The organism is Bacillus safensis FO-36b (genome assembly GCF_000691165.1).
GTDB lineage: Bacteria > Bacillota > Bacilli > Bacillales > Bacillaceae > Bacillus > Bacillus safensis.
Genome location: NZ_ASJD01000005.1, coordinates 1 through 55678, shown reverse-complemented (window position 1 = coordinate 55678; position 55678 = coordinate 1). Strand labels below are relative to the sequence as shown.

Genomic DNA, 55678 nt, shown 5'->3' with positions numbered 1-55678 from the left:
ATCATATTGAAGAGTTAGAGGTCACAAAGCAAAATGACTCATTTCATGTCAAACTAGCGATTGTCACAGATGAGGGCACATTAGAAATAGAGGAGGTGATGGAGGGCGATGTTTGAGGAACAGACGTACGAAGCATTAATGGAAAGAATGCTGGACAGACTGCCAGATGACATAGATAAAAGAGAAAACAGCGTGATTTGGAATGCCTTGGCACCTGCTGCCGCTGAACTGGCCCAATCCTATATTTGGCTTGATCAAGTGTTTGAGCTGGTCTTTGCAGATACAGCACAAGGAGAGTTTCTAGATCGGCGGGCTGCTGAAGTAGGGATCGAAAGAAAACCAGCCACTAAAGCGGTTTGGTCAGCGGTCATTCAGCCAGACAGTATCAACATTCCAGCTGGCTCACGTTTTTTTATTGAAGACGTTTATTTCCAGTATTCGAAGGATGGCACGCTAGAATGCGAGACACCTGGTAAAGCCGGCAATGTTCAATTAACAGATCAGCCGCTGCTGTCACTTGATACAATTCCAGGACTTGAATCGATTACGATGAAAGAACTGGTGATACCAGGTCAAGAGGAGGAAGATGACGCTTCTTTATATGATCGATATTTAATACGTGCGAGGCGGGAGGCGGTCAGTGCCAACAGGGCGCATTATAAAAAATGGGCTGAGGAAGTGCCCGGTGTTGGCAGAGCGAAAGTGTTCCCGCTTTGGAACGGAGAAGGGACAGTCAAAATTGTCATCACAGATGGCAATCTAGATGTTGCGTCAGACCTTCTTGTCAAAAGGGTACAGGAATATATCGACCCAGTGCCAGGTGAAGGAGAAGGACAAGCGCCTATAGGCTCGAAAGCAACCGTTGAAAGCGCCAAATGGCTGGATATCGACATAGAAGTGGCTGTCGAACTTCAAATGGACTGGACCCTTGAAGGAGCTCAGAAAGAAATAGAAGAAAAGGTCAAGACGCTGTTGAAATCAATCGCATTTGAAAAGAGTACCATTCGAATGTCCGCTTTAAATGATATTTTGTACCATTCAGAAAGTGTGTCAGATTATGCAGATGTGTTATTGAATGGCGAGTCGAAAAACTTAGTATTACAGGACATTGAGATTCCGCGTCTTAGGCAGGTGAAGGTTATTGAGCAAACAGGATGAAATGAAAACCTACTTGCCGCCATATTTTACAGAAATTTATGAAGTGGAGCACCTGCTCAAGACAGAGGCACCGGAATTTGAGGGATTGGACGAATCTATTTTCGACTTAACGGATCAGTTCTTTCCTTTAACAGCGACATGGGGATTGAATAGATGGGAAAGAATGCTGAAGGTGCAGCGGGAATCAGATGATTCAATTGAACTGCGCAGGGCACGCTTACTCAATATGATGTCAAATATTCCGCCAATCACGTATCTTTCATTAGAGAAATCAGTCAATCGCTTTCTCAAGAATCCAAGTGCTGTCATCCGTCTCACAACCAATCGCTATCACTTTGCCTTACGTGTGAACCTAGATGATCTGCAAAACACGAGATATATTGTAGAAATACTTGAAACGTTAAAGCCCGCACACTTGGCTTATACGTTCACGGCTTTTCATCATACTGATGTACATGAAAAAAATGATCATCACGGGAGGCTCACACTGCGAAGCAGAGTGGGTTTTTTCGATCATATCCCGATTTTACTCAATGGTGAATTTGTCTTAAATGGTACGTTTTATCTCAGCGGAACGCGAGGTGCAACGGATGTGCCTGCTCGTTTTCGGCATTCATTAAACATGAGGATGCCTCTTCAACATCAGTCAGAAACAGCATATCGCATGAACTATGTCATGACTGGAGCGGTACATGAAACGAAGCAAGGAGCGGCATTGACTTTACGCGCAAAAAATCAGCTCCAGCATCAAACAAAGAAGAAGATGACGTTCCGTCTGCCAGTACACGTCCAAACTGAGCAGGATGGAAGCTTACTGATCAAGGATCATTACTGGATTCTCGATGGATCTGTTTCGCTGGACGGATCAAAAATGCTAGCAGCAACTTCTAAAAAAATAGATTTATAAGGAGGATCACAATGGCTGATCAATTAACCGTAACAACACTGTATGCACGTCAACAAATGGCAAAGGCAAGAGCCGAAGGAACAAAACTCACAAAAGTCGTCAAAATGGCATTTGGAAATGGGGGAACGAAGGATGGAAAACCGATCTCACTAGACGGCACTGAACAAAAACTCAAAAAAGAACTAGTCCAAAAAAATATTGATTCGTTTACCTTCATGGAACCAGCAAAAATCCGCTACACCTGCACGATCGCCGAAGGAGAACTGGCAGGAGAAGTGATCAACGAACTAGCACTTGTCGACGAAGACGGCAAATTCACCGCCATCCGCACCATGACAGACAAACAAAAAGACGGCGACATCGAATTTGTTTTTGAGATTGATGATATTTATTAAAGATGGGACTTCAGGAAAATCCCAATGTTTTTTTGCTAGAACAATATCGTCAAAGCAAGCATTGATAGATTTGAAAGGAGAATGATCATGGAGATTAAGACACCTCGAACTTTTAAACCAACTGATAAAGCACATGCTGACCTATTTAACGATATGGTTGAAGACTTTCTTGACAATGATGTGGGTCTATTAGAGGCAATCAACCATCATATTGAAGATACAAACCCACATACATCTGAAGCAGAAAAGAAGAAATGGAACGATTCTCAGAGCTATAAGATTACAGCGGATAATGGAAGTCAGTTAATTAATGTGCCAGCTGATGCTAAGATTTTTGATGCGATAAAAGGGAAAGGAACGTGTACTTTTTACGCAGCTTCTGGAGTAGAAGATTCCCCAGCAAATATTTCATTGAGAGGATTACAGACAGTAGGTCAAGATAACATTGGTACTGGCTTTGCTGTAGATATTGCTGGTAATTCTTATAGTTTTTACTATAATGCTGCAGATACCGCTATTAACTGGACAAAGCTCCCTTCAAATGCTGAAAGAAATAAATGGAACGATGGACAATTATCTAAGATCACCTCAGATAATGGAGGGGTGATTCTATCTGTTTCTGATGGTGAAGATTTACTTGAAAAGGTTGTTTCTTTAGGCCCCAAGCATGGTACATTTTATGCCACAGGTAAAGCATTAAACAGCCCAACAACAAGATCGTGTCGTGGTATGTATCATTTTACTTCTCAAGATAGTAATGGAAAAGGTACATTTGGATGGGTCATAGCAATAGATTATAACAATTACATGTATACAAACTATCTTGATTTAAATTTGGGGTGGCAAGGCTGGAAACGTGTTTTAACAAAGGAGGATATGGATAATACTTCTTTTGTTGATACGTATGATCTCGATAATTCTTCTGTATCAGCCGTTGAAAACGTTCCAACAAAACTGAATTTTGGTGATACAAGATCAGACGATCTAGGAGAGTATAATCGTTCGCACGCTGAAATTACACTGAAAAACAATGGTCTGTATTTAATTAGGCTTTATCTTAATAGCAATAACATTCCTGTTGGATCAGATAGTATTTTGTCATGTTATGTGAATGGTACAGAATTTCAACGATTAGGTAACTGGAATCCTGTGGTCTCATCAAGTGTATGTGTATTATACCTTCAACAAAAGTTTAAAGCAGGAGACAAATTAACATTTTATATTACACCCAAAAACACTGGGAGAACCATTACGGTAAATAGAGCTTATGTTACCTTGTCACAGCTAAGATAGGATTATTTGAAAAAGAAAGTGTGTGAACAAATCGGAGGTAACTGTCGTTCAAAATTTAGTGACACAAGGCCTATTTGCCGTTCACTTTTGCTGGATTCTGTTTTATGTGCTTAATACAACAAAGGAACGAGAACATAAGTTCAATGCATAACATCGCCTAATAATAATGGTTTTTTGAAAGGAGAAAAAGATCATAAAAACACCTCAACCTTTTAGTACGAGCGATAAGGCTCATGCAGATCTTTTTAACAATCTAGTGAAGATTTTGATTGAAAATGACCAGGAACTATTAGAACAATTCAATCTTCATACAGGAGATACAAACCCTCACGTCTCTGGTTCAGAAAAGAAGAAATGGAATGAGTCGCAGCTGTATAAAATTACGGGGGATAATGGGGGACAACTTTTAAATATTCCGGTCGGCTCAAAAATTTATGACTCAATTAAAGACAAAGGGACATGTACATTTTATGCGCCCAGTGGAATAGAGGATAGCCCTTCACAATTTGCCATTAGAGGGATACAGACAGTGGGACAAAATAACATTGGAACAGGTTTTGCGATAGATACTTCAGGTAATGCATATTACTTCTACTATAATTCTAGCCACTTATCTATCACTTGGACTCAGATTCCGACAGCAGCTGAAAAAGATAAATGGAACAACAGTCAGCTCCATAAAATAACAAGAGATAACGGTCAACCCTTTTACAAAAGCATAAGTGAAACCACCGACTATAACGAAATGACAGAAACAGGAATGTATCTCGTTTATAATGCTGGTCTTAATGGTCCAAAGGAAATCAAAAGGGCATTTATGATAGTGATCAGTTATGGGAATACTCTGCTGCAAGCTATATATGATGCAGTTAATGGTCTGAACTCTTTTTATAGAATTAGGAAGACTGACTATACATGGACTGAATGGGAAAGGCAGCTCACATCTACAGATTTAAATGCTATTCAATCATTCCCTATTACTGATAATAATGGACAGGGGAAGGTTTATATCAGTAATACGGACGATTTCCATGAAATATTACCAAAGTATCGAGGTTTAGTTCATTTTGTGTCTGCAAATGCACCGGTCAATGGACCTGGTACTGCGTTAAGGGGGATCTGGACTTGTAATAGCACAAGTACGTACGGGCAGGCAATTGGCTTTGACAACTTAAACCGTACGTGGCGTAAGACAATAGCGAATGGTGTATGGTCAAAATGGGAACGTTTGTTAACCAGCGCAGAGCAAATAGAATGGAAGTCCCCGACAAAAATAATAAACGGATGGAAAGAATACGGGACTCAAAAAGTGCAATTTTATATGAATGCATTTGGAGAGGTAGAGTTAATTGGTTCAATTACAGGGGGTACTATCGGTTTTGAGGTACCTGCTTTTACATTACCAAGTGGTTATCGCCCTATACAGGGTATGCATTTTATAGGGGTAGCATCTAGTATCGGTGCTGGTTCAACACCACAAACACACAGAACACATATTGATACTGATGGTAATGTGTATATACAAAGTGTCTCCAATTCAACAAACCCAAATGAATTTATCACTTTCGGCTTTAAATTCATGGCGGCTCAGGAGGGATAAAAGTGAACTGGATATATAAATACGATGAAAAATTTAATTACCTTCCAGGGGAAGAAATAGAAATTGAAGGGGACGCAGACATCCCAAAAGGATATACAACTGTAAGACCTCAAGATGGTTTGTACAAAGGTAAATACAATGAAGCGAAAAGAGAATGGTATGAGTCGGCAACACAAGAATACATTGATAGCTTGCAGCCAAAGCCGCTGCCACAATCAGAAATTGATTTATTAAAACAGCAAAATGCTGATCTGCTTCAGCAACTGGCAGAGGCAGAACAAAGAGTAGAAGAACAATCAAAAATAATATCAGAACTTATCATGTTGCTGAATGAAAAGGGGGTCATTTAATTGGATTGGTTCCGTAGTATTTCATTGTTCTATCAATGGAAGTGTTATGAAAATGAAGACGTAGCAAAATTTGTTCGGTTCGAGAAGATTACGCCAAAACAATACAAAGAAATAACAAAAGAAGAATATCCAACTAACGCTGAATAGGCGTTTTTATTTTGCCTCCTTTAAGGATGCGCAAAGTGAGGGAGTAGGTGAGTGCAGTGGAAATGGATTTGACTCAATATTTAATGACACAAGGACCGTTTGCGGTGTTGTTTTGTTGGGTGCTGTTTTACGTATTAAACACAACAAAGGAAAGAGAAAACAAACTCAATGAGCAAATCGAGGCGCAAAATGATGTGCTAGCCAAGTTTAGTGAAAAGTATGACGTCGTGATCGACAAACTCGACAAAATAGAACGAAATTTAAAATAGGAGGAAAACTCATGAAAACATTCGACAAAGGCACTGTGATTCGCACAGTGCTTCTTTTTATTGCTCTGATCAATCAAACGCTTATCATGTTTGGACAGACGGTGCTGCCGATTAGTGAGGAGCAAGTACAAACCGTTGGTGAGGCACTTTATGTGGCAGGTTCTACGATTTTTACTATGGTTACAGCCGTTATCGCTTGGTTTAAAAACAATTATGTGACCTACAAAGGCCAATTACAAAAAGATGCTCTGAAACAAAGAGGGCTAACAAAATAATACTTGAAGGAGAAACGACATGGTAAAAATCATTCAAGCATTGATTCCAAAACAACATCGCAACAGACCAGGAAACACGATGAAGCCGCTCTATATTACAGTGCATAATACGTCTAACAGTGCAAAAGGTGCTAATGCGGCCAGTCATGCAGCATTTGTTGCACGTTCAAGTACCGGGGTGAGCTGGCATTACACCGTTGATAATCAGGTGATTTATCAGCATTTACCGTTAAACGAAAACGGCTGGCACGCAGGGGATGGCAGAGGCACCGGCAATATGAAATCAATTGGTATTGAAATTTGTGAAAATGCAGACGGCAACTTTGAACAAGCAGTCGAAAATGCTCAATGGCTCATTCGAAAGCTGATGGGAGATTTCGGAATTCCTTTATCAAATGTAGTGCCTCATAAACATTGGAGCGGGAAAGAATGTCCAAGGAAACTTCTCGGACGGTGGGATCAGTTTAAAGCTGGAATAGCCACAGCGCATACCGGCAGCAAAAGTACAAGAAAACCAGTTCAAGCAGAAAGTTTGAGCCACAAAACACCCGTTTCCAAAAAGAAATCGTCAAATCTGCCATCTGGCATTTTAAAAGTCACCAAGCCCTTAACAAAAGGCCCTCAAGTCACAGCTGTGCAAAAAGCCTTATCTTCTCTCTATTTTTACCCAGACAAAGGGGCAAAAAACAACGGGATTGACGGCTATTATGGACCGAAAACGGCGAATGCGGTCAAGCGGTTCCAGCTCATGAACGGCTTAGCTGCAGACGGAATTTACGGACTGAAGACGAAGAACAAAATCGAACAATTACAGAAGAAATGATGATCTATAAAAAAAGCTATCAGCAAGTGAGGAAATGCTTCCTTGCTGATAGCTAACAAAAAATGACATCATTTGTGATATAATTGGCCAAATCCCTATCATGAGAGGAGAGAAAAATGAAAAAAGAACTGCTCCAGATCATTATGCTGTCAGTGCTGCTCATCTATTTCATTTATCACGAAATGACGAGCGACTTCCCTGTGTCCTATACAATCATTCTCATCCTAACTTATCTTTCTGTGATCACATACCGCATCATAAAGTTATTAAGAAAAAACAAAGAACAAACAGAACTGTAAGAGATATGTACATAAAAAAACCATCCTTGATTTTACAAGAATGGTTTTTCGTATGGAGCATAGCGGGATCGAACCGCTGACCTCTACGCTGCCAGCGTAGCGCTCTCCCAGCTGAGCTAATGCCCCGGGATGTTTCAACAAATATTATTATATTTAATTCCCCCTTAGAATACAAGGGGGAAGGCTATTTTTTTATTTTTGATGAAAAATCTCTCAAATTTGTATTATGCATTATTTTTAACCTTGGGGACGACTTGGGGACGGAAATTTCCTATCTCTGTTTTTGTGTTTCTCAGATGTTTAGGATCAAACTTGTTAAAGTGATTCGCTGCACTCTTTTTCATTTCATCTGTTACATGGCCATATATATCAGATGTTGTTCTGGCGCTAGCATGTCCAGCACGTCTTTGAATAGCACTTATGCTTTCACCAGCTTCCATCAATAAAGCAACCATAGTGTGACGCAAATCATGTAAACGGATATTTTTTATTTTATATTTTTGTGTGATTCGTTTCCATTGGGTAGTTGGTGTTGTGTAATAATAGGGCTTTCCAAACCCACTATGAAAAATGTATTGGTGATCCCCACCCTCCCAGGCATCCTTTAGCTTTTCCTTTTCTCTTTTCCACATATGATAGTAAAGAGACAATTCATTCATATACCAATCTGGCATCTGCACAAATCGTTTTGAACTTTTGGACTTAGGTTCTTTCACATGTGGTTTGCCATCAACTGTCTTTGAAAGTGAACGATTAATTTTAAATCCACCAGCATCCCAATCTACATCTAAATGCCATTCGAGTGCAAGACCTTCACCGCGTCTCAATCCTCCTATCATCGCTGCTAAGAAATAAAGTCTCCATTTGATATCAACTTCTTCATATAGAACCTTGATACATTGAGCAGCTTCATCAGCTTCAAAATAGTTCATTTCCTTCTTCTCGTTGATCGGCAAGGGCAATCCCTTCATTGGATCAATCTTGATAATCTTCCATTCTTCAGCTGCGGTTTTAAAAACCACCTGTAGTAATTTAAAAATATCTAATATTGATCTTTCTCCTAATCCTCCTGGCTTACCATCTTTTCTTGCACCATCCTTTGATAAATCATCTAAAAAGTCTACGATATGTAAACTCTTTATTCGTTCTATTCTCATATGTCCAAAAACGGGGAGAATGTGATTTTTTAAGAGACTCCAATAAACATCCGATGTTGTCAAAGAATAAGGTTTTCCACTCTTTTGGTAGAGCTTTTTTTCTTTCCACTTATAGATGAAGGATTCGAAGGTTAGTTTTTCTGGTTCGATATATTCTCCAGAATTCACTTCCATCTTGAACTGATAGAGTTGATCTGAGAGGTAGTCCTGTAATTTTCTTTTTGTTTTTAACAGTTTATGATCTTCTATACGAATAGTTTTATATTTTCTTAACCTTTTGCCATTAGCATCATATCCAATTTCAACAACTAATCTAAAAGAATTACTGCCTCTTTTTTCAATGCTAGCCATATAAAACGCTCCTTGTCTGAGAAAAAACTTTTTGATTGTAAAGGTTTAATCGATGCTTCGCAAATGATGGAGTAACTTTAAAAGTTTTAGTTAAAAATTGAATTGCTAGGTCAGGGTCTACAGGTATATTTACTGATCTCAACATAAAAGTTGGTACTGCAAAATGGTACATAAAATTATTCGACTTCCATTCTTGATATAACCTAAATGAATCGGGCATCATCAGTTGATTTCCTTTATGAAAAAGAATGTGGCCAACTTCATGACAAAACTTTTCCCATCTAATGCTTTTATTCAATCTCTTATCTAAGATAATAATTTGGCTATCCTGTGTAATTATGGCTCTTGATGAAATTTCTTTATAACAAACTTCAATCCCTAATTTTTCAGAAATAGTATCAATAGATTGTTCAGAAGGATTTAAGATTTTCATTTCTGCATATAGTCTATTAACGTTATCTTCTAAATGAGTATAGTTATATTTCAATTTAATAAGCTCCTTCAAGTTAGTTTTAGGAACTGGTGTTCTGTTTTTGGGTAAAAATAAATACTCTTATCGAGCATTTATTTTAAATTAACTGTTAATTCTTTTGGTTTGGAAACGCTATTCAAATTTTCGTCAAATGGTGCACTCATAACAATTCTAACGCTTTTTATTTTAGAAACATCAGATTCTATGGGTACAGCGATTTGATAATCTCTTTTCGCATTACCAAAAAGTTTCATATCATATTGTTCAATGTCAGTATAAAGGTTATTACTACTGACCTTAATTTGTTCTTTATTGTCTAAAATTAAATGACTAATACCAGAAAAATTCATAGTTTCTTTATCAGTATTCTCTACAGAAAATTTTATATCAATAAAATGAAAAGGATTTGATAATTCAATATCCGTTAAACTTTGATAGTCACTTAGGCGATCATCAGGAATATTTGACAACTTCATTATGTTGACATGTTCAAAATTTATATTGAGCGGGCCCATTTTCTGTGATTCAATTTTTTCTTGGCTTTTTAAGTAATTAAATAATTCTCCTGTTTCATCATCTTTATAACTGTCATTTGTCTGTTCTTCATTAGTTTCTTTTTGCCTTTTCTCAGAAACTTTTTCTTGTGAGTTTGCCGAAGGTTCATCCGTCGTCTTAGTTGAGTTACATCCAGCTATGAGAACGAATAATAATAGGCAAATTACAAATAATGTTTTCTTCCCCATAATTGCCCCCTAAAGAAATCATTTATTCTGTTTTTTCTCTCTCTCTTTTCTCTTTTTAAACAACTCGTAGACCACTTCAAATTCTTCAATTAATTCTTCTACATCTTCTGGTTTGCTATCAAAGAATAATCCGTCATGGGATTTTGCCCACTCATAAATCTTTCTTTGATGCTCAGTAAGTTTAGGACCTTCAGAATTACTTGTCTCATTCTCATCGATGTAACCAGCTTTGATCATTAATTCTTCGTAATCACATTGATATGCTTTAGAAATTAATTTGAGTGTTTCGGGAGTTGGTTTGATGTCTTTACCTGTTCTTGGGTCTTTTCCGTTTTCAATTTTTCCAAGGTAGGTATGACTTATGCCAATTCGTTTGGCAGCTTCTCTTTGAGACAGTTTTCCTCTTGCTTTTATCAAATATTCTCCAAGTTTGGACATTAGCATCACCTGTAATACGTAGTTTACATTATATTTAAATTCTTTAAAACAGAAAATGTGTAAAACATGATTGACACTACTGTAAACCTTGTGTTACTATTTGTTCAAGGAGGTGTAACACATGGTTTTCACTAACAGATTACGTGAGATCAGAAAAGGTGTTGGAATGTCAATATCTGAATTAGCAAGAAGAACTGAAATGTCTCGCGCAAACATTACGAAAATTGAGCTTCACGGACAAGAGCCATCTGGTTTCACTATGCTGAGAATTGCAAGTGTTTTAAATAAAGATCCAAGGGATATTTTTTTTGAGTCAAGTGGTACACAAGAGTTACAAAATGAAAAAGAGAACACCGGTTAATAAAATGATTTTTGCGGTTCTTATGGTTTACAAGTTCTGAAGGAGGTTCTCAAAATGCCAACAAAATCAACTATGGACGTTCAAGAAACAGCTGATTTTCTTGGAGTACATCACGACACGGTTTACACAATGGTGAAAGAGCGACAAATACCGTTCTTCCGAGTAAGAAAAAGAATTTTCTTTAAAAGAGAAGTTCTAGAAGAATGGCAAATGTCACAAATGGAATCCAACTTTCAGCCAGTGAATGATTAAGAATTTACCACCTTAGAATACAGCGGATATATGAGATTTGCTGTTCCGATTCGGAACATGTTCCAGATAGGAACATTGAAAGGGGGTGGGGAGATTGTGAAGTTGGGTGTGGTGCTTCGTAAAGCCCGAGTGCAGGCAGGCATTTCCCAAGAGAAGTTAGCGGAAATGCTTAGCCGCTCGCGGAGTTGCATTTCAAAGATCGAGAATGATCAAAAGATGCTTGATGTTCCTACATATGTACGGTGGATGGAGGCGACAAATGCAAAAGAAGCCATGATCGCAACCTTATGTGGTGTCGATCCACTTGCAGTCACGCAGCAAATTACAGCCATCATGGCTTTGTTTGGAGGATGAAGATGAGAAAAGCAATTTTCAAGAGTATTGATCATGAAGGGGTAACAGCTGAAATGATCTGTATTGAACAACTACAAAAAAGATTAATGAAAGCATTAGAGAGTGCTGATACAGATACGGCATTAGCAGCTCACAAAGATATTGCTAAATCTTTAAACCAAATTCAGCGTTACGAAAGCCAAGCTAAGGTTCATTTATTAAAACAGGCTGCGAGGGTTACAAAAATCAAATATCCAAAATCACTAAAAAATAGATTGAGAGGATTGATCTAGGTGAAGTATTTGTTCACAGCAAGTCGTTTAATGAAGGCGAAAGATATCGTGAAACAATGTCAGATGCGTCATACAGAGGAAGGGCTCATTTTATTAGCCGCTCTGGAATTACAGATCAGAACGGAAATAGAAAACAGAAAAAAGCAGCAAGCTCCGACACTTACTGCTTAAATCATTTCAAACCATGAATAACAAAATGATCGATCTCATTATAGCGTTATTTAGAGATCACGACAAGGCTTATTCTTGTCGTCCGACTTGCGGATGGGTCAGTGCACACCTACCCCCTCAAATCATGCTCCATCCGCAGTCGGACGATGCGAATAAGCATCAAATAATGTGTTAGGGAGGAAAGAAGTCTTGAGAACTAAACCAGTTATTAAACCTTTCAGTGAGAGACAGTCTGATCAGTTCTATTTATCACAAGTGAATGGATCAATTGTGATGACTAACAAAGGTAAGCCAATGTTCCAATTTCCTGATAAACAAGCCTTTGAGAAATTTCAACAACTAAAGGCAGATGCGATCTGCTCAAAAAAATTAGAGATTTCATGGTTTTCATATCAAACAGAAGAGGAGGGAAGAAGTTGAATATTGAGCATCCGATCATCACTGAGATCAATAGATATGGATATCCAAAAGATATGATCAGGCAAGAGGAACACTTTGGAATTGATTTTTATGGGTCTGAGATTTTGCTGGAAGATGACTATGTTGAGGATAAAAATTCGGGTGAATTGATCTTGCGAGAAAATCTAGAACGATATCTTGCAGAGGAGCTTGATTTTGAATTTAAAACAGCAAAATAAAAGAGTTCACTCCCACAAGTGAACTCATCTAAATAACCAGACACAGAATATGGTGTCAACCACTATTATAAGCAGGTTGGCACCTAAATTCAATGGAGGTTTCTTATATGAATGGATTGTCAAATGTTGATTACTCAAACTATATGGCAGCTTCACAGCCATCAGCAGGAACTTCAGTAACAACCGAAGCTATGGTTAGTCGGCAGGCACAGGAAGTACAAGCAGCTATGGTCATAGCAAAGAAGTTTCCAAGAGACGTTTATGCTGCTTTTGAACGAATCAAAAAAGCATGTGAAAGAAAGCTGTTGGCCGAAAGTGCAGTTTACGAATATCCAAAAGGCGGATCAAAAATTTCAGGTCCTTCCATCCGGCTTGCTGAGGCTTTGGCCCAGAACTGGGGAAACATTGATTATGGAATCATGGAACTCGAACAAAAAGCTGGTGAATCGTCAGTGATGGCGTATGCGTGGGATCTTGAAACCAATACCCGCCAAACAAAACTTTTCACGGTAAAACACGAACGGAAAGCAAAGGGAACTATAACAAAACTGAATGACCCAAGAGATATTTATGAACTTGTAGCTAATCTAGGTGCGCGTCGAGTTCGTGCGTGCATTCTTGGAGTAATACCAGGAGATATTGTTGATGCCGCAGTTGATATGTGCCAAAGAACACTGATTAGTGGTCATCAAGAACCTTTAGAAGACCGGTTAAGAAAAGCATTATCAACATTTAAAACTGATTTTGGTGTTACTAAGGAAATGATCGAGGAATATGTCGGTAGCAAATTAGATGCCTTTACTGAGCAAGATTATCTTAAGATTGGTCGCATTTACACTTCATTACGTGATGGTATGGCGAAAAAGGAAGATTACTTCAATGTCAAAGTCAGCAGCGCCACCAAGTCAAAGGCAGAAGAAGAGTTCCAAAAACAGAAGGAACAAAAAGAAAGCAATAAAAAGGCGGGTGATCCTGTAAATGGGGATTCCGGTGATCAATCAAGATAACTATTACTCTAACGAGATAGATAAAGTCTACATGTCTAATTCTCAATATAAAAGTTTCTTAGAGTGTGAGGCGGCTACGATTGCAAAGATTAACGGAGAATGGCAACCGCCGTCCTCTGAGGCTCTTCTATTCGGACAATACGTCCATGCCTGGCTTGAAGGTGAGCAGGTCTTTGATGAATTCAAGATGAACACACCTGCTCTATATACACAAAAGGGCCAACTGTATAAGCAATATCAATTGGCTGATCTCATGATTGAATCAATTCAGAACGATGATCTGTGTATGTTTGTTCTTCAAGGAGATAAAGAAGTGATCATCACAGGTAAATTGTTCGGAGTGCCTTGGAAAGGAAAACTCGATGTGTACAACCCAGCAGGTGGGCGCTTTGCTGATCTTAAAACAACACGTTCCCTTCGAGAAAAAGTTTGGGATCAAGAACTAGGCTATTGTTCATTTGTCGAGGCTTACGGATATATAGGACAAATGGCAATTTATGCAGAGCTAGAAAGGCAAATGTCTAAAAGGGATGAATGGCTGGAGCCTCTTATCGTTGCCATTTCAAAAGAAGATCCACCAGACAAAGCCGTTATCAACATAGACAATTCCAGAATGGAAGTCGAGCTTGAAGATATTGAGAAGCATATGGAGCGAATCATTCAAGTGAAACATGGCGGTGAGCCGCCAAATCGATGCGGAAAATGTAAGTATTGTCGTTCCACAAATCAATTAAACAGGATCATTCATTTTTCGGAGCTGATCGGTTGATGGAAAAGGATTTTTTGATAAAGGTCCCTATCCCTTATGTTTACTTGTCTTTATCAGGATCAAGTAAAGACCAAGCCAGTTTGTTTAGATCATATGTAAAAGACTTCATTAAGAGAAACGAAACTGGGCTTACTTATATCAAAATTAGCGGTATGTATGCCCTATGTAAGTTGAAAGGGCGTGAATAAGTGAACGATCTGAATGAAATAAACGCATGTGTATCAGCATCTATGTGTTCATCGCATCTGAAATTTATAAAAATCGAGGATAAATATTTTAATAGCTAATAATTGGGAAGGAGGAAGTCATTTGCGAGGGTGGATCAAATTACATCGAAAATTACGTGAAAATCCAGTATTCAATAATCCTAACCTGCTTAGGCTTTGGCTCATCTGTCTTACTGAAGCGAGCCATAAACATCATCAGCAGATGATAGGTAATCAGGTGGTGGAATTAGAGCCTGGTCAATTTGTGACTGGTAGGTACGATATTGCTGAAATGTTTAATCACGGGCTTAGGAAAAGTGATCAAGTAACTGGAAAAGTTACAGTATATCGATGGCTCGAAAAATTAGAGGAAATGAATTTTCTGAGCATCAAAAAGAGCAACAAATTTTCTGTTGTAACCATTAATAAATGGGCGCTTTACCAACAAGAAAATAACGAAGTTGATCACCAAAATGATCATCAAATGAACATCAAAAGATCATCAGATGAACATCAAATGATCACAAACAAGAATGTTAAGAATGTAAAGAATGTATATGAAGAAGAAGAGAGAGAGCCTGTAGGAAATGATCTAACTCCTTTCCAACAAATCGAAGATAAATACTTGTCTCGAAAAGGTGGGTTGATGTTAACGCCAAAAGATTCAGCTGCCATTGAAAGGATTCTAAAGGAGAAAATCCCGCATGAAAACATTTTGCAGTGGATCGACGATATATTCGATCAATTCCAGCCGAAGCATAGAGCAGACGGTATTAAATCATTCGCGTACCTAGAATCAGCGATTCTTGATCGTTGGCATGCCAAACAAAAACCACCTAATAATGTTTCAGAATTTAAGCGGAAACAACAAAAGCATAGAAATTGGACACCCGAAGGAGTGAAGAAGGATGCAGAGTATGGGGGATACCTTAAAAGCGTTGGAGAAAGCAAATCCAGCACTAGCGAAGAGGCTGAGAGACTCCAAGAAATTGCAAGAAGAAAAGGTCTATCAGGCCAGATACGAGATACTCACTGCGAGTTCTGAACAACATTGCATGTATGGGAAATGTGATGGATCGGGGTTGATATGGATTATAGATCACAAGGAAAAAAGGGAATTCATGGAGGAATGCCCTTGTAAGGAAGTCAAAAAGCTCTCGAATAGACTTATGAGCGCAAGACTTCCAGAAGAATTCAAAGACGCTTCTCTAAACTCTTTTGATATCAATGTTTATGACAAACCCGAATCCAAAGAGCGAGCAGCCAATGCAAAAAGGGTTGCTAAAAACTATGTTTTGAAATTCGAAAAGATGCGGGATCTAGGGAAAGGCTTGTATTTTTTTAGTCAAGAGAAGGGGAGCGGAAAAACAAGGCTTGCTGCTAGTATTCTTCATGCGATAACCAAAACTCATGACACGGTTTATGACAAAGAAACTAAAAAATACAAACCGCTTAAAATAATCTATTCGTCTACAGCTGATTTAATCGGAGAAATAAAAAGCACGTTTGATAGCGAATCGAAAGTGAAGAGTACCGACATTATGGATGCTGTCAAGACAGCTGATCTTGTTGTCCTAGATGATATCGGAGTGGAAAACGTAACAAAATTTGTGGAAGAAACCTTCACCCGTATTCTTGATTATCGACTTCAATACAAGAAGCCTACGATCATTACAAGCAATTTAAGTATAGAGGATCTCGACACAATCTATAAAAGTGGTCGGGTGAGTAGCAGGGTTGAAAAACTGGCTTTCCCTGTGATTATGCCAAATGAAAAGATTCGTAAAAAGATAGCGCAAAAAGAAAATGAAGAACTGCTTTTGGAACTATACGAGTAAAGGAGAATTTCAGATGTGTAACACATGCAATGGCGAGAAAGTCGTCATAAACGAAAATACCTTTATGGCGGGCTTCTTCCCTTGTCCTGAATGTAACCAAACAGGGCGCAACAAGAGCCTAAAACCAGTCATCGAGCAATTAAATCAAATGTTAGTCGAAGCCAGAGTTATGAAATGAGGAATAAATATGACAAATAGTAAATGCGAAGATCGTCGGCAGTTCCTTCTCAATGAACTGAAGCGCATTGGATATAAACCGAATGAGAATGAAAGTCTCGAAAAACTATCACTCTATGAACTCGAAATGCTAGTAATCACGAAAAAGAGTGAGCGAGGAAATAAGGTTTTAACATATAACGCGAGGATGGAGGCATTCGAATGAAAATAACATTCACCATTTACGCAGAGCCCGTTGCACAGGGAAGACCGCGGGCTACGTCTGTAAATGGCATGACAAGGCTGTATGATCCGAAAAAATCAAGAGACTTTAAGTCTTATGTGAAGCTGGCTGCAAGTGATCATCGTCCAGATCAGCTCCTTACAGGACCACTTGAATTGAAGGTGAAAGTCTATAAATCATTATTGAAAAGCTTCAGCAAGAAAAAGGCCGCAGAAGCTGAAAGAGGCGAGCTGAGACCAGCTAAGAAGCCGGATGTTGATAACTACATCAAAGGGATAAAAGATGGTCTGAATAAAGTAATTTGGCAGGATGATAGTCAAATTGTTGATCTGCATGTAAGTAAGTTCTACAGCAGCACACCAAGAATTGAAGTCGAAGTATCTACTCTTACACCAACCCACGAGGAGGAACAAATATGTCTTTTATAAATTTCAATGGAAAAGTTAAAAAAATGAATCACAAGCCTAAAGGGATTACAGAATTAGTGTTGGAAGTGCCAACAAAGGAGTTAGGTAACAGAATTCAAAACCTTGCAGAAATGATTGATAAGGACGTGAAAGTAGAGATTGAAAGTGACATTGTCCGCTATAACGTGCAGATTAACGCAAACACCGAACGACCAATTGTAAATTATGAAGTAGATCAGAGCGGCGTTGTCCATATAGCAAAACCTGAGTCAGAACAGCTTGAAGCTGAACTTGGTTTGCCTGAAGAAAAACCAAAAATTGAAGAAAAATCGATGGAGATTAAGCGTGAAGTGGTGGATCAATTCATCATTGAAGGTATGGCTCCAGTACAGGAAGGTTTCCCTGAGAATATGGCAGAGATCGCAAAGCGCCGCATTGAAGGTGAATCATACCGCAAGTTGGCCACAGAGCTTGAGATGTCCTCCGGCACCATCGTTGATCTGATCAATGACTACCGAGCAGCAGTTGCTCCGCTTGCTGAAAAATGGTGGGACTGGAAGCAGGATCAAGCCAACGAAGCTGAACCGTTGCAAAAGGAAAATGCTGAAGAAGCAGCTGAAGACGAAAAGGGTTCAGAGGATAGCGTTCCAGATGAATACGATCTTCCTAAAGATGATCAAAAAGATGAGGAAAACGGGGCTGCATAAGATGGCACGTAAACGGTCAAAACGGTGGTTCTTGCTTTATCGCGAAGAGGATGGACAGCACGTCCACCTCTATGAACCACTTAAAAAATATGAACTGCACAGTCGGATTAGGAAAGGATGGAGGGTTGTCAGATGATTAATAAAATCAAGTTTTTCTTCAAACATAAATACTTCTTCTGCTTCAAATGTATAAACATAGTTTCGGTGCGTCGTGGTTATTGGCTGGGTTTTTGCACTCGGGGTTTTAACGGTCCAATTTGCACTAAATGCGGAAGGAGCTTCAGGAAATGAAACAGATCGTAAAAGGCGATTGGGTGGAAATTGTAGGTAAAGGTGATCACAAACATTTACGCGTCCAGGGTTACGTTCTTGAAATTGCTAAGGGAGAGCTTTTAATAAAGTCACGTTTCGGACGAAAGGGTGTCTATCCTGAAGATTGGGCTAAAAACATGGATATAACGGTCACTGAAGCTGGCTTAAAGGATCTTATTAACTTGTCCTTAGACATAAAGGACAAACATCTATTTGAAATGTATACGCGTGATTTACAAGCTCTACAGAGCAAATAAAAAGAACCAAAGCACAAGGCTCCGGCTCTAATGAATCTCGACAATTCATTATAACATGGGAGGCCTTGTGCGCATGAATAATCCTTACAAACATATAGACTCTAACATCTCAATTAATCAGCTTTTTGAAAAAGGAGAAGTTAAAGTCATCATCCTAGATGGCCATTCCAACGAAGCGTTTTTAGCTGAAGCACCTATTTACGGGAAAACGGAAATCACTACACGTGACGGCCAATTCACAAATTTGAATTACAGCAGTTCACACAAAATAAAATAGCAGGAGCTTCCTCCTGCAGGGAGGCGTCGTCAAAATGAAGGAAATCTGGTATTCAAAATCTCCGTACGCTGAATTTTGTATCGTCAACACAGCGAGCGGATATGTTGCCTATTGGCGTTCTGATCTATTAACAGATGCAAAATGGAGCGAGTATGACACATATCAATCCTATCCAGCAGCACGTCGGAATCTTGGTAAAGTCGGCTGTGCTGGAAGCATGAAAAGGGTCGAACGATTGCCGTGGGAAAGCGTTGCATGAGCGGCAGCGCCGATTTGATCAACAGGCCAAGCAAGCAGAATGAAAAAAGAGAGGAAGATCATTGTGGAACTAAGAAGCATCTTTTATTTAAATATAATAATTCATGTGAGAAGTTGAGGTCATTAATAATCCTCTTAATAGGAATAAATTTCTGATATTAGCTAAATATAATATAAATATTAAATTTAGTGAGGCTATTACTGTGTATAAGGTCAATAAATTATCCTTACTACAAGTCACTGTATTATGCAGTTCTACAATGATAGGGGCAGGAATTTTAACGATTCCCCGTAGTTCAGCCAATTCAGGTTATCCTGATGGCTGGATTATTGTATTGATACAAGGTGTCATTTTTGCATTTATTGCTTTTTTGTTAGGATGGATTTCTGAAAAGCAAGCACCAGATACAGTTTTTGAGTTGAATACAAAAGGGTCAGGAAAGATACTAGGAACTATATTTAATCTTTATTTTATATCCTACTTACTTGCCATTGTCGGCTTTGAAGCAAGAATACTTGGTGAAGTCATACAATTTTTTCTGTTACAAGATACACCAATGTTTATAATAGTCATGATTTTTTTGTTAGTTGCGATTTATCATCTTAAAAGTGGAATCCTGCCTGTTATTAAATTAATCATGTATATTTATCCTTTGACTATATGTATTTATATTGGTTTGATGCTTTTTAGTTTCACTATTTTTGACTTCCAAAACTTACAACCGGTTATGGAAGGCGGTCTTGCTGATTTTGATAAGCTATTTGCTCAAACTTTTATTCAATTCACAGGTTTCGAGGTGATTTTGTTTATATTACCCTTGGTCTATAAAGAAAAGCTCTCCAGAGCAAAATGGGCTGCGGCTATAGGAGTTTGTATCACCTCTTTAATATATTCTCTTACACTTTTTGTGGTTATCGGTTCCATGACAGTAGGTGAAACAAAATCTCTTACATGGCCAACAGTTTCGCTGATACAAACTTTAGAGATTGAAGGTGTATTCATTGAAAGGTTTGATATATTCTTATTAGTGTTATGGACTTGTCAGCAATTTGTTTGCATGCTTGGATTTTTCCAATTTGCTATTAGGGGATGTAGTAATGTATTTGGGTCTATCGATTTTAAAAAGTTATTATGGATACTTTTTTTGATTACTTCTGCATTATCCCTATTCCCGAATAATGTTAATGAAGTAATATACTTTTCAACGATACTTGGATATGCAATGTTTGTAATTTTAGGTATACCTTTTATATCTGTTTTGCTGTTAACAGTAAAAAGAAAGTGGAGTAACCATTCTAGCTGATTGAAAAGGATTCAAAAAAAATTCATCAATAACTCAATTTAAAAAAATTCCTTAACTATGTCTTTCATTGTTTATAGGAGGTTGAGGAAATGGGAGCAGAACAATTGTGTTTACTGCCAGAGATCGACGAGAAACAAGTTCGAAATGCTCTGATTAAGGAGCTGAAGGTTTATAGGGCCCTGAAGGTAAAGGAAGAAAACAGAAAGGAACAAGAGGCAAACGGCGCAACAGGCCTTTTTCCTTCTCTTAGAAATCAGGAAGTTTTAAATGAACTGAAGGTCCGGCAGATAGAAAGAGCGCTAGAAAACAGCCTAGATGAAATTGAACAAGACATCATACGGATGAAATACCTTACATCACGTGTAGTGAAGGATTTGGAGGTGTGTGAAGAACTGGGTCTGAAGAAAGACCGGTATTATAAATTAAAGAAGCAAGCGACGTTTAACCTTTCGACAGCACTCGGAATCATATGAGTGCTGTTTATTATTTGCATTGTCGAGAAAAAGCCGAGAAAAAACCGATAAAAAGCCGACAAAAAGGGGACCTTTTTTCCTAAGTGGATCATCGTATGATAGAGACAAGCAAAACGAACGTGAATATTTTGTCCAGAAGGAAGAACCTGCGGACGCTGATCATTGAGCACTTTAAATGCCTTGATTGGTGTCCGCTTTTTTTATTGGGAGACGCGCCTTTCCCTTATCAATGGCGTATCTGGATACGGAACAAAGGTGTTGAGGAATGTGGCCATACGAGAGGGACATTCTGAGCCTGGATAGCAGCTGGTCTGCGGCAGCCGTATCGAGGACAGTTTTTCATTTTACTTGATGATCGACTGTACTTGGCAACCTCTCGGAGTGTAGTCATCATTGCAAAATCTATTTAAGCGAATAGCGTAAGGTGGTGCTTATTCGGCAAGGAGCGAGTGAAATGAAGATCAGGGATTCTGTTTCTAAAGAGACATTAAAGCAATTTAAAAGCATTGCTCCTGGTTCTAATAGAAAGAAGGAGAACGATGCTGATCCCATTACGAAAAGGGATTGGGAAGAAATTATGGGAACGAGACGCGAAACGTACCAACGAAAAGGCGGCCGTATCCGAAGAAAACGATAAATTTTGGGAACAGTCGTCTTTTGGGTGTATGGCTGCAGGTGCTTTGGTGAGGGATAGGAGCGCAAAAATATAAAAAGGGAGATGATGAGCATGGCATCAGGATTTGGCGTATCTGCGAATCCAACAAAAGCAAATCACAAAATCGGAGAGGATAAGGTTGTAAAAATTGCGGTACAAAACCACAACGACTTTAGTGCTGGTCCCAACCTTATTCCACAAAGAAAGGTTAATGGCAAGTGGGAGACAATTAAAACAAATTCCCCGAACCCGCTTAACCCAGCAGAGAAACAGTACGATGAATTCAATATCAAAGAGTCATTTGGTAACAAAAAAGGTACTTATCGCTTTAGGGTGGATGTAGAACGTTACGACAAAAAGGGCAATCATGTTGCAACCCTTGGGACATTCTACACTAGCGAATTTTACATCAAGTAAGCAGCTGCTGCCGCCTTCAGGGCGGCAGTATTTGTTTTATAGGAGGAAACAACGATGAATATCAAAACAATTCCCGTACATAAAATTAACCCATCACCATATAACCCCCGAATTGATCTACAACCAGGAGATCCCGAGTATGATTCACTAAAACAATCTATAGAAAAGTTTGGATACGTTGATCCGCTCATCTGGAATGAACGGACTGGCCATCTTGTAGGAGGTCATCAACGTTTCAAAGTATTGATGGAGGACAATCCAAGTGATATACCTGTATCCGTCGTATCACTTAATGAACAAGATGAAAAAGCACTGAATATCGCATTGAATAAGATTGACGGTGAATGGGATGAGTATAAACTTACTGAGCTACTTAAAGACTTAGAGGGATCAGGGTATGATCTAAGCCTAACTGGATTCAGTGATGCAGAATTAGAGGATGTTCTGAATGATTTGGAACATACAGGTCAAGGTGGAGCAGTATCTGAGAGTCATGAGATCGATCTTGATGAATATGGAGATGATCAATTTGAGCATACATGTCCTAAGTGCGGATTCTCTTTCAATGAGTAGGTGGCAGCATGAACTATAGATGGAAATTGAGTGATCTAAAAAACATCCCTTCCAATGGGTTGAAAGTGTTCAGTACATTCTCTTGTGGTGGCGGCTCATCAATGGGCTACAAGTTAGCAGGGTTTAAATTGATAGGAAATTGCGAGATCGATCCGCAAATGATGAAAATCTATAAAAAGAATCATAAGCCGAAATATCCTTATCTCATGGACATTCGAGAGTTTAACCAGATCCCGCTCTCCGATCTTCCTGAAGAACTCATGAATCTTGATGTATTCGATGGATCGCCACCATGTAGTGTATTTTCAACTGCAGGTAAAAGAGAAGAAGATTGGGGAAGAGAAAAGGCGTTCAGAGAGGGGCAAGCTGTCCAAAAACTAGACGATCTGTTCTTTCATTACCTAGATGCTGTGGAACGTTTGCAGCCTAAAACCTTTGTAGCTGAGAACGTAAGCGGCATGATAAAAGGAAAAGCAAAAGGGTATGTGAAACTTGTCATTGAGAGAGCAAAAGAAATAGGGTATGACGTTCAGCTGTTCTTGCTGAACGCTGCCACAATGGGAGTCCCGCAGAGAAGAGAGCGGGTCTTTTTCATTGGCCGCAGAAAGGATCTGAACTTACCACCATTGAAATTGTCTTTCAATGAACCACCGATCACATATGGAGAGTTTAGAAGTGGGCATGGATCAAGGCTGAATGAAGCGAGTAAAACGTATAAAAGATGGATTAAGCGGCAGCCATCTGACGGCAACATTGGAGACATAACTAAACGAACAGAAGGTAAAGAGCGGAATTTCAATACAGTATTAGTTAAAAACAGTTTAGTTCCGCCAACACTAGCGAGCGGTTCTGTCTTTATTAGATATGACGAACCATATTACATCTCAAAAAGGGATATTATTCTGATGCAATCTTTTCCGTTGGATTATGACTTTATGGATGCATCAACGCAGTATGTATGTGGAATGAGCGTTCCGTCTTTAATGATGAAGAGAATAGCGGAGCAAATTCATAAACAATGGTTTATTTAATTGCATTTTATTGGAATGGTGTTATCGTTATTCTAAAAAGGGTGGAACCTATGGACAAAGTCTCCGAGAAGTTATATTGCAGGGCTTGTACAAGAAAAACAAATCATAATATAGTTACTAATGAGCATGGTCATAAATTACAGTTAACGGACAGTTATCTAAATTATGAAGAAGCAGATATTTGTTTCTATGTGGAATACTCCATAGTTCAATGTAGAGGTTGTGATAGTATTTCCTTTTTAAGAAGATATAAAGATGATGAAATGTATTATGTATATGGGCCAGATCCCAATATTGATAGAGAATACTATGAAGAATATACAGTCTATCCTGAAGAACCGAAGGAGCAAGATAATCCAGAAAATTTATTTCAACTCAAAGAGAAGATTGAGTTCAAAGGGAAGTTTGAGTTCAAACATTTACCCGATTTAATAAGTGGAATTAGAAATGAAGCTATAGATGCTTATAAAAATCGAATGAATTTATTATGTAATACGGGTATAAGAATGACAATCGAAGCTATATGTAAAGTGAATGAGATTGATAAGATACCAAAGATGAAAAAAGGAGAAATAGTATTAGATAATGAGAACAAGCCAAAAATGGAGAATTTAAACTTGTTTAAAAAGATAGAGGAACTTCACAAGAGAGAATTAATCAATGAAAAACAAAAACAAATACTGAATCAAATTAGAGATATTGGGAATGAAACAGTGCATGAAATTAAAAGACCAAAATCAAGGGAACTAATACAATATATAGATATTATAGATTTTATTCTATATAACATTTATGAATTACCAAATTTGAGTTTTGAAAAAGAGAAGTCCTAAGAAGTCCTAAACAGGACTTCTTTTTGTATAAAAAAGAGGGTGCTGACAACACCCTCTCTTCAAAGACAGAAAGAAACTCCCTGCCTAAGAGCGTGATCAAGACGCGGCCGCGTTTGTGGGAAAATATCACGCTCTCATCCACTATTGTAATGGAGGTCAGGGAGAATGACAATAGAAAATACAAACATACGTTCCCTTTCTGACGAAGAAAAGATGGAAATGCTTATGTTCCTTCAAGCTGAACAGGCTGAAGGTATAGATAAATCAAAAGAAAACTATCGTAAAATTGCACAGGCTGGAATCTTTCAATGGGTGAGAGACTTTAAAGCAGGAAATATCAAATTGTCTACTGTGGAAGATCTTAAGAAACTCATAGAACTCGACATCGAGCTTCAGAAGCATGACGAAATATAAAAGGATAGGCACTTTTCACGATTTAGATAATAAGGTGTATTAAATTGTGAAAAGAGGTGTCTTTTTAATGCCAGGATCTGAAAATCTTATATGGGGTACAGAGTATTATGAGCCTTACTCAAGGACTTGTTATCAAAGAGTTTGTGCATTTGGAGTATGTAGAGACATTCCCTATCCTTGTATAGGGATGAGCAAAAAATATTACAAAGTATTCATAGGCTATAACTATCCAAGTGTTTCTGAAGCGCAACAATTAATTATTCATGGATGTGCTAAAGTGGCAATTGATGTAGCTACACCTATTGTTACAGCTGCAGTGGCTTCTTGTGCTGGTATTGGACCTGCCTGCATTGGAGCAGTTGGATTAGCAGCAATAGCTGCAAATAAAGTAGGTAGAGAGTCCTTTTTTGATTGTTTGAAACGGGCTGGACTCCCTCAAGAAATTATCAATCAGTGTGAGATAGGAGTCTATGATCGAAAAGGGAATGCTTAGTTGTATTTAGTTTTTAAAAACAAACTCAAACTTAATTCAGTAGCTCGGAGGTGGGTGATATGTAATGGCTAGACCGCGCGATCCAAGAAGAGATGAGTCCTTTCGTCTTTGGAAAAAGAGCGATGGAACCCGCTTGCTTAAAGATATTGCAGATGAGTTGGGTGTGACAAGCAGCACCGTCCGTAAATGGAAAGCGAATGATAAATGGGATGACAAATTCAAAAGGAGCGCTCCTAAACCAAATAGGAGCGCTCCTTTACGTTCCGGCGCACCTAAAGGCAACAAAAACGCCAAAGGTAATAAAGGAGGAAAAGCTCCACCGGGTAACCAAAATGCTAAAGGCAATAGGGGTGGCGCAGCTCCTAAAGGCAACAAGAATTCATTCAAGACTGGTGAATATGAAACGATCATGTTTGAGTACATGGATGAAAAAGAACAGAAGCTTTTTACTGAGATTGAGACTGATCCTTTGTATCAAATTGATCTATCAATACGATTATTGAGCGTTCGTGAAACAAGAATGATGCGCTTGATCACTAAATACGAGAATGGATTGACTGATAAGCAGCGGACAGTCTTGCAACAAATGAGGAAGATGAAAGACGTTGTACAGGCTCCGGATAAAAATGGTCTGATTAAACCTGTTCCTATAACTAATGAACGTTTAGCAGTGGTCCAGATTGAGGAGACAGACTCACCGCTGCTGGAGAAGATATTGAGCATAGAAGATGCTCTGACACGTGTGACCGCACAACGTGATAAAGCCATTAGGCAGAAAGTCGACATAATGAAAACTATGTCTGAATATGAATTGAGGCTGCGTGGTCTCGATCTCGCTAATAGAACACGAGAAGCAGAGCTGGAGCGGATCACCGCTCGACCTGTCGATGATTCTGTACAAATAACAATTAAGCGGAAGAATAAAGGTGATAGCTGATGGTTCAAATGATGGAGAAGGAAGTCAATCCACATTTTGAGGACTTTCTTTTTGATTGGGATCAAAAGTTTCAGTTCTTGGTGGGCGGTTACGGCTCATCCAAAAGCTATCATATTGCCCTGAAGCTAATTCTGAAGCTGTTAGATGAAAAGCGAACCGCTCTTGTGATTCGTGAAGTCTATGACACGCACAGAGATTCCACGTTTTCTTTATTTGAAGAGATCGTGAATGATCTAGGACTCGATCATGTCATTCAGTGCCGCACATCACCGCTCATGCTTAAATTTCACAACGGCAGCCGGATCATCTTCAAAGGGTTGGACAAGCCAACCAAATTGAAGTCGATCAACAACATCTCGATCATATGGATTGAGGAATGTTCAGAAGTGAAGTACGAGGGATTCAAGGAGCTGCTTGGTCGTTTGCGTCACCCAACGCTGCAGCTGCACATGATCTTATCGACGAACCCTGTCGGTCAGGATAACTGGACGTACAGACATTTCTTTAAGGATGATCAAAACAACCGATTTATCCTGGATGATGAAAGGTTATATAAAGAGCGAACGATCGCTATCAACGATACGTACTATCATCATTCTACAGCTGAAGATAACTTGTTCCTTCCGGTCAGTTACATCAAGCAATTGGACGAACTAAAAGAATACGATCCCGACCTTTATCGCATAGCTCGAAAAGGTCATTTTGGCATTAACGGAATTCGTGTTCTTCCTCAATTCGAGGTGCAGCCGCATGAAGATGTCATGCTGGCCATCTCAAATATCAATCGACCTTTGCTTAGAGCGGGCATGGACTTTGGTTTCGTTGATTCATATAACGCTGTTGTTAGGTTGGCTGTGGATCACGAGAAGAAGTATCTATACATCTATTGGGAGTATTACGATCGTGGCAAGACTGATGATGTTACTGTCGAGGACTTGAAAGAGTTCATTGAAACAAAAGAGCTCATAAAGGCCGACAATGAACAAAAGACAATCGCGTATTTCCGCAAGATGGGATACAACATGGTGGCCGCTCATAAATTCCAAGGATCACGCTTGCAGTACACCAAGAAGATCAAGCGGTTTAAGAAAATCATTTGTTCCGACTCATGCAAAAACACAATCTATGAGCTTCAGCCGCTCACGTACAAGACGGACAAGAATGGCAATATCATAGAGGACGAGTTTCAGATTGATCCTCATACTTTTTCAGCTATCTGGTATGCGTTAGATGATTATGAGGTCACCGATTTGAAAGAGAAACCAAAAGAGCGGATACGCCCGAACAGAGAAAGGAGGTCACGCTGATGAAAACGGTCAGAGCAACAGTGATGAAGGCCAATGTATCTGAAACCACTAAGCAGATTTATGATGATGGATTTAATTACGATGCTGATGATGTGATCGAGCCTCCATACAATATCAAAGAGCTCAAACAAATGGCCGAGTATTCTACCATTCTTCAACAATGCATCGATGCGTATAAAACAAACATTCTAGGTTTTGGCTTGGGAGTTGAATATACTTTCGACTTTAACGCTGAGAATGCACCAGAGGGAAAGAAAAAGGCAGCTGAGAAAGAATGGACGAGACTTGAAGAGTTTACGAAATACATGAATTATGATGAGTCAGCTGAAGTGGTTCTAGGGTATGTGATTGAAGACCGAGAGAAAACAGGAAATGGTTTTGTCGAAGTGCTTCGAGATGGTACAGGACAGCCTGCAGGTATTGAATATCTAGATGCACAATATATTCGTGTTTGTAAGTTAGGCGATTCCATTGAGATCGACTTTAAGTATACAGATCATGGTGAAGTTAAGACCATGAAAAGAAAGAAACGGTTCAGAAAGTATGTGCAGCAAGTCAACACTAAAAAAGTATTCTTCAAAGAGTACGGCGATCCAAGAACATTGAACGCTGCTACGGGAGAATACAGCGAAGACACTCCTTCTAATCTTGTAGCAAGCGAAGTCATTCACTTCAAGATCGGCAGCGGTACATATGGTGTTCCTCGTTGGATTGGTAACATCGTCAATATGTATGGAGCCCGTAAAGCTGAAGAGCTGAATTATCTGTACTTTAAACAAGGGCGGCATGTGCCGGCTGCAATTACTGTAGAGAATGGAATGCTTTCTGAATCCTCATATGAACAGCTTCAGGAATACATGAATGGCATTGAGGGTTCAGACAATGCACATAAATTCCTGTTACTCGAAGTGGAAGGGATTCCGAAAAAGGATGAGCTATCAAACGATGAAGAGCCGGCTAATGTAAAGGTGGATATAAAATCACTGGCCGAGATTCTCCAGGAGGATGCACTCTTTTTGGAATACGATGAGAAGACGAGAAACAAGATACGTTCTTCTTTCCGTTTGCCGCCAATTTACACAGGTGAGTCTCAAGACTATAACAAAGCGACAGCAGATACAGCGCGTAAGACAACTGAAGAGCAGGTATTTCAGCCGGAAAGAATGATCATTACTGGCAAGCTCAATACACTCTTTCTTCCTGATCTTGATCTCTGGCATGTGCGGCTCATATTAAATGGTCCTGATTTTCGTGATCCGCTCGAAATTGCAAAGGTTCTTACACCGTTTATTCAAGCAGGAGCGGTTTCACCGAATGACCTGCGTGATCTGGCTGGCCGTATTCTTGGTAAGACACTTGAAGAATGGCCAGAGGAAGAATATCACCGACCAATTGAGGCGAAGCCAAAGGCTTCAACTAGCTTGCTTGATACGGTTCTTCAAAAGTCTGCGGGTACTAACAATGAATTGGTATCTATCCTCAAAGACCTTAGGGATGAATTAGAGGAGATCCGCAAATGAGCAAGATCGATCAGCTGATAAAAAACATCAATACCTTTGTACAAAAAGCGGAGGCAGATGAGGTCGAGGAACTAGAAGCAGCTGTAGCTGATTTCCCTGAACTGAAGGATATACCCTCTTTGGTGGAAGAGTACGAGAAAACCACCGCAAAACTTCTCAGATTGCAACGCAGGACGTTTTTGAATGAACTGAATGGTTTTATATCCAAAGACGATTCAGAGACGTTAGAATCCATTCTGGCGTTCTTCCAAAATGACTTGTTTGCAGCTGATGAATTTGCGGAGCTGTTTGGAAAAGAAACGGCCATTTTCTTGACGTTGACGGTCACGCAGCTGGCCGAGAAGATCATGCATTCCATCGATGCAGATATTCCATTCAAGATTCTATCTGAAAAAACTGAACAGTGGATTGAATCATGGTCACAGGAGTTGGCGCAGCTGATGAAGCTGAATACTCATACAGCTATTGAACAAAAATTGAAAGAGGGCATCAAAGAAGGGCGCTCTATTCAAGAAATTGAACTGGAGCTGAAGGACCTTCCTGAATTCAGCCGGAAGCGCGCACGTGTGACAGCTGTAACTGAAGTGTTGACCGCTTCTTCTGTCGCTCAACATGAATCCTATGTCCAATCCCCGGCAGTAACGGGGAAGAAGTGGAAGCACAGCGGAGGGAAAAAGAATCAGTCGAGAGAAAGTCATGTACAACTGGATGGCACGATTATTCCTCTCGATGAAGAATTTGAGATACCAGGTAGCGGAGAGCGGTGCATGTTTCCAAGAGATACACAGCTCACGCCAAAAGAGCGAGTAAATTGTCATTGTGCGGTTGGTCCTGTGGTTGATCCTGTTATTCTTGGTTTGCCAGCTGAGGAAAAAGAAAAGATTCGACGCCAGTCCTTATAAAAACATTCTTCAATAAAATTCTAGTATATAAATATTTCCTCAATGCAAATTAATGTTGTATTTAACTTTAAAGGAGGATTATTTAAATGCAAGAAGATATCAAATTTGAAAATGGGGACTATATTATTCCTGAAAAAATTATGATGGAAATTTTAAATTATATTGATGAACTAAAGGAACTGGCAGAAGAAATGCATGCAACTATTCTAGACAAGGACATAAATTCAGAGTGGGGAATTGATTTGAAAATTGATTGGCCACACATTAGTATAGAGAAACATTATTGCTGTGTTATTGGTGAAGGTGAACCGTATTCTAGAAAAAGAGGTTTTAGAGAGATATTGAAACGCTACGCAAGGCACAAATGTGATGTTTGGGTTGGAGGATTACCTGGTCAAACTCCCCCATATGATCTTCTGGAGAAGAATTGCGACCATGTACTGACATGGGAGGGAGAATCTCAAAGTACGAATGAAGAGGATTGAATATATTAAATCCTCTTTCTTAGTTGCTGTGAAAGGAGGTGAATGAATTGCCACGCGAATTGATAAATGCGAAGATCACACACGTTTCATATGTGGACAAGGCTGCTAATCAAAAGCAGTTCTTTTTTATGAAGTCAGAAAAGCAGCCAGACTTTCAGAAAGAGATCAAGGTCATTGCCAAAGCAGACGATGCGCAGCGTCTTGTATACGGTATTGTATACGAACCAAATGTAGCTGATGCACATGGGGATTACATGACACCGGAGGAAATTGAGAAAGCCGCTCATGGATTCCTGAAGGATGCACGTGAGATTGACAAGCAGCATGATTTCCAAGGCGGTGTCGGGGAAGTCGTTGAATCGTACATTGCTCCGTCTGACTTTGAAATGGGCGAGGAGATTATCAAGAAAGGATCGTGGGTCCTTGTGACAAAAGCATCTGATGAAATCTGGGAACAGATTCAAAAGGGTGAGATCACCGGATATTCAATGGCCGGTACAGCAGACATAGGAAAACAAGAACGTGAGCCAGCTTCTGATGAGAAGGGGCTTTTTTCTTTGCTTAAAAACTTCTTTTTATCAAAAGGAGAAGTGAAGAACAGGTACGACAAAGGCCGCATGCGTCGTGAGTTTTGGGCGGCACAAGATGCACTGAATTCCGTTTTGTATAAATGGGATTCTTACGACAATGAAGACTTGGAGACTGATCCTGAAAAGGTGAGGGCAGCACTGCAAGATTTTGTGGAAATTACACAAGAGATTCTGCTAACTGATGACTTGGCTGGGATCCAAACTGATCCACCTGAAGAAGTCGCAAAAGCTGGCCGAAAGTTTTCAGCTGCTAATTTAACTGAATTGAAAAATGCCAGAGCCGCTATCGACAATCTGTTGAGTCAAACGGAAGAGAAGGAGGAGGAAGAAGAAGTGAACAAAGAAGATCTGCAAAAGATGCTAGATGACACAATCGCACCAGTTGTAAAACGTCTGGATGACCTTGAGAAGGGAGAAGGCGAAGGTCAGCCTGATCCGCAAGAAAAACAAATTGATGAAGAGGTCGCAAAAGAAATGGCCGCAGCTGTAGAAAAGGCATTGGCTCCAGTAGTCGATAGAGTCGAAGCACTGGAAAAGGCACGTCCGCAAGGTAATGGAGTAGGGGATGCACAACAACAAGACTTACAAAAATCTGAAACGGTATGGAGCGGCTTGCTTTAAGCCGAGAAAAAGGAGGAGCTAGAGTGAGAAATCAAGAGGTAATTAACAAAGCGGAAGTGACGCTAGGCACTTTAAAGACAGGCGGTCTCATGAATCCGACCCAATCTAGCACATTTATTCGTATGGTGCAAAATGCACCAACACTGCTACAAGAAGCACGTGTCATTCAAATGGACAGCGATGCACAAAAAATCGAAAAAATCGGTTTTGGTCAGCGGATTCTTCGTCCTGGTGTGGAAGGAAAGGCAGTTCCTGCAAGTGATCGAGTTGCACCAACAACAAGCACTGTGGAGCTTAATGCAAAAGAAGTCATCGCAGAAGTAAACATCACATATGACACGCTTGAAAATAACATCGAGGGTGATAATCTACAAAACACTATCATGCAAATGCTCGCTGAACGAGCAGCCGTTGACATTGAAGAATTGATCCTAAATGGTGATACAAAATCTGAGGATACTTACCTTGCTCAACTTGATGGTATTCGTAAACAAGCGGAGTCCCATATCGTAGATGTAGCTGGTGAACCACTTACACGCCAAGTATTCAAGGAAGGTTACAAAGCTGTTCCGCCAAAATACTTGCGAGTTCCACAAGAATTCCGTTTCTACACTTCTCCAGGTCAAGAGGTCGAGTGGAAAGACAAAGTAGCGGATCGTCAGACAGGTCTTGGGGATGCAGCTGTACAAGGTGGACTTTCTTCTGCATTCGGTGTTCCTGTCAAAGGTATTGCAAATATGCAGCCGTATGATGTGGACGGTACAGGTGTTTCAGACATCTTACTTACTCATCCGAAAAACATCATCTTGGGCTTCTCTCGTAACATTCGCATTGAAGTTGATAAAGACATCCGTAATCGTAAGTTCATTATCGTCCTTACTGCGAAGCTCGACAGCAAATTTGAGGAAGAGGATGCTGTTGCCAAGATCATCAAGGTCAAGGAGTGATCAATATGTATACAGCTGAATTGATCAAGGGAAAGACATACTCTGTGATGGGGCATGTCTTTCTTTTAAATCAGGAGAAAGAGATTGAGAAAAAGGTATTTCAATATCTCAATGGCAATGAGTTCTTTGATTGTAAGCAGCTTGATGTTCCTGCTGATGATCCTAAAACAGATGATCAACCAAAAGAAAAGCCGTCCGAAGAAAAAGAAGAGCCAAAAGAGGAAGAAGAACCGTCACTAGAAGCAAAAATCTACACTGAAACTGAATTGAAGGATATGAAAAAAGATGGACAAGAAGCCGTTATTGTTGATCTTGGCGGCGATCCGTCTGAGTTCAAGAATGAAAGTGAAAGAATTGCCTTCATCCTTGAAAATCAACAGCAACAAGAAAAAGCAGGAGAGTAAGGGTGATGCTGATCTCTCCTGAAGAAGTTAGGGCGTATAGCGTATTCGAGAGCGTGAAAAACCGCTCGGATGAACTATTGGAAAGTGACATCATTGAAGCTGAAGCTGAGGTATTTAAGATCGTAGGTCATGATTTCACAAGTGAAAAATATCAGCCGCTTCCTGAAAAGGCGAAGATAGCATTGATTAAAATGGCGCAGTTCTTTGCGCTGATCAACGGGGATGAATCAATCATAAAGGGTTATAAATCTGAAAAGATTGGTGACTACTCTTATACGCTGGCAGACGGTAACGCCGTTTCAAAGCCGGATGTGTATAACCTGTTGATAGATTTCATTGAACCAGGGGAACCGCCAGAAGATCCAGGCAACGTCAAATTAAGGTTGAGATCGCTATGAGCTATCAATCATTATTAACGGATCGATGCGATATATATCACTTGCAAACAGAGCAGCTGTCAAAAGATCGCTATGGAATATCTGTCCAAGATGCGCAGCCGCTCTTTTCATATCCTGATGAGCCTGATCAAGTTGCGCATCCATGTTATTTTACGGAGAAAAACCAATCCATCACACAGCAGGAGCCAAACGCAACCATTCATCAATCATATCTCGTTCATTTTCCTATTACCGCTGATGTCCGAGTAAATGACAAAGTAGTATGGGAAGGCATTACTTTGAAACTGCAAAAGCCTAGGAAGATTAAGAACCATCATATTGAGGTTATAGCGATGAGGAGTGAAAGCCTATGAGGATTGATGGTCTTGATCAATTCATTGAGGACTTGAATGCAGCTGTTAATGGCGGCTTGCAAGCTGAATATGAAGAGTGGCTTGAAGGCATGGGTTATGAGTTTCTTGATATTGTTCAGGATGAAGTTATCCGAACAAAAACAGTGGATGCTCGGCGTTTGCTCAACTCATTCCAAAAAGGAGACCAAGAAAACGTCTTTTCGATGAGCAGTGGCGGTCTCACCCTAGATGTAGGGACCAACTTGGAATACGCATCGTACACAAACGATGGCCACTTTACGATTGATCCTAGTAAAAATCAAGACAGACGTTGGGTTCCTGGCAGGTGGGTTGGTGATCGTTTTGAATATGACCCAAATGCCGAAACAGGGATGCTCCTGAAATTTCAATGGGTTGAGGGCAGCGGCTATTGGGATAATGCAATAGCCATCTTTGAACAGATGTTTGAACGATCATTGGACCGCAAGCTGCAGCAATGGATTGATCGGCATTTTGGGAGATGATTAGATGAATCAAGAAGTCGGCGCCATCATGCACTATTGTTACAAACGGTTTCCTGTGAAGGTCTACGAAAAGGAAATTCCCGAACAATTTCAGATCCCGTCGATGTACTTTCCTGCAGCATGGACAAACACAAAAAACGATACTGTTTCAACGTTTCTCAAAACATACACGCTGCATATAAAAGTGTTTCACAAGGACTCTGAGCAGGCTCATGATGCGGCAGAAACAATCGTTGATGCCTTGTCAGCTGATCGGAATATTATTCAGATGGTTAGTGTAGAAGGTGAACCGCTCGATCAATATGTTCGCATTAAGAGGGCAGAAACTAGGAATGGTGATCAAGGCGTGGCAACAATTGTCCTCACATGGGATAGTGCCTATTGGTACAACCGAGACGAGCAGCCAAGCCTTGATGACATAAATTTTTCAGATGGGGTGATAAAAAGTGGCCAAGAATAAAAATGAATCACAGGTGAAAGAAGAGAAAGCCACTCCGGTTATTCCAAAGGAACCAGGGTTCTCATTTGAAGCCTTGAAAGAGCACAGCAAGGAAGTATTTGGCGTAAAGCCTGAAATCCTTGAAGGTGCTCTTTTTTATATCAAAGATCAACCAATTACAAAAACAGAAGCAAAGAAGCAGATTGAGGCTTTTTTGTCTAAGGAGGTTTAAGCATGAACGGAGGCACATTTACACCAGGTACAGAAAAAAAGCGTCCTGGTATCTACTTCAATTTCAAAACCACAGCACAGCAGCGTATCACGTTAGGTGATCGCGGCACCGTTGCACTTCCAATCACAATGAGCTGGGGAGAGCCGAAAACGTTTATCTCAATCTCAGGCATCGAGGACTTAAATAAAAAAGTCGGATTAAACATCGATGACAAATCACTGCTTCTTTTCCGAGAAGCCAAGAAAAAAGCACAAACAGTCTTGCTTTATCGCTTGAATGAGGGTGAACCTGCAAAGGCTCAGATCAGCGAGAATTTCAACGTGCTTGCCAATTATGGCGGACAAAAGGGCAATGAGGTCACGATCCAAGTCACAGAAAACGTATTGGACAGCTCCAAGCGTGATGTTGTGACTTACGTTGGTACAGACATTGTTGATAAGCAGGTTGTCACTGATGTCAAAGAGCTGAAGCAAAATAAATACGTTCAATTTTCAGGTGAAGGTGAAGTGACAATCACAGCTGGCGTAACACTAAGCGGTGGAAAAAACGGTGTGCCAAGCGTGGCAGATTACACAGCATTCCTTGAAGCAGCTGAAACAGAATACTTTGATGTGATCGCTCTGCCTAATAACACTAGCGAGCAGTTAAAAGCGACATTTGTGGCTTTCATCAAGCGTCTGCGTGATGACCAAGGTCGTAAAGTGCAAGGTGTTTTACCGAACTATGCAGCTGATCACGAGGGAATTATCAATGTCACAAGTGGTGTCTTGCTAGAAGATGGCACAGAGATTACGCCAGCAAAAGCAACTGCATGGGTTGCCGGTGCATCTGCAGGAGCCAACTTCAATCAGTCACTGACATTTGTTGAATATGAAGGGGCTGTGGATACGTTAGAGCGTCTTGATAATGATCAAGTGGAATACCGCTTATCACAAGGGGAATTCTTGTTCACGTTTGATGCGAGAGATCGTACAGTAAGCGTTGAGAAGGACATCAACTCTCTGACAAGTTATACAACGGAGAAAAACAGGACATTCGGGAAAAACAAGATCATTCGTGTGTTAGATGCCATCAATAACGATCTAACACGTGAATTGAAGGATCTGATTAAGTTACGCAAAGCAAATGGCAATGACATTCCGGCATCTGATGATGGGTTGCAGCTGGTGAAAACACTCATCACGCAATATCTAACTCAGCTCCAAGATGGATCTGGGATCACTGGCTTTGACTCTGAGACCGACATCATGATCGCTTTAAATGAAGATCGTGACGGTTTCTTGATTGATCTAGCTGTTCAACCTGTTGATGCAGCTGAAAAATTCTATTTCAATGTAGAGGTGAAATAAGATGGCTTTTAAAGCGCAGAATACCATTTCAGGTAAGGAAGGACGCTTATTCCTCGATGGTGAGGAATTGGCGTTTATTAAAACATTTGAAGCGAACGTGGAGAAAAACAAATCAGAAGTTAACGTTATGGGGCGTCGCATGACCGGTCACAAGACAACCGGTGCGAATGGTACTGGTACAGCGACTTTCTATAAGGTTACATCACGTTTCGTTCAGTTGATGCTGAACTATGTAAAAAAAGGACAAGATCCGTACTTCACCATTCAAGCTGTGCTTGATGATAAGTCATCTGGCCGAGGCACAGAGCGTGTCACATTGTTTGATGTGAACTTTGATTCAGCTAAAATTGCAGGGCTTGATGTGGATTCAGAAGCACTTGAAGAAGAGGTTCCTTTCACGTTTGAGGACTTTGATCTTCCTGAGAAGTTGAAGGATTCCTTTTAAATTTTAATCACCATAGAAAATGTAACAAAAGAACTGACTAGTGATTTTTTTAAATAAAGTATTTTCACTTTTTTTGTACAAATATGATATACTTTTGATAAATGGGATACATGGGATAAATGGGATAATAGCTAACCCACCATTTACCTTTCGAGAAAAAATTCGTTTACATGCAAAGCAATTTGCATAAAATAAAAAGAAGCCAGGATGCGCTAACATCCCGGCAATGTACAATGAGGCCCTTCAAGGGTCTGGCTTAAATCAGGTGAAGCAACAAGGATAGGCAATCCCTACGAACTTACCAGGCTCAAGGGAGGCCTATTTTTTGTTTATATACGTCAACAGGGCAAGGATAAACATCCCAAATAAAAGCATGAGCGAAATCGCTTGAAACGTTGACATAAGCATCACCCCCTTTCTTACGGGGATGAGCCAGACCACCCTTGAGTAAGCCGTTCAATTGTACGATTTATATTATACATGAAAAGATTGGAAAGCACATTCAAAAAATGGATGTGCTTTTTTGCATTCTAAAAACAAATCAAAGGGAGTTTTTAAACATGAGCGAAAAACAAACAAACAACGTATATGATCTTTCATTCTTTATGCCAGGACAAACAGCTGAGACAGAAGAAATCAAATCAATCATTTCAAAGCGCTTTGTTGATAAAAAGGGTGAAGTGATTCCATTCGTATTCAAAGCCATTACAACTGAGCGCATCGATGAGCTGGAGAAAGAAAACACGACTTATAAAAATGTCAAAGGTCGTGGACGTGTGAAAGACTTGGATTCTCAACGCTTCTATGCACGTATTGCGGTTGAATCAACTATTTATCCTGACTTTAAGTCAAAAGAATTGCGCGAAGCATACAACACACAAGATCCAGTCGAAGTGGCAAAACGTGTCCTGTCTGTCGGCGGTGAATATGCGAACTGGTTAAACAAAGCTATTGAGGTCAACGGTTTTGAAGACGAGATTGAGGACCTTGAAACAAAAGCAAAAAACTAATAAAGGACGGGAATAAAGAGGCGGTGTATCTGTATTACTGCATGCATGAGCTTCATTACTCCCCGTCTGAACTATTAGAGGTCTATGAAGCGCCAAGACAATTCAAGGCCTTTTTGTTTGGGCTGATAGGCCACAAACTCGAAGTGTTAGAAAAAGAATCAAAGAAAGGGGGATAAGACATGGCTCGTTTAACAGCTCGGTTTGATTTACAAGACCGGATCACGCGTAAATTGCGTTTGATAAGAGGGGACTTAGAACGACTAGATAGATTGCGCCGCAGATCAGAGCGGCCAATCACTCTAAGAATCAGGGACAATGCCACAATTGCATTAAGACGTGTGCAGCGGTTTGTATTGCGCGATCTTGCGCGCACTTATCAGCTGACGCTTGATGTAAATGATCTGGCCACAAAAGCACTACGAAAGTTCAATGGCTTCTTACAACGCAAGATGCCGCGTACTCATAGTGTGCTGATGCGCATTAAAGATCAGGCAACACCAGGGCTTGTCAGGCTTCGTCGTTACATCGATCGGAAGTTTGGCAAAGTAGAACGGTTTGCCATAACGGTCCATGATCGTGCAACCACAGGGATCAGACGTATTGCATCATATGCAGCGCGTCAGCTTGGCCGGGGCTACAGCTATACCATTAGAGCCGTTGATATGGTTCGACGAACAGTCAGCCGTATAGCGTCTTATACTCGGAATACCTTGGGTACTGAATACAGGGTGGCGATTAATGCGATCGATCGTTTCACCGCTCCAGTACGTGGAGCCGTCTCATTTGCAAATACCCATTTGGGACGGACTTACACAACCACAATCAAGGTCCTTGACCTAATCACAAAGCCATTACGGGGGATTGTGTCAGCTGTGACCAGCACACTTGGTTTGCTTGGAGTCGGTGCCGGTGCAACAGGCGGTATTGTCGTGCCGCTCAAAATGGTAGCGGATCGACAGAACATGACCACGGCTTTTGAAACACTGCTCGGTAGCAGAGGGAAAGCAGATGCACGTCTGGACGAGCTGACAGCCTTTGCCGGACAAACGCCATTTACTCGTGATGACATTTTCGAGTCAAGTCGTGTTCTCCAAGTATTCACAGGGAACGCTCTATCGACTACTGAAGGAATGAAGCTAATCGGGGACGTTGCTGCAGGTGTTCAGCGACCGTTCTCAGAAGTTGCGCTATGGATGGGGCGTTTATATGACGGCATTAAATCGGGGCGTCCTATCGGTGACGCAACGGCAGCGCTTCAGGAAATGGGGGCTATCTCTGGTGATGCTAGAGGTAAGCTCGAAAAACTTGCAGAGAGTGGAAAAGACATCTCTAAGACATGGCCGGAAGTAACGAAGGAATTTGGCAAATACAACGACATGATGATCAAAATGTCGGACAACTTGGCCAACTTATTCCTCGGTGTCAAATCATTCATCAACAACTCTATTTTGATGCCTTGGGGTAAAGGACTTGCAGCTGCGTTCCAGCCCGCTCTCGAAGCGTTCAGAACGTGGCGTGGGGAATATTCCTTTGTGCTGACTGATCTATCAAACAAAGCTGAAAAGGCGGGCAAAAAATTCGCTAACAGCTTCCTGAATCCGACAAAGAGTGTTTTCGGATTTATTGGTGATCAGTTCAAAATTTTGTTCCCTGGAGAAAAACTCTCCAAGAAGCAAATGAAAGAGCTCAAAGTGAAATTTAAGGATAACCCCAAATTGCAGAAACACTTTGAACAGCTTGAGAAATATCGAGATATGAGCTTTGAGACAAGATGGAAGCTCGTCCTTGATAATACGAAAGACGTTTTTGGCCAATGGTGGGAAAAGACAGGGAAACCAGGTCTTTTTAAGATGGCTGAAAATGTTGGGAAGACTTACGGCGGTATCATAAACGGTGTTATCAACGGTCTACTTGGTATTGATGACAAATCATCCGAGGACAGTTTCACTGATGCAGGAGCCAAAGCAGGAAGGATATTCATCGAATCATTTTTAGAAGCTCTTGATCCAGCGCAATTGGGAATTCGTATCACCAAGAAGATCGGTGAGATCAACTTGAATGCTCTTACTGGAGAAGGATCAATTGCTGGTGCTTTGATTGCCAATGCGTTTGCGCTTGCATTCCTGGGGAAAGTGGCCACGTTGTTAAAGCCGCTCAAATCCATTCTTTCTGGAGCCTTTGCTGTCTATAAATGGGGCAAAGGTTTAAGAGGCGGGATGGGAGCAGGAACGAGCGGTGGTGTAATCGGTGGAGCTGGAGGAGCAGGGCGACCGCCGAGGAACCCACGAACTCCTGAATATCGTCAGCCTTGGATCAATAGAGGTGAGCCGGTACGACCAACAACGCCAAACCAAGGGCGTGGCGGTGGATTGTTAGGTAAAGTCGGTAAAGGTGCAAAGAGCATCGGAAAACGTATTCCTATTCTCGGTACACTTATTGCAGCCACCGAATTAATCGGGATGAATAATGACAACAAAGGTGAAAAGATCGGTGGGTTCACAGGAAATCTAGGAGGCGGAATCGGTGGAGCGGCAATCGGAACAATGATTGCCCCTGGAATTGGAACAGCTATCGGTGGAGTATTAGGAAGCATCTTTGGCGGTGATCTCGGTAACTGGATCGGTAAGATGTTTGATGACGGGACCATCAAGAAGAAATGGGATGAGCTTGTCAAAGGTGCAGAGAATGCAGTCCAATGGATTAAAGAAACATGGATCACTGTTTCCGGTTGGTTCAATGATAATGTTCTAACACCTATTACAACGTTCTTCAGCGACACATGGACATGGATCACTGAGAAATGGGGTCAGCTTTCCTCTTGGTTTATGAATAACGTGTGGCTCCCTATTTATAACTTTGCAGTACCAATCATCAACTTTGTAGTTGGTGTTTTTGTCGTTGCATGGGAAGTGATTAGTTCCGTATGGGGAGCTGCATCAACTTGGTTTATGGATAACGTATGGACTCCGTACGGACAAATCGCAGTAGCTGCTATCACTCTTGTATGGAACAAGATCACCGAATTATGGAACTGGATACAAATCACCTGGTCCGTTTTCTCAGCATGGTTCATGACTTACGTCTGGGAACCATTTGGATCAGTGGCAATTGAAGCCATTGTCTGGGTGTGGACTAAGTTGACAGAGTTCTGGAATTGGATTCAATTCGTATGGGGCACATTTGCGGTATGGTTTGATACCTTCGTATGGCAGCCTTTCATCAATGTTGGTTTGCCAGCCATCATGTTTATTTGGAACCTGTTTAAAAGCACGTGGAACTGGATTAAAACCACTTGGATTATACTTGCCAAATGGTTTGATGAGTATGTGTGGCAACCATATAAAAAGTATGCAGAGCCAGCGATTACCTTCGTGTGGGAGAAATTTCAGGATGCATGGAGAATCATCAAAGGTATATGGGAAGTAGTGAGTGGATGGTTTGATGAAAAAGTATTTCAACCATTGAAGAGACATGCTGAAAAACTAACAGAAATATGGAATGGTTTTTTCGGTTTAGTTGGTAAAGTGGTTGGTAAAGCAAAAGAGATTACTGGAAAAGGATTTAATTTCTTTGAAAGAAAAGGTGAAGAAAAAACAGGTATGAAAAAAGTCCCTACCAAGGGAAAAAAACCAGATCAGAAAGCCACCGGTGGTTATATCACCCAGCCAACCTTATCATGGGTCGGTGAAGCCGGTAACGAATTTGTTATTACAACTCAAAATAACCGAGGACGAGGAAAGATGTTGCTTGCTCAGGCTGCTTCTCACCTTGGAATGTCTGTTGTGCCAAACGGTGCATCACCAACCTCTCCAGCAAGCTCATCATCTCCTATGAGACCGGCAGCTGCTTCATCAATTTCCACGTCTGCAAGTGGATCGGTTTCAATTGGAGACGCGGCCAACGCATCAAAATACGGGGAACAGTTTAGCACTGACTTTGAAAAAGGGTTAAACAGCAAAGTGGTTTCACTTGAACAGTGGAAACAAGCTAATATCAAGCAGCCATTTACTCAAATTCAGGCAGCGACTCCGCAGTATGGAGCACAAACTATCACCGGTTTTGCTGCAGGTCAAAACATGACACCAACTGGCACAGGTCAATTCTTAGATCAAAATGTAAGACAACCTTTCTTATCCGCTCGACAAGAATCACCTACCTGGGGCGCTGGACTAATTGACGCATTTAACAGCGGCATGCGTTCCAAAGAAAGTGAAGTGACACAAGCAGCCAAGGACATGGCCAAGAAAGTGGAGCAGGCGTTTAGGGAAGAGCTAGACATTCATTCTCCTTCACGTGTCATGATGAGTCTTGGGAAATTCGCATCGATCGGTGTCGTCAAAGGTCTTGATTCGGTTGACGTGAAGAAATTCGCAGAGAATCAAGCTGGTTCCTTAATTGCTGCATTTAGTGGTATGGGCGCATCTAATCTGAGTGTTCAACAATGGCTTATGGCTGCATTAATGGCAACCGGCACATCTATGAGCTGGCTACCTGGTTTGATGACGATCGCGCAGAATGAGTCACGTGGGAACCCGAAAGCAATCAACCTATGGGATTCAAACGCCAAGAGGGGAACGCCGTCTAAAGGATTGATGCAGACCATTGATCCGACATTTAACTCTAATAAAGTCAGCGGCATGAACGACATCTGGAACCCGATTCATAATGCTGCGGCAGCCATTAACTACATCAAAGGCAGGTATGGAAGTGTCTATAATACGCCTGGATTAAGAAGTATCAGAAATGGCGGACCATATAAGGGTTATGCAAACGGTGGTCTAATCACGCAAGAGCAAATCGCCAGAGTCGGTGAAGGAAACAAGCGTGAATGGATTATTCCTGAAGAGCGTGGCATACGTGGTCGCTACTTGTTGGCTCAAGCTGCACAGGCTTTAGGAATGGACGTATACGATCCGGCCACTGCTGCATCATCTGAGCTTTCACAAGGGCAGGTGCAAACAGTAACAGCTGGCACAGCAAATGCACCGTCTGCTTCCAGCGGATCAAAACAGGTCATCATTAACTTTAATGGTGATCAGCACTTCCATAACGGCCAAGATGAAGATTCACTTGTTGAAAAGATCAAACGATCAATAGCTGAAGAACTAGAAGTCGAGATCAACACAGGAACGAAGGGAGTCGTGATCGATGGCTAAATCAAAATATCAATTATGGATTTCGCAAGGGAAGGACAAACTGCGATTCCCTGTTCTTCCTGAGAAATTAGAACTCAATAACAACGTACAAAATGAATCTATCAAAGTATCAAAATTTGGCGAGCTCACATTCTTGGATGTACCAGGAGCTCGTCAAATTTCATTTACAGCCTTTTTTCCGAAGAAGTATACACCGATCGCTGAATATAAAAGCATTCCATCACCAGAGAATGCAATAGCCAAAATTGAACGAATGATGCGTTCAAAGAAGCCTGTACGCTTTATTGTCACAGGAACCAAAATCAATATGCAATGCAGCATAGAGAGTTTTAACCATAGCGAAGGTACTTATGATGTGGGCGATCGTGAATTTACGCTGCAGCTGAAGGAATACAAAACCGCATCACCTAGAAAAATCAAACGAAAAGCCAAAAAGAGCAGCAAAAAACGCAGCTCAAAAGGCGCACCAAAAGTGTACACCGTTAAAAAGGGTGATACATTGTGGGACATTTCCGGCCGCTTCTATGGTGATAGCACAAAATGGCGGCGCATTTGGAATGCGAATAAAGCTGCGATGATCAAACGAAGTAGACGCAATATTAGACAACCAGGGCATTGGATTTTCCCTGGTCAAAAATTAAAAATACCACAATAGGGGTGATCTGATTGATAGAACTCTTTGCAGTGCGGAGCGGGACCATGTATGAGCTGGTGACAGAGAGCGTCACGCTTCGTGGTCAAAGGTATCAAGCTCCCCGATCAATACAAGCAAATATCGTGACAAAACAGGGTTCTCAAAAGTATTACAGCATCAAAGAGGGTGACACGGTTCTTTTCAAGTGGAAAGGAAAAGAGCTTTTCAGAGGAACAGTGTTTGCAAGAACGCCCAAAGATGAAAAGATCACTTTTACTGCTTACGACATGCTTCAGTATTTGGTGAAGAACCAGGATGTCTATGTCTTTTCCAATAAGAGAGCTGATCAGATAATGAAGCGGCTTGGTCAAGATTTTCAGATCCCGATGACTTCAATCGCTAACACTGGCCATGTCATTAAATCACTTGTATTCAAAAACGATACAAGCCTATATGACATCATCTTGCAGGCTCTAAGAGAAACAAAGAAACAAACAGGACGTAACTATCAGATTTACTCTTCTAAAGGCAAAATGGGGCTGAGAGCTTGGCCTGATCCGTCCGAAGTATGGGTCATTGAATCAGGCGTGAATCTCATTGATTATCAGTACAGCACCTCGATTGAGGAAACAGCCACACGTGTGAAGATGAGAGCGACACATGTGGAAAAAATTAAGGTGCTAAAGAAGGAAAAAAAGAAATCTAAGACTACTGACAAAGATAAAGAAAAAGATAAGAAAACGACCAAACCTACCAAGCCGAAAACTGTTACGCAAAAGAAAGAGATTGAGATGTTGGCTGTGGCGAATGATAGTGCTGCTAGAAGTAAATATGGCATCCTGCAGCACGTCGAAAGAGTGTCAGGGGAAATCAATCAGGCACAGCTGCAAAAGAGGGCTGATGTTCGTCTCTCACAGAAAAAGGGCGTGAAAAAAGAACTCAAAAGTATCCAAGCACTCGGAATCCCTGAACTGCAAAGCGGCATGCCAATACGCATCATCATTCCTGATATCGGTATCAAAAAAACGTACTGGATCGATCAAGACAGCCATGAATTTAAAGGAACCAAACACACCATGACGATTGATGTCGTTGAAAAGAATACGATCCCAACGGGGAACCAGACATGAAACTAAGCGAGGCAATTAAGCGATTGGCTGTCGATGCTGTTGATGCACAATCACCAATGGAATTGATACTCGGTGATGTGGTGTCTGTTTCTCCTCTTAGTGTTAGGCTCAACGAAAATGACAAACTCATCATTCCTGAAGAACTCTTTATCTGGCCAGCCCGATTAGATGAGGGGGAAGATGATGAGCTAGAAGAAGGCGATAGTGTCATGGTCCTTGCGATGACAGGCGGTCAGATGTTTTACATCTTAGATAAAGTAGTAGGAGGTGGTTCATGATGACGCTCTCTCCAGAAGAGGAAATTGAAGATTTTGAGGAAGATGAAGATGATATTGTTGAACCTTCGACTACCTACCGAATCGACTTTGAAAATGGCCGTCTAACCAATGAAAAGATTAATGGTCTCGATGCCATTCGCCAATTCGTTTACATCACACTTAGGACAGAGCGGTATGCACATCCTATCTACAGCCATGATGTTGGTTGTGAGGTGCAGGAATCGGTATCTGATGAAGAAGCAACTGATGAATACAAGGAGATGGAGATCCCGCGTCTAATAGAAGAAGCACTTCTTGTTGATGAAAGAATTGAAAGTGTGCAAGATTTTGAGATCACTAAAGAAGGGGCAACTTTTAAGGTGGTCTTTAATGTTGTGACAGATGAGGGAACCTTGGAGATCGAGGAGGTGATTGGCGAAGATGTTTGAAGATCAGTCTTATGAAGCCATCATGGAACGCATGTTGGAACGTATACCCGATGATATTGATAAACGTGAAAACAGCGTCATATGGAATGCGTTGGCTCCTGCAGCTGCGGAACTTGCTCAATCTTATATATGGCTTGATCAGGTATTCGATCTTGTCTTTGCGGATACAGCGCAGGGAGAATTTTTAGATAGACGAGCTGCTGAAGTTGGAATCACTCGTAAAGCGGCCACAAGTGCTGTATGGTCCGTTGAAGTCTCGCCCGAAGGTATAAGAATACCAACGGGATCAAGGTTCTACATTGATAGTCTATATTTTCAGTTTGAATCTGATGGAACTTTGAAATGTGAAACGACTGGTGCTGTAGGCAATGGGAATTTTGCAGAGCTGCCGCTCTTATCACTCGATAACATACCAGGATTAGAGTCTGTCATCTTTGAAGAATTGAAGATACCAGGGCAAGAGGAAGAAGACGATGAAGCTCTTTATGAGCGGTACTTGATGAGGGCAAGGCGGGAGGCTGTTAGTGCCAACAAAGCTCATTATAAAAAGTGGGCTGAAGAAGTAGAAGGAGTTGGCAGGGCGAAGGTGTTTCCACTTTGGAATGGTGAAGGCACAGTAAAAGTTGTCATCACTGACGGGAATTTTGACGTTGCGACAGATTTGCTTGTCAATAAGGTGCGGGAGTACATTGATCCGGTTCCGGGCGAAGGGGAAGGCCAAGCACCGATTGGAGCCACCGCAACCATCGAGAGTGCTAAGTGGAAAGATGTTGAGGTGTCCCTATCAGTGGAGCTTAAAATGGACTATTCACTTGAAGATGCTCAACAAGAGATAGAAGAGAAGATCAAGTCTCTCCTGAAATCACTTGCTTTTGAGGAGAACGTGATCAGAATGTCAGCGATCAATGATATTTTGTATCATGCGGATAGTGTCTCTGATTATGCGGATGTCTTGATCAACGGTGAAGCCAAAAACTTGCCGCTTCAGGACATTGAGATTCCGCGTCTAGGGCAGGTGATCGTCAATGAGCAAGTATGATGATATGAAGGCCTATTTACCTTCCTATCTAACGGAGATCACTGAATTTGATGAATTAATGAAATCCGAAGCCCCTGAAATGGAAAGGCTAGACGATTCTATTTTTGATATGACTGATCAGCTTTTTCCGATCACAGCAACATGGGGATTGGATCGATGGGAAAGAATGCTGAAGGTGCAGCGTGAGTCAGGTGACTCGATTGAATTGAGAAGGGCACGTGTATTGAATCTCATGTCAAACATTCCACCGATCACGTATGCATCACTAGAAAGAGCAGTGAACCGGTTCTTGAAGAACCCTAGCGCAGTGGTTCGTCTAACGACAGGCCGCTATCATTTCTCCCTTCGTGTTAATTTGGATGACCTGCAGAACACCAGATACATTGTGGAGACGCTTGAAAACTTAAAGCCTGCACACTTGGCTTACAAATTCACAAGCGTTCATCATACGGATGTAAAAGAAATTAAAGACTATCATAACCGGCTCACACTGCGCAGCAGAGTGGGCTTTTTTGATCACATCCCGATTCTGTTAAATGGAGAGTTTTTACTTAATGGCACTTTTTATTTGAGCGGATCGCGCAATTCAACAGATATTCCAGTGCGCTTCCGGCAATCTTTAAAGCTGACCTTGAAGCTCAAAAAAGAAATGAAAGTTCTTGGACGTACAAGATATGTCATGGTAGGAGCCAAACACGAAACGGATCAACAAGCAGCTCTTACACTTCGATCTCATTTCAAACGCGTAAATAAAGAAAAAAGGAAAATGACATTCCGCATGGCTACTCATGTATCAAATGAGCAAAGCGGAAGTGCAATCATTAAGCAGAAATATTGGACGCTTGATGGATCAGTACCGCTAGACGGTTCAAAATATCTAGCTGCCACGTCCAAACAAATAGATTTATAAAGGAGGATCATAATGGCTGATCAATTAACCGTAACAACGCTTTATGCTCGGCAACAAATGGCGAAGGCTAGAGCAGAAGGAACAAAGCTCACAAAAGTCGTTAAGATGGCTTTTGGGAATGGTGGGACGAAAGATGGCAAGCCAATCTCCCTGGATGGAACAGAACAAGAATTAAAGAGTGAGCTTGTTCAAAAAGAAATTGATTCATATGAATTCATGGAACCAGCAAAAATCCGCTACACCTGCACGATCGCTGAAGGGGAGCTTGCTGGGGAAGTCATTAATGAATTGGCTCTTGTCGACGAAGACGGCAAATTCACCGCCATCCGCACCATGACAGACAAGCAAAAAGATGGTGACATTGAATTCATCTTTGAGATTGATGACATCTATTAAGAAAGGAGCGATCGTTGATGGACATTAAATCTCCTAAAGTGTTTGAAACAAGTGACAAGGCTCATGCGGATCTGTTCAATGAAATGGTGAAGGTATTACTTGAAAATGATACTGGACTGTTAGATCAACTCGGTGGCCATATAGACGATACCAAGCCGCACGCATCTGAAGCAGAGAAGAAGAAATGGAATGAATCGCAGCTATATAAAATCACAGCTGATGACGGCAAATACTTGATCTCTGTTCCAGCTGACAAAAATATTTATGATGCGATTAAAGACAAAGGGACCTGTACTTTCATTGCATCCCCAGGTGTAGAGGATTCCCCTGCGCCTAGTAACGCTTATTTAAGGGGAATACAGACAGTTGGCCAAGATAAGATCGGAACCGGTTTTGCGGTAGACACGTCAGGTAATGCGTATTACTTCTACTATAATTCTAGCCATATATCTATCACTTGGACGCAGCTGCCGACAGTTGCCGAAAGGAATAGATGGAATAATGGTCAGTTATATAGGCTCACACCAAACGATGGAAGAATTGCAAGGGTTCCAAATGGTACCGATATATTCAAATTACCGACAGGTCCTTACATGGGAGCTCAACTCCTTAATGCTCCAGTAGAAAATGATACAAGTTTTTATTACGTTGATGTTTTTGAAACAGCGTATGAACAAAATGAAGTCATATATAAACGCATTATCGCTACAAGATCATTTGATAACATAACTTGGATTGGTACATTCCATGCTCAAGGTTTCAAAGGGTGGGAGAGAATTACAACCAGTAAAGATGCAAAACTCGACTGGAAGTTACCGACTATCAGAAACGGATGGAAAACATATAAGTCTGAGGTCAATAATGACTATCGGGTTCGCGTTGCAAAGGATGCGATGGGCATTGTTCATGTTACAGGAGCCATCACAGGCGGTACACTTGGGGATGTTGGTGCGTTTATGTTGCCAGAAGGGTGTGAACCGCCTTTCCCTCTCTATAATGTTGGCATCGCTTCTAGTACCGGTGGTTTTAAGGGACCGCAATTTAGTAGACAGTATATCGCTACAGATGGACGTTTCTGTATACAAGACACGAGTAGTAATACTGAGTTTATTGTCGTGAATTGTATGTTTAAAGCAAAGGAGTGATTTTATGAAGCCAATATACGCCTATGATGAAAATTTTAAGTATATACCTGGTGGGGATAAAGAAATACCTGATGATGCTGATATTCCAGAGGGATTTACAGATGTCCAACCCCAAGAAGGGTTATATATAGCGGAATATAATTCCACAAGCAAGACATGGAGCGAGTCGGCAACCCAGGAATACATTGATAGCTTACAAATAGAGCAACCGCCGTATGATATTGATTTACTAAAACAGCAAAATGCGGTGTTAACTAAACAATTGAGTCAGCTTTCAAAAGAAGCAGCTGCAGCTAAATTGCGTGAGGCACAAATGGCAAAACAATTGGCTCAACTCATGACTGAGATTCAGGAGTTGAAGGGTGGTGAAAAATCATGATATATCCAACAGTTGCGGATATAAAGCAGTTTTGGGATTGGAAGTGTTATGGTCCAGAGGATATTGCTTTTTATGTAGAAATCGGTTGGATTAACAAAGAAGACTATGAGGAAATAACAGGAGAACAATACGAAGCCTAGAGGGGCTTTTTATTTTGCCTTCTTTAAGGGGGTGGACAAAGTGAGGTAGGTGAGTATGGTGGAAATGGATTTGGCGCAATATTTGATGACACAAGGACCCTTTGCGGTTCTTTTTTGTTGGGTATTGTTTTATGTTCTCAACACGACAAAGGAAAGAGAAAACAAGCTCAATGAACAAATCGAAGCGCAAAATGAAGTGTTAGCAAAGTTTAGTGAAAAGTATGATGTCGTGATCGACAAGCTCGATAAAATTGAACGGAATTTAAAATAGGAGGGAACATTTATGAAAAACTTCGACAAAGGCACGGTGATCCGCACGGTGCTTCTATTTATGGCATTGATCAACCAAACGTTAATTCTATTTGGCAAGCCAATCTTGCCGATCAGCGAGGATCAAGTCACTTCATTAGCTGAAACGTTGTACCTTGCTTTCTCAATGATCTTCACAATCGTAACAACCCTGGTGGCATGGTTTAAAAACAACTATGTGACTGACAAAGGCAAGTTACAAAAAGAAGTCCTGAAACAAAAAGGATTAGCGAAGTAAGGAGCTGCCATGAGGTGGCTCTTTTTATATTAAATTGATCAGAGGAGACGATGAACATGGTAAAAATCATTAAAGATTTTATTCCAAAGAGTAACCGCAACAGACCAGGAAACTATATGAAGCCTTTGTATATTACGGTTCATAACACAGCTAACACAGCAAAAGGGGCAAACGCAGCGAGTCACGCTGCATTCGTCAAAAGGTCTAGTACAGCGGTGAGCTGGCACTACACGGTGGATGAAAATTGTATCTATCAACATTTGCCTTTGAATGAAAACGGCTGGCATGCAGGAGATGGTCGGGGAACCGGAAACATGAAATCGATCGGCATTGAAATCTGTGAAAATGCAGACGGTAATTTCGAGAAAGCAGTCGAGAACGCTCAATGGCTAATTCGTCAGCTGATGCAGGATCAGGGTATTCCGCTGGCCAATGTTGTTCCCCATAAAAGATGGAGCGGCAAACAATGTCCACGAAAGCTGCTTAATCGCTGGGACAGCTTCAAGGCGGGTATTGCTATTGCTCACACAAATAAAAAGCCGACTGTGAAACCAGCAAAAACAACACCATCCAAACCAGCGGCTTCCAAGCCTGCTAAAAAGACACACAACCTGCCTTCGGGCATCATTAAAATAACAAAGCCTTTGACAAAGGGCGCTGGAGTAAAAGCATTGCAGGAGGCTCTGGCTGCTGTGTATTACTACCCCGATAAAGGCGCAAAAAATAACGGTATTGACGGATACTATGGTCCAAAGACAGCGAATGCGGTCAAGCGGTTCCAGCTCATGCATGGTCTTGTTGCAGACGGCATCTATGGTCCAAAGACAGCGTATGCGGTCAAGCGGTTCCAGCTCATGCATGGTCTTGTTGCAGACGGCATCTATGGTCCAAAGACTAAAAGGGCGTTGGAAAAGTTGCTAAAGAATTTTTTATGAAGTTCCGTCTTACGCTTGCCACCTAGAGGTAATAAGTATATTAATAGACTCTTGCTTGTGTTTATTTGTTCAAATAGTATAATATGGGTATACAACCAAATATTTTTGTACTAAGCAGGAGGCTTATTCAATTGAAAGAACCGTATGTTGCAAATTTTATGTTGAGCGATGAAACTAGGGAAGTGGTTAATCAAGGCAGGAACAGACCTGATTTATTACTTGTTAATCCAACTAGTAGTATTCGAGTACCTTTTATTCCAGCAACTCCGAGTTTTGCTGTTTCAGTTGGGATTTTGCAAATTAATTTAGAAGAAGAGAACGATATTCAAATTAAACTTGTAAGTCCTAATGAAAAAACAGTATTCGATACTGGAGTTGTACCACTTCCGAGAGATCTTAATTCAAATAAAAACATCCCTCTAGAAGGACAAGGGTTCAATGTTAATTTAAACTTACAGAATGTCCCTTGTAGAGAGGAAGGAACTTACGTAGTTGACGTTTATATAAATGGTTTGAAATCAAATGGTTTTAAATTCTACGTATATTCTGAAGAAAGATGATAAATAAAATTCATATTGAAAATCAAGTTGTTCAAGAGGATGTCAAAAATAAAACTAGTGCAACATTGACTATAGTTATGGCAGCGATGACTGCAGTATCAATAACTAGTAGTGCTGGTCCTATTATTCCTAAAGTAACCGAACTTGGCCAAAGATCGATTTCTCCTGTATCATCAAATTCCAAAGATTATAACAGAAGAGGAAATACTTATAAGGTGTATAATATGGAATATACACATTCTTATTTCAACTTAAGTAACAATGGAGTGGTGAGTCTAGGTAAAACCATCAACCAAAATATGATGCAAGCTGTGAATCAAAAAATTGACTCAGGGGATCAAAACAAAGTAAACATTTCTGTTTTATCGAATACAATAAAAGAAAATCACATTATTAAGGAGGGGGATATAATGCTTAAAAATTTAAAATCAGCAAGAGACAAAGCGGAAAAATTCGCAATTTACTCAGGGTTGATTGGTGGTATTTTAACTTTAAGTATATCCTTAACTGGATTAAGTCTAGCAATTACGCTCCCTCCAAGTGTTATTCTTTTTTCTCTTCCGGTCTCTATGGTGTTGAAAAAGAAAGTGAGGGAACTTGTAAATGAATCCTAGTCCAGAACCTCAGACTACTTTTCCAACATCTTCAACTAAGATTGTATTAGCCTTAGTTAACAAATTGACCTCTCCTATGGCTTTCAGTATTTTAATGTGTGGGCTGATGTATTACTTGTCTAAAGATTGGTCTCAATCACTAGACGTAACAACGCAGACTATCGCTTTTTGGTTATGGTTTGTAAGTGTGTTTTTCGTAAACGCTATAGGGATGTATGTTTTAGTTAAGGAAGCTAAGCACGCATATGGACAAATACGATCAGGTTCATCATAATAATGATTAATGCTAAAACGATTAAACCCCTTACCATTTGGATAGGGGTTTTTGTGTTTTAATAGAGAACAAGTTGGTTATAAGGTTAGGTAAAACGTGATATGATTGTAAAAAGGAGGTAATATGATTACATTTAAAAAAGCGTTCAATATAGACTATCATGTTTTGCTTTTATCTTTTATTGTCGTATATTTCTTGCTTCCAGTCGATCAAATATTTACTGCAATCATCATCCTAACCGTACTATTTGGAGTATATCAATTTGTGATTTTTATAAAATTAAAAGAGCAAAAAACACCCTAGTTAAATATAAGCTAGGGTGTTTTTTTAGCTCATGACAGGACTTAGCATTGATAGAATTACGGATCCGCCACATGATCCTTGAAAGAAAAGTGTTAGAAGAGATCGGGAAAAATTCAGCGAAACTTTGGCGGTTGCTTATGTAAACGTAGGTATCCATCTTATATAACAATAACGTATAATGAAGCGGAGGGGAGGCGGAAGATATAAAAATACATAGAATTTCCGTGGGGTTTTTGATGTTAGTTGTGATTCTGACGACACTTTCCGGATGCGGAGGCGTAAAAGTAAGTGAATCTAAGGAAGAGATTGAGTACAATTACGAGGATAATGAGGCTCCGACTCTAAGTTTAGACAAACCCAAAGATTTGAAAACTGTGGACGTCGATTATAAAAGTAATATAGAAGATATAAATGTGAACATTGAAAAAATACATTTCTCAGATGGTGAGGTCGGATTGAGCATATCTTTTAAAAATACCTCAGAAGACGAGACTTATTTAGTTTCTCCTGCTACGTTTATACTACGTGTAAACTCAGCAAAAACTCTCGGATCGTCTGAGTTGGTTTTTGTCGATTATAACTCCGAAGATATAACTATGGACACTAAGGACTCTACTTTTAAATCCGTCTCCTATTGGTCTTTAGGTGACGTTGACTACGATAAGATAAAAGATATCGAATTACAAGTGCACCTAAGTAAAGGTACAGATCCCTCTAACAGATCCTTAGTCCGTTTTAATAGAACGATAACTTTTTGAATGAATAGCTCCACCCCTAACCGGATGGGGCTTTTTTTACGTTTAGTATTAGTACCCCCTCAGTTGTTACTTCATGATGTCTCCTCAATGAATTAAATACTGCTATTAAAAAGTTCTAAATACAAATAATTCTATTATATTACAATAAAATCTTAAATTTACCTTAAATATCCTCTAAAGTCTTTATTTAAATTTGAAGTAAAACTATACTAAAGGAGCTTTAAATTACATAAATAGGAGGATTAATAGGTGAAAATCACTAACAAGGTTTTAAGTTTACTATTAATATTTTCATTGTTTGTAGGTGTTACAGGTTTTATTCCACAAGTGAAAGCTGTCGGTCAAGACGAAGATGAGGTTTATTTAGAAGATAGTAGTGTGATTCTTGAAGAAGATAATGATGCTGATGCTGAAGAAGAACTTGAAGAAATTCAAGGAGTGGAAGAAAACTCAGATGAAAGTGCTCTAAGCGAAGAAGAACTAAAAAGTATTAAAATAACTACTCAATCTTGGGATAGAGGTGGTTTTAACGGAGGTCGTATCGGAGGCGGCGGTGGAGGTGGTTCCATTGTACCAAAGCCAAAACCAACACCAAAACCAACAGCAAAACCTAAGCTTCCTGCAAAAGGTTTTAAATCTGGAGCAGCAGGTGAAAAATTCCTAAATGATTATGTAGGTGGAGTTGGGCATAAGGTATATAAAAATGTTCGAGTATATGATCACAAAAAAGGTAAATGGGTAAAAGAGAAAAGAATTGTGGACGCTTATGTTCCAAGTACAAGAGTGGCACATGAATCAAAAGTTGGTTACACAAGTCTATCAAATTTTGTAAGAAAACAGATTGACAAAGATGTAGCTTTAAGAAAGGCTGGTCAAGTGGATGGAGTGAAGTGGCACTTTTTTAAAAGTGCTAAAACTGGTAAAATAGGAGCAACTAAAAATTTAAGAGAATATTTAAAGAAAAAGAAAGTTCCTTATCAATACCACGACTAATGTTTTGGAGGCTATTAAATGGATTACCCTCTAATGGAACCACCATTTGAAGTAGGTTCACACGAATCACTTTCTAAAAAAAAGGCGCAAATTCTTTTTGATTGGTTTATTAATGAAATACCTCAAAGGATATCTGTTTTAGAAGAATTTACGAATGGTGAAGTAGATTTTAATTATACACCGGAATCTTTAATTGACGTGTATAGTTGGTACTTATCTCAGATTGAAATTTATGAGTTATCTGAAGAAGAAATAGGAATAAAACTTGAAAGATTAAGTCAATATCCTGACTTTATTTATCAAGATGAAAAAGAACGGTTACTAGCTAATCCAGTTGAAATTGGAAAAGTGGATTATGCGATAGCAATGGATATTGGTATATATTATGGGGAAACCATTAGGAGAAACTATCCGCAAGTGAAGTGGACATACTTTACTAAACCTAAATCACATCCCTTTTTAAACAAGCCAGTATTATATTTTAATGATGCAGATGATGACATGATATCTTATGAAAGAGAACCAATCGATATGATGTTTGTTCTTAATCAAAGAATAAAAAGAGGAGAGATTACAGATCACAGCCTGTATGAACTTTATCAATACGATGTGAATGAAATTCTCGGCATCTTTGAGGATCCTGAAGATTAAAATAAAGGGCAACTTCTCACTTGGAAGTTGCTCTTTTTAGTGTAGCAGACATTAGTTAGCTGATACTAAAACCGCCATTCTCTTTTCTCTTTATCCCATTTCAATTCTTCTTTTTCCAGAAGGTTTTTGACTGCTTGCCTAACAGTCGTTTCATCTTTACCAGTTTTTCTTTTCAGATCATCAATTGTTGGATTCTTACGGAAGCGACTCATATTATAAATAATTCGATAGATCTTTCTTTCGAGATCAGTCATACTCTCACCTCGAAAACATTTTATCGGAACGTTTGTTCTGTGTCTAGGTTTGAGTAATAATATATTTATATACGGTTTACCCTGCGGAAACAGGGAAAAAAATTCGTATATTTCAATGATTTACTTCTTTATCAATCCACTATTACTCATGTATTACTCACACGGCTCCTTTACAGGAGCTCTTTTTTTGCGGTTTCTTTTCGGTGTGGAATTATTCTTAAAATGATAATATATGTCATTATAAGGAATAGTTAGGAAGGGGTAGGGACTTATGGAGAAAGTGCTTTCTTCTCATGTAGGTATGAAAATCAATGAATGGTATTACCATATTCAAAGATTTAACGTACCGGACGCCG

Annotated in this window: 81 protein-coding genes and 1 tRNA gene (1 of these 82 cut by a window edge); 75 read left to right on the top strand and 7 right to left on the bottom strand. The window is 40.2% G+C overall.

All coding sequences use genetic code 11. The features are described from left to right. The 13 genes from BA81_RS12400 to BA81_RS12350 form a co-directional block, all read left to right on the top strand. Positions 1-116, top strand: partial view of a DUF2634 domain-containing protein gene (locus BA81_RS12400; RefSeq protein ID WP_034282463.1) — the 3' end only. The gene continues 307 nt to the left of window position 1, outside the view; the window shows 116 of its 423 coding nt (coding positions 308-423); the start codon falls outside the window, past its left edge; its stop codon occupies positions 114-116. Continuing rightward, positions 109-1158 (top strand): baseplate J/gp47 family protein, encoded by a 1050-nt coding sequence (locus BA81_RS12395; protein WP_034282461.1) that lies wholly within the window; start codon positions 109-111, stop codon positions 1156-1158. The genes BA81_RS12400 and BA81_RS12395 overlap by 8 nt, the downstream gene beginning before the upstream one ends. After that, positions 1142-2065, top strand: a complete 924-nt coding sequence (locus BA81_RS12390; protein WP_034282459.1) for a YmfQ family protein — start codon at positions 1142-1144, stop codon at positions 2063-2065. The genes BA81_RS12395 and BA81_RS12390 overlap by 17 nt, the downstream gene beginning before the upstream one ends. 11 nt (positions 2066-2076) lie before the next feature. Beyond that, positions 2077-2460 (top strand): phage tail-collar fiber domain-containing protein, encoded by a 384-nt coding sequence (locus BA81_RS12385; RefSeq protein WP_024423249.1) that lies wholly within the window; start codon positions 2077-2079, stop codon positions 2458-2460. Positions 2461-2547: 87 nt separating this feature from the next. Beyond that, positions 2548-3753, top strand: coding sequence for a hypothetical protein (locus tag BA81_RS12380; protein ID WP_034282457.1), 1206 nt, complete (start codon positions 2548-2550; stop codon positions 3751-3753). 22 nt (positions 3754-3775) lie between these two features. Next, the gene (locus BA81_RS19315) at positions 3776-3904 is read left to right on the top strand and encodes a BhlA/UviB family holin-like peptide (RefSeq protein ID WP_080701214.1); all 129 of its coding nucleotides are present in this window, start codon (positions 3776-3778) and stop codon (positions 3902-3904) included. A 105-nt stretch (positions 3905-4009) separates the two neighbouring features. After that, positions 4010-5353 (top strand): pyocin knob domain-containing protein, encoded by a 1344-nt coding sequence (locus tag BA81_RS12375; protein ID WP_326149629.1) that lies wholly within the window; start codon positions 4010-4012, stop codon positions 5351-5353. A 2-nt stretch (positions 5354-5355) separates the two neighbouring features. Beyond that, a complete protein-coding gene (locus BA81_RS12370) occupies positions 5356-5703 on the top strand; it encodes a hypothetical protein (RefSeq protein WP_034282453.1) in 348 nt (115 codons plus the stop codon). After that, positions 5704-5850: an XkdX family protein gene (locus BA81_RS19310; RefSeq protein ID WP_075621941.1), complete on the top strand. Its 147-nt coding sequence runs from the start codon at positions 5704-5706 to the stop codon at positions 5848-5850. A gap of 56 nt (positions 5851-5906) precedes the next feature. After that, entirely contained in the window at positions 5907-6119 is a 213-nt protein-coding gene (locus BA81_RS12365; RefSeq protein ID WP_008344062.1) for a BhlA/UviB family holin-like peptide, read from the top strand. An 11-nt stretch (positions 6120-6130) separates the two neighbouring features. Further along, positions 6131-6394 carry a phage holin gene (locus tag BA81_RS12360; protein WP_034282451.1) on the top strand — a complete coding sequence of 88 codons (264 nt, stop codon included), beginning with the start codon at positions 6131-6133 and terminating at the stop codon, positions 6392-6394. A 19-nt stretch (positions 6395-6413) separates the two neighbouring features. Continuing rightward, entirely contained in the window at positions 6414-7217 is an 804-nt protein-coding gene (locus BA81_RS12355; RefSeq protein ID WP_034282448.1) for a peptidoglycan recognition protein family protein, read from the top strand. 116 nt (positions 7218-7333) lie between these two features. Then, complete coding sequence (locus BA81_RS12350; RefSeq protein WP_034282447.1) at positions 7334-7516, top strand: hypothetical protein; 183 nt, start codon at positions 7334-7336, stop codon at positions 7514-7516. Positions 7517-7569: 53 nt separating this feature from the next. Here the strand turns inward: BA81_RS12350 and BA81_RS12345 are convergent. From BA81_RS12345 to BA81_RS12325, 5 genes are all read right to left on the bottom strand, one after another. After that, a tRNA-Ala gene (locus tag BA81_RS12345) sits at positions 7570-7642 on the bottom strand. A gap of 98 nt (positions 7643-7740) precedes the next feature. Next, positions 7741-9024 (bottom strand): tyrosine-type recombinase/integrase, encoded by a 1284-nt coding sequence (locus BA81_RS12340; RefSeq protein WP_034282446.1) that lies wholly within the window; start codon positions 9022-9024, stop codon positions 7741-7743. After that, positions 9017-9511, bottom strand: coding sequence for an ImmA/IrrE family metallo-endopeptidase (locus tag BA81_RS12335; RefSeq protein ID WP_034282444.1), 495 nt, complete (start codon positions 9509-9511; stop codon positions 9017-9019). Before BA81_RS12335 ends, BA81_RS12340 begins: the two co-directional genes overlap by 8 nt. A 77-nt stretch (positions 9512-9588) precedes the next feature. Continuing rightward, the gene (locus tag BA81_RS12330; RefSeq protein ID WP_034282442.1) at positions 9589-10239 is read right to left on the bottom strand and encodes a hypothetical protein; all 651 of its coding nucleotides are present in this window, start codon (positions 10237-10239) and stop codon (positions 9589-9591) included. 18 nt (positions 10240-10257) lie between these two features. Further along, the gene (locus BA81_RS12325; protein WP_034282441.1) at positions 10258-10677 is read right to left on the bottom strand and encodes a helix-turn-helix domain-containing protein; all 420 of its coding nucleotides are present in this window, start codon (positions 10675-10677) and stop codon (positions 10258-10260) included. A gap of 121 nt (positions 10678-10798) precedes the next feature. Between BA81_RS12325 and BA81_RS12320 the strand changes: the two genes are divergently transcribed. From BA81_RS12320 to BA81_RS12125, 41 genes are all read left to right on the top strand, one after another. Then, positions 10799-11038, top strand: coding sequence for a helix-turn-helix domain-containing protein (locus tag BA81_RS12320; protein ID WP_003213298.1), 240 nt, complete (start codon positions 10799-10801; stop codon positions 11036-11038). 54 nt (positions 11039-11092) lie between these two features. After that, positions 11093-11290: a helix-turn-helix domain-containing protein gene (locus BA81_RS12315; RefSeq protein ID WP_034282439.1), complete on the top strand. Its 198-nt coding sequence runs from the start codon at positions 11093-11095 to the stop codon at positions 11288-11290. A gap of 96 nt (positions 11291-11386) precedes the next feature. After that, positions 11387-11644, top strand: coding sequence for a helix-turn-helix domain-containing protein (locus BA81_RS12310; protein ID WP_227001679.1), 258 nt, complete (start codon positions 11387-11389; stop codon positions 11642-11644). A 2-nt stretch (positions 11645-11646) separates the two neighbouring features. Continuing rightward, positions 11647-11916 (top strand): hypothetical protein, encoded by a 270-nt coding sequence (locus tag BA81_RS12305; RefSeq protein ID WP_034282435.1) that lies wholly within the window; start codon positions 11647-11649, stop codon positions 11914-11916. Beyond that, positions 11917-12087 (top strand): hypothetical protein, encoded by a 171-nt coding sequence (locus BA81_RS19575; protein ID WP_155267116.1) that lies wholly within the window; start codon positions 11917-11919, stop codon positions 12085-12087. It begins immediately after the preceding gene. 189 nt (positions 12088-12276) lie between these two features. Then, positions 12277-12507 carry a hypothetical protein gene (locus tag BA81_RS12300; RefSeq protein ID WP_034282433.1) on the top strand — a complete coding sequence of 77 codons (231 nt, stop codon included), beginning with the start codon at positions 12277-12279 and terminating at the stop codon, positions 12505-12507. Continuing rightward, positions 12504-12725, top strand: coding sequence for a YqaI family protein (locus BA81_RS19775; protein WP_034282431.1), 222 nt, complete (start codon positions 12504-12506; stop codon positions 12723-12725). The genes BA81_RS12300 and BA81_RS19775 overlap by 4 nt, the downstream gene beginning before the upstream one ends. A gap of 107 nt (positions 12726-12832) precedes the next feature. Next, positions 12833-13732 (top strand): hypothetical protein, encoded by a 900-nt coding sequence (locus tag BA81_RS12290; protein WP_034282429.1) that lies wholly within the window; start codon positions 12833-12835, stop codon positions 13730-13732. Then, a complete protein-coding gene (locus BA81_RS12285) occupies positions 13704-14501 on the top strand; it encodes a PD-(D/E)XK nuclease-like domain-containing protein (protein WP_080701213.1) in 798 nt (265 codons plus the stop codon). Before BA81_RS12290 ends, BA81_RS12285 begins: the two co-directional genes overlap by 29 nt. 309 nt (positions 14502-14810) lie before the next feature. Beyond that, positions 14811-15752 (top strand): hypothetical protein, encoded by a 942-nt coding sequence (locus BA81_RS19930; RefSeq protein WP_227001678.1) that lies wholly within the window; start codon positions 14811-14813, stop codon positions 15750-15752. Between the two features lie 10 nt (positions 15753-15762). Continuing rightward, positions 15763-16545: an ATP-binding protein gene (locus BA81_RS12270; RefSeq protein WP_324290343.1), complete on the top strand. Its 783-nt coding sequence runs from the start codon at positions 15763-15765 to the stop codon at positions 16543-16545. 13 nt (positions 16546-16558) lie between these two features. Further along, positions 16559-16723, top strand: a complete 165-nt coding sequence (locus BA81_RS19770) for a hypothetical protein (protein ID WP_169737553.1) — start codon at positions 16559-16561, stop codon at positions 16721-16723. Positions 16724-16923: 200 nt separating this feature from the next. Then, the gene (locus BA81_RS12260; RefSeq protein ID WP_034282423.1) at positions 16924-17373 is read left to right on the top strand and encodes a RusA family crossover junction endodeoxyribonuclease; all 450 of its coding nucleotides are present in this window, start codon (positions 16924-16926) and stop codon (positions 17371-17373) included. Beyond that, positions 17361-18059 carry a hypothetical protein gene (locus BA81_RS12255; RefSeq protein WP_034282421.1) on the top strand — a complete coding sequence of 233 codons (699 nt, stop codon included), beginning with the start codon at positions 17361-17363 and terminating at the stop codon, positions 18057-18059. The genes BA81_RS12260 and BA81_RS12255 overlap by 13 nt, the downstream gene beginning before the upstream one ends. A 287-nt stretch (positions 18060-18346) precedes the next feature. Continuing rightward, positions 18347-18628 (top strand): hypothetical protein, encoded by a 282-nt coding sequence (locus BA81_RS12250; RefSeq protein ID WP_034282419.1) that lies wholly within the window; start codon positions 18347-18349, stop codon positions 18626-18628. 73 nt (positions 18629-18701) lie between these two features. Continuing rightward, positions 18702-18905 carry an XtrA/YqaO family protein gene (locus BA81_RS12245; protein WP_034282417.1) on the top strand — a complete coding sequence of 68 codons (204 nt, stop codon included), beginning with the start codon at positions 18702-18704 and terminating at the stop codon, positions 18903-18905. 34 nt (positions 18906-18939) lie between these two features. Further along, positions 18940-19164 carry a hypothetical protein gene (locus BA81_RS12240; protein WP_034282414.1) on the top strand — a complete coding sequence of 75 codons (225 nt, stop codon included), beginning with the start codon at positions 18940-18942 and terminating at the stop codon, positions 19162-19164. Between the two features lie 202 nt (positions 19165-19366). Next, positions 19367-20467 carry a GerAB/ArcD/ProY family transporter gene (locus BA81_RS12235; protein WP_034282411.1) on the top strand — a complete coding sequence of 367 codons (1101 nt, stop codon included), beginning with the start codon at positions 19367-19369 and terminating at the stop codon, positions 20465-20467. An 89-nt stretch (positions 20468-20556) separates the two neighbouring features. Further along, on the top strand, positions 20557-20940 hold the full coding sequence (locus BA81_RS12230; protein WP_034282410.1) for an ArpU family phage packaging/lysis transcriptional regulator: 384 nt from the start codon (positions 20557-20559) through the stop codon (positions 20938-20940). Positions 20941-21394: 454 nt separating this feature from the next. After that, positions 21395-21577: a hypothetical protein gene (locus BA81_RS19305; protein ID WP_080701211.1), complete on the top strand. Its 183-nt coding sequence runs from the start codon at positions 21395-21397 to the stop codon at positions 21575-21577. A 90-nt stretch (positions 21578-21667) separates the two neighbouring features. Further along, positions 21668-22012 (top strand): hypothetical protein, encoded by a 345-nt coding sequence (locus BA81_RS12225; RefSeq protein ID WP_034282407.1) that lies wholly within the window; start codon positions 21668-21670, stop codon positions 22010-22012. Positions 22013-22066: 54 nt separating this feature from the next. Next, a complete protein-coding gene (locus tag BA81_RS12220; protein WP_034282405.1) occupies positions 22067-22585 on the top strand; it encodes a ParB N-terminal domain-containing protein in 519 nt (172 codons plus the stop codon). 8 nt (positions 22586-22593) lie between these two features. After that, a complete protein-coding gene (locus BA81_RS12215) occupies positions 22594-23616 on the top strand; it encodes a DNA cytosine methyltransferase (protein ID WP_034282403.1) in 1023 nt (340 codons plus the stop codon). Positions 23617-23666: 50 nt separating this feature from the next. After that, positions 23667-24449 (top strand): DUF4145 domain-containing protein, encoded by a 783-nt coding sequence (locus BA81_RS12210; protein WP_034282692.1) that lies wholly within the window; start codon positions 23667-23669, stop codon positions 24447-24449. A gap of 165 nt (positions 24450-24614) precedes the next feature. Then, positions 24615-24863, top strand: coding sequence for a hypothetical protein (locus tag BA81_RS12205; protein ID WP_034282401.1), 249 nt, complete (start codon positions 24615-24617; stop codon positions 24861-24863). 46 nt (positions 24864-24909) lie between these two features. Then, the gene (locus tag BA81_RS12200) at positions 24910-25356 is read left to right on the top strand and encodes a hypothetical protein (protein WP_152031914.1); all 447 of its coding nucleotides are present in this window, start codon (positions 24910-24912) and stop codon (positions 25354-25356) included. A gap of 64 nt (positions 25357-25420) precedes the next feature. Beyond that, positions 25421-26293: a phage terminase small subunit gene (gene terS, locus BA81_RS12195; protein WP_034282398.1), complete on the top strand. Its 873-nt coding sequence runs from the start codon at positions 25421-25423 to the stop codon at positions 26291-26293. Between the two features lie 11 nt (positions 26294-26304). After that, entirely contained in the window at positions 26305-27600 is a 1296-nt protein-coding gene (locus tag BA81_RS12190) for a PBSX family phage terminase large subunit (protein WP_162176179.1), read from the top strand. After that, positions 27600-29120, top strand: a complete 1521-nt coding sequence (locus tag BA81_RS12185) for a phage portal protein (protein WP_034282396.1) — start codon at positions 27600-27602, stop codon at positions 29118-29120. The genes BA81_RS12190 and BA81_RS12185 overlap by 1 nt, the downstream gene beginning before the upstream one ends. After that, a complete protein-coding gene (locus BA81_RS12180; RefSeq protein ID WP_034282395.1) occupies positions 29117-30022 on the top strand; it encodes a phage minor head protein in 906 nt (301 codons plus the stop codon). The genes BA81_RS12185 and BA81_RS12180 overlap by 4 nt, the downstream gene beginning before the upstream one ends. 86 nt (positions 30023-30108) lie before the next feature. Then, positions 30109-30507: a hypothetical protein gene (locus BA81_RS12175; RefSeq protein ID WP_034282394.1), complete on the top strand. Its 399-nt coding sequence runs from the start codon at positions 30109-30111 to the stop codon at positions 30505-30507. A gap of 47 nt (positions 30508-30554) precedes the next feature. Continuing rightward, positions 30555-31718 (top strand): XkdF-like putative serine protease domain-containing protein, encoded by a 1164-nt coding sequence (locus BA81_RS12170; RefSeq protein ID WP_034282393.1) that lies wholly within the window; start codon positions 30555-30557, stop codon positions 31716-31718. A 23-nt stretch (positions 31719-31741) separates the two neighbouring features. Then, the gene (locus BA81_RS12165) at positions 31742-32665 is read left to right on the top strand and encodes a phage major capsid protein (RefSeq protein ID WP_034282392.1); all 924 of its coding nucleotides are present in this window, start codon (positions 31742-31744) and stop codon (positions 32663-32665) included. Between the two features lie 5 nt (positions 32666-32670). Continuing rightward, positions 32671-33069 carry a YqbF domain-containing protein gene (locus BA81_RS12160; protein WP_034282390.1) on the top strand — a complete coding sequence of 133 codons (399 nt, stop codon included), beginning with the start codon at positions 32671-32673 and terminating at the stop codon, positions 33067-33069. Between the two features lie 5 nt (positions 33070-33074). Continuing rightward, entirely contained in the window at positions 33075-33467 is a 393-nt protein-coding gene (gene yqbG, locus BA81_RS12155) for a protein YqbG (protein ID WP_034282690.1), read from the top strand. After that, complete coding sequence (locus BA81_RS12150) at positions 33464-33820, top strand: DUF3599 family protein (RefSeq protein WP_034282388.1); 357 nt, start codon at positions 33464-33466, stop codon at positions 33818-33820. Before yqbG ends, BA81_RS12150 begins: the two co-directional genes overlap by 4 nt. Further along, positions 33817-34323, top strand: coding sequence for an HK97 gp10 family phage protein (locus BA81_RS12145; RefSeq protein ID WP_034282386.1), 507 nt, complete (start codon positions 33817-33819; stop codon positions 34321-34323). Before BA81_RS12150 ends, BA81_RS12145 begins: the two co-directional genes overlap by 4 nt. Before the next feature lie 4 nt (positions 34324-34327). Then, positions 34328-34783 carry a phage tail terminator family protein gene (locus BA81_RS12140; RefSeq protein WP_034282384.1) on the top strand — a complete coding sequence of 152 codons (456 nt, stop codon included), beginning with the start codon at positions 34328-34330 and terminating at the stop codon, positions 34781-34783. Between the two features lie 40 nt (positions 34784-34823). Further along, positions 34824-34994, top strand: coding sequence for a YqzN/YkzM domain-containing protein (locus BA81_RS12135; protein WP_227001741.1), 171 nt, complete (start codon positions 34824-34826; stop codon positions 34992-34994). 2 nt (positions 34995-34996) lie between these two features. Next, positions 34997-36343: a phage tail sheath family protein gene (locus BA81_RS12130; RefSeq protein WP_034282380.1), complete on the top strand. Its 1347-nt coding sequence runs from the start codon at positions 34997-34999 to the stop codon at positions 36341-36343. Position 36344: 1 nt separating this feature from the next. Continuing rightward, positions 36345-36788, top strand: a complete 444-nt coding sequence (locus BA81_RS12125) for a phage tail tube protein (RefSeq protein WP_034282378.1) — start codon at positions 36345-36347, stop codon at positions 36786-36788. A 318-nt stretch (positions 36789-37106) separates the two neighbouring features. Here BA81_RS12125 and BA81_RS19925 read toward each other — a convergent pair whose 3' ends face one another. Beyond that, on the bottom strand, positions 37107-37163 hold the full coding sequence (locus BA81_RS19925) for a putative holin-like toxin (protein ID WP_229200408.1): 57 nt from the start codon (positions 37161-37163) through the stop codon (positions 37107-37109). 185 nt (positions 37164-37348) lie between these two features. Here BA81_RS19925 and BA81_RS12120 point away from each other — a divergent pair, with 185 nt between their 5' ends. The 21 genes from BA81_RS12120 (at position 37349) to BA81_RS12015 (ending at position 55068) form a co-directional block, all read left to right on the top strand. Then, positions 37349-37798, top strand: a complete 450-nt coding sequence (locus BA81_RS12120; protein WP_034282687.1) for a phage tail assembly chaperone — start codon at positions 37349-37351, stop codon at positions 37796-37798. A gap of 29 nt (positions 37799-37827) precedes the next feature. Beyond that, positions 37828-37974, top strand: coding sequence for a hypothetical protein (locus tag BA81_RS19565; RefSeq protein WP_108909034.1), 147 nt, complete (start codon positions 37828-37830; stop codon positions 37972-37974). 3 nt (positions 37975-37977) lie between these two features. Beyond that, the gene (locus BA81_RS12115) at positions 37978-42954 is read left to right on the top strand and encodes a transglycosylase SLT domain-containing protein (RefSeq protein WP_034282377.1); all 4977 of its coding nucleotides are present in this window, start codon (positions 37978-37980) and stop codon (positions 42952-42954) included. After that, positions 42947-43609 carry a LysM peptidoglycan-binding domain-containing protein gene (locus BA81_RS12110; protein ID WP_034282375.1) on the top strand — a complete coding sequence of 221 codons (663 nt, stop codon included), beginning with the start codon at positions 42947-42949 and terminating at the stop codon, positions 43607-43609. Before BA81_RS12115 ends, BA81_RS12110 begins: the two co-directional genes overlap by 8 nt. 11 nt (positions 43610-43620) lie before the next feature. Next, positions 43621-44718, top strand: a complete 1098-nt coding sequence (locus tag BA81_RS12105) for an XkdQ/YqbQ family protein (RefSeq protein ID WP_034282373.1) — start codon at positions 43621-43623, stop codon at positions 44716-44718. Beyond that, complete coding sequence (locus BA81_RS12100; protein ID WP_034282372.1) at positions 44715-44996, top strand: DUF2577 family protein; 282 nt, start codon at positions 44715-44717, stop codon at positions 44994-44996. The genes BA81_RS12105 and BA81_RS12100 overlap by 4 nt, the downstream gene beginning before the upstream one ends. After that, on the top strand, positions 44996-45424 hold the full coding sequence (locus BA81_RS12095; protein WP_034282684.1) for a DUF2634 domain-containing protein: 429 nt from the start codon (positions 44996-44998) through the stop codon (positions 45422-45424). The genes BA81_RS12100 and BA81_RS12095 overlap by 1 nt, the downstream gene beginning before the upstream one ends. After that, positions 45417-46463 carry a baseplate J/gp47 family protein gene (locus BA81_RS12090; protein ID WP_034282370.1) on the top strand — a complete coding sequence of 349 codons (1047 nt, stop codon included), beginning with the start codon at positions 45417-45419 and terminating at the stop codon, positions 46461-46463. Before BA81_RS12095 ends, BA81_RS12090 begins: the two co-directional genes overlap by 8 nt. Next, positions 46450-47373 carry a YmfQ family protein gene (locus BA81_RS12085; RefSeq protein WP_034282368.1) on the top strand — a complete coding sequence of 308 codons (924 nt, stop codon included), beginning with the start codon at positions 46450-46452 and terminating at the stop codon, positions 47371-47373. The genes BA81_RS12090 and BA81_RS12085 overlap by 14 nt, the downstream gene beginning before the upstream one ends. Before the next feature lie 12 nt (positions 47374-47385). Further along, a complete protein-coding gene (locus BA81_RS12080; RefSeq protein WP_008361274.1) occupies positions 47386-47769 on the top strand; it encodes a phage tail-collar fiber domain-containing protein in 384 nt (127 codons plus the stop codon). Positions 47770-47786: 17 nt separating this feature from the next. Continuing rightward, positions 47787-48914: a hypothetical protein gene (locus BA81_RS12075; RefSeq protein ID WP_034282366.1), complete on the top strand. Its 1128-nt coding sequence runs from the start codon at positions 47787-47789 to the stop codon at positions 48912-48914. 4 nt (positions 48915-48918) lie between these two features. Continuing rightward, the gene (locus tag BA81_RS12070) at positions 48919-49293 is read left to right on the top strand and encodes a hypothetical protein (RefSeq protein WP_034282364.1); all 375 of its coding nucleotides are present in this window, start codon (positions 48919-48921) and stop codon (positions 49291-49293) included. After that, a complete protein-coding gene (locus BA81_RS12065) occupies positions 49290-49433 on the top strand; it encodes an XkdX family protein (protein ID WP_034282362.1) in 144 nt (47 codons plus the stop codon). The genes BA81_RS12070 and BA81_RS12065 overlap by 4 nt, the downstream gene beginning before the upstream one ends. Positions 49434-49491: 58 nt before the next feature. Then, positions 49492-49704: a BhlA/UviB family holin-like peptide gene (locus tag BA81_RS12060; RefSeq protein WP_025092921.1), complete on the top strand. Its 213-nt coding sequence runs from the start codon at positions 49492-49494 to the stop codon at positions 49702-49704. Positions 49705-49716: 12 nt separating this feature from the next. Then, a complete protein-coding gene (locus BA81_RS12055) occupies positions 49717-49980 on the top strand; it encodes a phage holin (protein WP_034282361.1) in 264 nt (87 codons plus the stop codon). A 56-nt stretch (positions 49981-50036) separates the two neighbouring features. Then, positions 50037-50915 (top strand): peptidoglycan recognition protein family protein, encoded by an 879-nt coding sequence (locus BA81_RS12050; RefSeq protein WP_034282359.1) that lies wholly within the window; start codon positions 50037-50039, stop codon positions 50913-50915. Positions 50916-51046: 131 nt separating this feature from the next. Beyond that, the gene (locus BA81_RS12045) at positions 51047-51475 is read left to right on the top strand and encodes a DUF6941 family protein (protein ID WP_034282357.1); all 429 of its coding nucleotides are present in this window, start codon (positions 51047-51049) and stop codon (positions 51473-51475) included. Further along, entirely contained in the window at positions 51472-52089 is a 618-nt protein-coding gene (locus BA81_RS12040) for a hypothetical protein (RefSeq protein ID WP_034282356.1), read from the top strand. Before BA81_RS12045 ends, BA81_RS12040 begins: the two co-directional genes overlap by 4 nt. Before the next feature lie 813 nt (positions 52090-52902). Continuing rightward, positions 52903-53424, top strand: coding sequence for a hypothetical protein (locus BA81_RS12025; RefSeq protein ID WP_034282352.1), 522 nt, complete (start codon positions 52903-52905; stop codon positions 53422-53424). 249 nt (positions 53425-53673) lie between these two features. Beyond that, entirely contained in the window at positions 53674-54417 is a 744-nt protein-coding gene (locus BA81_RS12020; protein ID WP_034282350.1) for a hypothetical protein, read from the top strand. Positions 54418-54435: 18 nt separating this feature from the next. Continuing rightward, positions 54436-55068 (top strand): hypothetical protein, encoded by a 633-nt coding sequence (locus BA81_RS12015; RefSeq protein WP_034282349.1) that lies wholly within the window; start codon positions 54436-54438, stop codon positions 55066-55068. Between the two features lie 65 nt (positions 55069-55133). Here BA81_RS12015 and BA81_RS12010 read toward each other — a convergent pair whose 3' ends face one another. Further along, positions 55134-55322: a BlaI/MecI/CopY family transcriptional regulator gene (locus tag BA81_RS12010; RefSeq protein ID WP_034282347.1), complete on the bottom strand. Its 189-nt coding sequence runs from the start codon at positions 55320-55322 to the stop codon at positions 55134-55136. Positions 55323-55678: the final 356 nt, after the last annotated feature.

Bases quoted from the DNA above. Each gene is read 5' to 3' on its own strand.
- BA81_RS12395 (WP_034282461.1), top strand. From the start codon at position 109: ATGTTTGAGGAACAGACGTACGAAGCATTAATGGAAAGAATGCTGGAC.
- BA81_RS12385 (WP_024423249.1), top strand. From the start codon at position 2,077: ATGGCTGATCAATTAACCGTAACAACACTGTATGCACGTCAACAAATG.
- BA81_RS12380 (WP_034282457.1), top strand. From the start codon at position 2,548: ATGGAGATTAAGACACCTCGAACTTTTAAACCAACTGATAAAGCACAT.
- BA81_RS12360 (WP_034282451.1), top strand. From the start codon at position 6,131: ATGAAAACATTCGACAAAGGCACTGTGATTCGCACAGTGCTTCTTTTT.
- BA81_RS12355 (WP_034282448.1), top strand. From the start codon at position 6,414: ATGGTAAAAATCATTCAAGCATTGATTCCAAAACAACATCGCAACAGA.
- BA81_RS12350 (WP_034282447.1), top strand. From the start codon at position 7,334: ATGAAAAAAGAACTGCTCCAGATCATTATGCTGTCAGTGCTGCTCATC.
- BA81_RS12340 (WP_034282446.1), bottom strand. From the start codon at position 9,024: ATGGCTAGCATTGAAAAAAGAGGCAGTAATTCTTTTAGATTAGTTGTT.
- BA81_RS12330 (WP_034282442.1), bottom strand. From the start codon at position 10,239: ATGGGGAAGAAAACATTATTTGTAATTTGCCTATTATTATTCGTTCTC.
- BA81_RS12325 (WP_034282441.1), bottom strand. From the start codon at position 10,677: ATGTCCAAACTTGGAGAATATTTGATAAAAGCAAGAGGAAAACTGTCT.
- BA81_RS12320 (WP_003213298.1), top strand. From the start codon at position 10,799: ATGGTTTTCACTAACAGATTACGTGAGATCAGAAAAGGTGTTGGAATG.
- BA81_RS12315 (WP_034282439.1), top strand. From the start codon at position 11,093: ATGCCAACAAAATCAACTATGGACGTTCAAGAAACAGCTGATTTTCTT.
- BA81_RS12305 (WP_034282435.1), top strand. From the start codon at position 11,647: ATGAGAAAAGCAATTTTCAAGAGTATTGATCATGAAGGGGTAACAGCT.
- BA81_RS12290 (WP_034282429.1), top strand. From the start codon at position 12,833: ATGAATGGATTGTCAAATGTTGATTACTCAAACTATATGGCAGCTTCA.
- BA81_RS12285 (WP_080701213.1), top strand. From the start codon at position 13,704: ATGGGGATTCCGGTGATCAATCAAGATAACTATTACTCTAACGAGATA.
- BA81_RS12270 (WP_324290343.1), top strand. From the start codon at position 15,763: ATGTATGGGAAATGTGATGGATCGGGGTTGATATGGATTATAGATCAC.
- BA81_RS19770 (WP_169737553.1), top strand. From the start codon at position 16,559: ATGTGTAACACATGCAATGGCGAGAAAGTCGTCATAAACGAAAATACC.
- BA81_RS12260 (WP_034282423.1), top strand. From the start codon at position 16,924: ATGAAAATAACATTCACCATTTACGCAGAGCCCGTTGCACAGGGAAGA.
- BA81_RS12255 (WP_034282421.1), top strand. From the start codon at position 17,361: ATGTCTTTTATAAATTTCAATGGAAAAGTTAAAAAAATGAATCACAAG.
- BA81_RS12250 (WP_034282419.1), top strand. From the start codon at position 18,347: ATGAAACAGATCGTAAAAGGCGATTGGGTGGAAATTGTAGGTAAAGGT.
- BA81_RS12245 (WP_034282417.1), top strand. From the start codon at position 18,702: ATGAATAATCCTTACAAACATATAGACTCTAACATCTCAATTAATCAG.
- BA81_RS12240 (WP_034282414.1), top strand. From the start codon at position 18,940: ATGAAGGAAATCTGGTATTCAAAATCTCCGTACGCTGAATTTTGTATC.
- BA81_RS12230 (WP_034282410.1), top strand. From the start codon at position 20,557: ATGGGAGCAGAACAATTGTGTTTACTGCCAGAGATCGACGAGAAACAA.
- BA81_RS19305 (WP_080701211.1), top strand. From the start codon at position 21,395: ATGAAGATCAGGGATTCTGTTTCTAAAGAGACATTAAAGCAATTTAAA.
- BA81_RS12225 (WP_034282407.1), top strand. From the start codon at position 21,668: ATGGCATCAGGATTTGGCGTATCTGCGAATCCAACAAAAGCAAATCAC.
- BA81_RS12220 (WP_034282405.1), top strand. From the start codon at position 22,067: ATGAATATCAAAACAATTCCCGTACATAAAATTAACCCATCACCATAT.
- BA81_RS12215 (WP_034282403.1), top strand. From the start codon at position 22,594: ATGAACTATAGATGGAAATTGAGTGATCTAAAAAACATCCCTTCCAAT.
- BA81_RS12210 (WP_034282692.1), top strand. From the start codon at position 23,667: ATGGACAAAGTCTCCGAGAAGTTATATTGCAGGGCTTGTACAAGAAAA.
- BA81_RS12205 (WP_034282401.1), top strand. From the start codon at position 24,615: ATGACAATAGAAAATACAAACATACGTTCCCTTTCTGACGAAGAAAAG.
- terS (WP_034282398.1), top strand. From the start codon at position 25,421: ATGGCTAGACCGCGCGATCCAAGAAGAGATGAGTCCTTTCGTCTTTGG.
- BA81_RS12190 (WP_162176179.1), top strand. From the start codon at position 26,305: ATGGAGAAGGAAGTCAATCCACATTTTGAGGACTTTCTTTTTGATTGG.
- BA81_RS12185 (WP_034282396.1), top strand. From the start codon at position 27,600: ATGAAAACGGTCAGAGCAACAGTGATGAAGGCCAATGTATCTGAAACC.
- BA81_RS12180 (WP_034282395.1), top strand. From the start codon at position 29,117: ATGAGCAAGATCGATCAGCTGATAAAAAACATCAATACCTTTGTACAA.
- BA81_RS12175 (WP_034282394.1), top strand. From the start codon at position 30,109: ATGCAAGAAGATATCAAATTTGAAAATGGGGACTATATTATTCCTGAA.
- BA81_RS12160 (WP_034282390.1), top strand. From the start codon at position 32,671: ATGTATACAGCTGAATTGATCAAGGGAAAGACATACTCTGTGATGGGG.
- yqbG (WP_034282690.1), top strand. From the start codon at position 33,075: ATGCTGATCTCTCCTGAAGAAGTTAGGGCGTATAGCGTATTCGAGAGC.
- BA81_RS12150 (WP_034282388.1), top strand. From the start codon at position 33,464: ATGAGCTATCAATCATTATTAACGGATCGATGCGATATATATCACTTG.
- BA81_RS12145 (WP_034282386.1), top strand. From the start codon at position 33,817: ATGAGGATTGATGGTCTTGATCAATTCATTGAGGACTTGAATGCAGCT.
- BA81_RS12140 (WP_034282384.1), top strand. From the start codon at position 34,328: ATGAATCAAGAAGTCGGCGCCATCATGCACTATTGTTACAAACGGTTT.
- BA81_RS12130 (WP_034282380.1), top strand. From the start codon at position 34,997: ATGAACGGAGGCACATTTACACCAGGTACAGAAAAAAAGCGTCCTGGT.
- BA81_RS12125 (WP_034282378.1), top strand. From the start codon at position 36,345: ATGGCTTTTAAAGCGCAGAATACCATTTCAGGTAAGGAAGGACGCTTA.
- BA81_RS12120 (WP_034282687.1), top strand. From the start codon at position 37,349: ATGAGCGAAAAACAAACAAACAACGTATATGATCTTTCATTCTTTATG.
- BA81_RS12115 (WP_034282377.1), top strand. From the start codon at position 37,978: ATGGCTCGTTTAACAGCTCGGTTTGATTTACAAGACCGGATCACGCGT.
- BA81_RS12110 (WP_034282375.1), top strand. From the start codon at position 42,947: ATGGCTAAATCAAAATATCAATTATGGATTTCGCAAGGGAAGGACAAA.
- BA81_RS12100 (WP_034282372.1), top strand. From the start codon at position 44,715: ATGAAACTAAGCGAGGCAATTAAGCGATTGGCTGTCGATGCTGTTGAT.
- BA81_RS12095 (WP_034282684.1), top strand. From the start codon at position 44,996: ATGACGCTCTCTCCAGAAGAGGAAATTGAAGATTTTGAGGAAGATGAA.
- BA81_RS12090 (WP_034282370.1), top strand. From the start codon at position 45,417: ATGTTTGAAGATCAGTCTTATGAAGCCATCATGGAACGCATGTTGGAA.
- BA81_RS12085 (WP_034282368.1), top strand. From the start codon at position 46,450: ATGAGCAAGTATGATGATATGAAGGCCTATTTACCTTCCTATCTAACG.
- BA81_RS12080 (WP_008361274.1), top strand. From the start codon at position 47,386: ATGGCTGATCAATTAACCGTAACAACGCTTTATGCTCGGCAACAAATG.
- BA81_RS12075 (WP_034282366.1), top strand. From the start codon at position 47,787: ATGGACATTAAATCTCCTAAAGTGTTTGAAACAAGTGACAAGGCTCAT.
- BA81_RS12070 (WP_034282364.1), top strand. From the start codon at position 48,919: ATGAAGCCAATATACGCCTATGATGAAAATTTTAAGTATATACCTGGT.
- BA81_RS12065 (WP_034282362.1), top strand. From the start codon at position 49,290: ATGATATATCCAACAGTTGCGGATATAAAGCAGTTTTGGGATTGGAAG.
- BA81_RS12055 (WP_034282361.1), top strand. From the start codon at position 49,717: ATGAAAAACTTCGACAAAGGCACGGTGATCCGCACGGTGCTTCTATTT.
- BA81_RS12050 (WP_034282359.1), top strand. From the start codon at position 50,037: ATGGTAAAAATCATTAAAGATTTTATTCCAAAGAGTAACCGCAACAGA.
- BA81_RS12040 (WP_034282356.1), top strand. From the start codon at position 51,472: ATGATAAATAAAATTCATATTGAAAATCAAGTTGTTCAAGAGGATGTC.
- BA81_RS12025 (WP_034282352.1), top strand. From the start codon at position 52,903: ATGTTAGTTGTGATTCTGACGACACTTTCCGGATGCGGAGGCGTAAAA.
- BA81_RS12015 (WP_034282349.1), top strand. From the start codon at position 54,436: ATGGATTACCCTCTAATGGAACCACCATTTGAAGTAGGTTCACACGAA.
- BA81_RS12010 (WP_034282347.1), bottom strand. From the start codon at position 55,322: ATGACTGATCTCGAAAGAAAGATCTATCGAATTATTTATAATATGAGT.